The following is a 57,671-nucleotide window of genomic DNA, read 5'->3' as shown; positions in this document are numbered from 1 at the left end:
TACTGCTTGATGTTGCTACTGATCACAGGCGTAGTAATTAGCATAGGCCTCACCTGGTTCTAGCGAGTCCTTGTCAGTCAGCATTAGGCTAGAAACAAAACCCGCTTTTCATGGCGGGTTTTGTTATTCTGTCAGCTAATTGCCCTAAATCGCTTAATCTAAGGAAGGCTTGCTTGTCTCAACCACTTGCCGCTGAGGTTACTCAAAGCAGATCCTCAAATACCAAGCGGGCCGTGCTGCCCTGGATTGGTGGTTTCTTACGCCCTTACCGTCGCCGTGTGGTGGCCGCTATTCTCTTCCTGTTTATCGGTTCCTTGGCCTGGCTGTCACTGGGACAAGGTGTGCGCCTCATGGTGGATGAGGGGTTTCTTAGGGATAACGGCGACCGCCTAAACGAGATCATCTTGCTGGTGATTGGGATTACGGCGCTGAGCAGCTCAGCCATCTTCTGCCGTTTCTATCTGATGACTTGGTTGGGGGAGCGGGTCAGCGCCGACATACGGCTTAAGGTTTATAACCATCTGCTCGAGCTCTCTCCAGGTTTTTACGCCAAATTGCGCACCGGTGAGGTGATTTCGCGCTTTACCGCCGATGCGACCTTGCTGCAATCTGTGGTGGGTTCGAGTCTCTCTATGGCGCTGCGGGCCAGCGTGACTGTGGTCGGCGGCCTGGTGATGATGGCGATCACTAGCCTTAAGCTTACCGCCTTAGTATTGCTGGCGGTGCCCTTGGTGCTTGGCCCTATCTTCTTCTTTGGCCGCAAGGTGCGTGAACTGTCGCGACGCAGTCAGGATAAGGTGGGGGATCTCGGCGCTTATGTAGATGAGTCATTGCACGAGATCCACACGGTACAAGCCTATTGCCATGAGGATCGCGACAGGCAGCTGTTTGCCGAGCGGGTCGAGGAGGTGATGGCTGCTGCTAAAGGGCGCATCAAGTACCGCGCGATTTTGATCTCTTTGGTGATGTTTCTCAGTATCTTGGCCATTGCCTTGATCACTTGGGTGGGGGCAAAAGATGTGATGGCGCAGGCGATCACCCCGGGTGAATTGTCGGCCTTTATGTTCTACGCCGTGATGGTGGCGGGCGCCGTAGCGACCATCAGTGAAGTGATTGGCGAGATCCAGCGCGCCGCCGGGGCTACCGAGCGGTTGATCGAGCTGGTGGATACACCCATAGACATTCCTCAAGCACTTCATCCCAAGTCGCTGCCCGAGAAGGTGCGCGGTGAGCTCAAATTAAAACAGGTACGCTTTGCCTATCGGGAGGCCGCCGAGGGTCAGGGAGAGAGTGAACATAATGATGAGGTGATCCGCGGTCTGGACCTGCATATTAGCCCCGGTGAGCGGGTGGCACTGGTGGGGGCTAGCGGCGCCGGTAAGAGCACCCTGTTTGAACTGCTACAGCGCTTCTATGTGCTGAGCAGCGGTGTGATTGAACTCGATGGCATCGACATTGCCAGCCTGCGTCCCCAAGAGCTTCGCCAGCAATATGCCTTAGTGCCGCAGGAGTCGGTGATCTTTGCCACTAGCGTGCTGGAAAATGTGCGTTATGGCCGCCCCGATGCCAGCTTAGAAGAGGTGGTTCAGGCCTGTATCGCCGCCCGCGCCGATGAGTTTATTCGCGAGTTTCGTGATGGTTATCAGACCTATCTGGGTGAGCGCGGCGTGCGTTTATCTGGTGGGCAGAAGCAACGTATCGCCATCGCCAGAGCGATTTTGGCAGACCGTCCCGTACTACTGCTTGATGAGGCGACCAGTGCACTGGATGCGGTGAGCGAACAGAAAGTTAAGCAGGCGCTGGATCGTCTGATGCAGGGGCGTACCACCCTGATTATCGCCCACAGGTTGTCGACCGTGCTCAATGCCGATCGCATCTTGGTGATGGAGAAGGGGCAATTGGTAGCTAGTGGCACCCATGGTGAGTTGATGCAGGGCAACAGCCTGTATCGGGAGTTCGCCAGCTTGCAGCTGCTGACTGAAGAGTCCTAGTGGATATTGGCTGATAGATTTAAGGGCAAACAGCAGGTGTTTGCCCTTATCTGCTAGCCTATGAATTAGCCTCTGTGGCCGCCGTGGCCGCGACCACACTGATGGCGTGTTTCTCTGCCACCATCTTCAACGGCGATCTCTCCGCCATCCTCAAACAGGCTAAATGCGCCTTGAGTCATATCGTTTTGGGCTGGATCATCCAGGTGTCCCAGGCAGGTATAACCCACCCTGTAGCTTCCCGAAGGCAGATATCCCATGGCAAAGAACCAGTTGCCATTGATGTCTTGGCGTACGGGTGAGATGGCTACCGGTGAGAAGAGACCATCGCTGCGGTCCTGAACTATGTCACCCATTTGCGAGATGTTAGTCACTTCATTGGAGTAGAGGTAGGCCATGTGGTAGAACTGACCACCTTCTGGTGCGTTATCGGCGTTTTGGGTCTCGCAGTCTGCAATCCATTGAGAGTCCATCTCACCGAACAGATGGCCCATGGTTTCATTGTCTATAGAGTAGACGCCGTGATGGTTGAGCTGATATTGGCCGTCGGAAAAGTGCATCGACTGGTAGAGATCAATCTCCATCGTCAGGTTAAGGTGCTGATGTTCACCTAGGGTAAAGTTCGCCATAGGAAGGCGGCCATTTTCTATCATCAAGGGGTGTAAGCCCTGACCGTTCTCAATGGCGCAGCCTTGTGCCTGATCGCCGTTGACTAAGGTGAAATGCACATCATGATATTGGCCTGCAGGAAGTTCGAGACCATCGATCACTTTGTGGCTCTCTTTACCTTGGTAATCGAGCAGATTAAACCTATGTTGAGCCATATCCCGGCTATGTACTTGGCCATGAGCATCGGTCATCACCAATTTGTCGAGCACCAACTCGACCCGGCTGACCTGACTCATGGGGGCATCTGAAATGGCAATACTTACACTGCCGGTGCTAACAACTTGTTCTGGTGGGGTGTTATCGTCTGAGCCGCCGCAGCCCGCTAACATAAATCCAGAAAGAGCAAAGGGTATGAGGGTAAGGGGTAGAGTAAAGGATCGCATCTGGGGTACACCTTTTAATGAGTTTTTTCTAATGGTATTACTCATTCTAAGGGCACCTTAGTTAAAGAATAGTGATTTGTTGGTTAAAATTTATACTTTGTGAGCGGGCTAACGCTTAGGGAGAACAAGAGTTGAAGGCCCAATAAAAGTGCGATAGGAAAGCCATTTAGCCCCTAGTGAACCTTAGGGAAAATCGCTGCGTATTGCTTTAAAGATATGATTTTTCAAGCACACCTCAATAATTGGAGTATCCAAATGAAATGGCCGTTAACCCTGAGCTTGGTTTGTCTGTTAACTTTTTTGAGTGGCTGTACTAGCGCGCCCAAGGGCATAGCGCCGATTGAGGGATTTGAACTCTCAAGATATCTGGGCACCTGGCATGAGATTGCCCGTTTAGATCATGGCTTCGAGCGCGGCCTCAGCCAGGTGAGCGCAGAATACCGACTGCGTGATGATGGTGGTGTCAGTGTGATCAACCGTGGCTACTCGGCGGCGGATAAAAGCTGGAAAGTTGCCGAAGGCAAGGCCTACTTTGTCGAGAGTTCAGATATTGGTCATCTTAAGGTCTCCTTCTTCGGCCCCTTTTATGGTGCCTATGTGATCTACCGGTTAGACAGCGATTACCAATACGCTTTTGTGACCAGCTACAACCGAGATTACCTCTGGTTGCTGGCGCGCAGTCCAGAGATAGATGAGAGCTTAAAGCAGGATTTTATTAATCAGGCCAAGGCGCTGGGCTTTGATACCCAAGCGCTTATCTGGCCGTGATGAGCAAAGGTGAGGTCAGCGCCGGGCGTTGAGAGAACCCCCGGCGTGATGCGTGGCCTATTGTCTTAGCTCTCTGCGTAGTATCTTGCCCACGGTCGATTTAGGTAAGGCGGCCATAAATTCGAAAATCTTCGGCACCTTGTAACCTGCCAATTGCTCGCGGCAATGCGCTAGCAGCGCCTCTTGGGTCATCTGGTGATCAGATTTAGGGTCTCTCAGCACGATGGCGGCCTTAACGGCCTCGCCGCTGCGGCTATCTTCGACGCCAATGACAGCACATTCCAGTACGCTCTCATGGGCTGACAGCACATCTTCCACCTCGTTAGGGTAGACGTTAAAGCCGGAGACATTGATCATATCTTTCATGCGATCCACTATCTTATGCATCCCATTATCAGTAGCCAGGGCAATATCTCCTGTCTTGAAGAAGCCGTCCTGGGTCATCACCTTGGCGGTCTCGTCCGGCTTTTGCCAGTAGCCGCTCATCACCTGCGGACCTTTGACTGCCAGCTCGCCGACCTCTCCGTGGGGGACCTCTTGTTCATTGGCGTCGATGATCTTCACCTGAGTGTCAATCACGGGGCGGCCTATGGTGCCAAGACATTCAAGGCCGGGGGCGTTGAGCGAGACCACGGGGGAGGTTTCTGACAAACCATAGCCTTCGGAGATGGTGCAGCCTGTAGTGGTTTGCCATATGGATGCTGCTGCCTGGGTCAGTGCTGTGCCGCCGGAGATAGTGATCTTAAGGTGGCTGAAATCCAGTCCTTGAAAGGCCTTTTGATGGCACAGGCCGACAAACAGGGTGTTGAGTCCGGCGAATCCGGTAAACGCATGCTGTGACATGGTCTGGATCAAAGCGCTGATGTCTCTCGGATTTGGGATGAGTACGCTACAGCCGCCCTGTTCAAAGTAGACAAAATTCACCATAAAGGCATAGATATGATAGATGGGCAATGGTGCGATAAAGATCTCTTCGCCCTCGACAAACTTACTGGACAGGCGTGATTGTACCTGCAGCATATTGGCCAGCAGGTTGCTGTGGTTCAGCATAGCGCCTTTCGACAGGCCTGTGGTGCCACCTGTGTATTGCAGCGCCGCCAGGCTCTCTTGCGCTACCTTAACTTGGCGATAATCAGATTGGCTGCCCAGGGTTAACACCTGCTCAAAACTCACGGGGGCCAACGGGCTGTCGACAAGGGGCTGAGGCGCGATGAGATCGAGGGCATGGGTGGCGATAAGGGTCTCAATTTGGGTGGCTGGGATCACCTGCTCCAGTGTCGGTAGCAGATCGCTAAGCACCACCAAGGCCTTTGCCCCAGAATCATTGTATTGATGGATCAACTCCCTTTGGGTATAGAGGGGGTTAGTGTTGACCAATACCATTCCGGCTCTTAGTGCCCCATAGGCGGCGATAACAAATTGGGTAATGTTGGGCAGCTGGATGGCAATTTTGTCGCCAGCCTTTAGCTGGGTATGTTGTTGCAGGTAGGCGGCGAAGTAGCGGGAGTCGCGTTCTATATCGGCAAAGCTGCTGGCTTTACCCAGACAGACATAGGCTGTCTTATCGCCAAAGCGCTTAGCAGCGGTTTCGATCAGATCGATCAGTGAGCCATATTTGTCCAGGTCGACATGGGTATACGAATCATAATCCATGGACGCTTCTCCTTTGATTATTATTGTCAGCGTTATCGTAGAGTCTCAATCAAACAAGTGTTTAGACTGTGCTAAAAATTCGCCTAGGTCAACCATAACTGGAAGAAAATAAAACGCTTGTTTAACTAATATCTTGCTGAATAAAAAGTGATTTTCTTATTGCGGGGTGTTTATCTGGTCTGACCATACGGTAAGGCAGATGGGGAAGTATAGGCGCTAAAACATAAGTGGAGAGGCATACTCGCTTAGGGCTGCATACCCAGGTGTTAACCTTTTCATCGCCTTAGGAGTGTAACGGCCCCGGCTAAGGGGAAGCGCGTTTGGGCCGTTACCTACTTGGTCTTGTTAGAAGGGACTCAGACTAAAGAAAGGACTCGATTGAGAGACCTTATCCTTGGGACTACTCAGGTTGGTGACGGTAAAGTCGATAGTCTGCTTTTGCAGTTTAGTGCCAATGAAATCGGGCTGTTTTTGCTCGTACACTGTCACCGGATAACTCAGTTGCTCACCCGCCTTGATCAACACCTTTTGCGCTGTTTCTTTGGCGATGCTGTGGTGGTCAGTGCCAGTTAGGGCAATAAGATAATGGTGATCCTCCTGGGTCTTGTTGCGGATCTTCAGCGTATAGCTGTTTTCTATGCGACCATTGCCCACCTCTCGATATAGGCTCTGACGGTCACGTATCACATTGAGATCTATGCTTTGATGGCGATAGAGATCCAGCGCAAACACACTCAGCATAATCAGCACCGCCACACCATAGCCGACAAATTTAAAGGACGAGAAGCGTTTCACCTGCTTGCCCTGTAACTCATTTTCGCTGGCATAGCGGATCAATCCCTTGGCATAGCCAAATTTGTCCATGGTTTGATCGCAGGCATCGACACAGGCACCGCAGTTGATGCACTCATATTGCAGTCCGTTTCGAATATCTATGCCTGTGGGGCAGACATCGACACACAGATTACAATCGACGCAGTCGCCAAGGTCAGTGACCTGTTTACGTTTTCTCGGACCGCGTGACTCACCGCGGGCAGCATCATAGGAGACCGTCAGTGTGTTGGCGTCGAACATGGCAGACTGAAAGCGGGCGTAGGGGCAGCAGTGCAGACACATCTGCTCGCGCATCCAACCTGCGTTGAGGTAGGTGCATAGCGCAAAGAACCAGACCCAGGCGCTCACCCAGAAGCTGCCGCTGAGGGTAAAAATCTGTACATAGAGTTCGTTCGCCGGGATGAAGTAGGCGATAAAACCACAACCGGTGATCAGCGCTGCTAGTCCCCAGGCGAGGTGCTTGGCGGTGCGTTTGAGGAGCTTCTCTAGGTGCCAGGGCGCCTTGTCCAGGGCGTGACGCTTGTTGCTGTTGCCCTCAATCTGCCGCTCTATCCAGACGAAGGCAAAACTCCAACTGGTCTGTGGGCAGAGGTAGCCGCACCAGACACGCCCCCAGAACACGGTGACGAAGAAGAGGGCGAAGGCGGCGATGATAAACAGCCAGGCCAGCAGGGTAAAATCCTGCGGCCATAGGGTTAGGCTAAAGAAGTGAAACTCCTGGCGCTCGACATCCAAAAGGATCGCCTGGCGTCCTTGATAGGGGATAAAGGGGAGTAGGAAGAAAAAGAGGATAAGCAGGCTGTTAAGGCCGGTGCGCAGGCGTTGATAGCGACCCTTTTGCTCTTTGATGTGGATTTTTCCTGGCTTGGTTGGCAGGTTAACGACCGGGATTGCAGTGCCCTGTTTGGCCTGGGGCGAGGCGAGGGCGGCGTTACGGCTAAGATCTTGACTCATTGAATTTCCAAACTCTTGCTTAAGGGATTACCCGGAGCTAATGCAAGGAGGAAACCAAGTTTTTATACTATGTAATACATTGAAAAGTATAGGTTTAATTTTTTAGTTTGTAGTAGGTGTTAGCGATATATCGTGCTTTGGCGATATATCGCTAATTTACAGGTTGTGTGGCGCTATTATCCCGGGCGCTTTATTCCGAGTTTTTGCATGCGGGATCTTAGGGTACTGGCTGGCAGGCCAAGAACATTAGCGGCGCCATTGGGCCCAGAGATCCGCCAGTTGAGGCGTTTTAAGGTGCGGCGAATGTGGGCGGCCTCAACCTGCTGAAGGGTTTGAAATTCTCCCTTATCCTCGGGCGCAGGTTCGGCCTGCAGTGCGGGGATCTGCAAAATCTGTCCGTGGCAGAGTATGCTTTGACGTTCGATCACATTTTGCAGCTCTCGTACGTTGCCGGGCCAGTGATAAGCCATTAGGTGTTGCAGCCCTTGCTTACTGACCCCCTTTATCTTCTTACCTAACTTAAGATTCAGATTCGACACAATATCTTTGATTAATAGAGGGATATCTTCGAGTCGCTCGCGAAGCGGAGGTACATGCAGCGGAAATACATTGAGACGATAGTAGAGATCCATGCGAAACAATCCCTGTTCGACGCGTTTAAGCAAGTCGTGATGGGTCGCTGTCACCAGGCGGATATCGACCTTGATGGGAGTGCTGCTGCCCACGCGTTCAAACTCCTGCTCCTGGATCACCCTAAGCAGCTTAGACTGCGCCTCGAGGGAGAGTTCGGCCACCTCATCGAGAAACAGTGTGCCTCGATGCGCCAGTTCGAAACGGCCTTTGCGGCGGCTGGTGGCCCCGGTAAAGGCACCTTTTTCATGGCCAAACAGCTCACTTTCAAGCAGTGTTGGCGAGAATGCGGCGCAGTTGACACTGACCAAGGGCTGATGGCTGCGATCGCTCAGCGCGTGTATGTTGCGGGCAACCAGTTCTTTACCCGTACCGTTTTCACCGTTGATCAGTACCGTACTATTGGTGTTGGCCACTAACTTGATCTGATCGATAAGTGACTGTATTGCCTCACTCTCACCCGATATATTGACCTCTTGCCTGTGGCTGGCCAGCTCGGTCAGCAGATAATCATTTTCGTTAGCCAGCTTCTCCGATAGCGCCTGCACCTGTTTCAGCGCTTCTCTGAGCGAGGCTTCGGTCTGTTTCTGAATGCTAATGTCGCGAAATATCGCGACCACGCCGATGAGACGGTCCTGTTTGTACACTGGGGTAGAGGTGTAATGTACTGGAAAGCTGCTGCCATCCTTGCGCCAGAAGAGATCATGGCTGATCTCCCGTGCGATGCCATCGTGCAGCGTGTTGTAGATGGGGCACTCTTCCTGGGGATAGGGGCTGCCGTCGGCATGACTATGGTGGTGACAGTCGTGGATATTTTTACCCAGTAGCTCCTCAGCTTTCCAGCCTGTCATCCGCTCCGCTGCTGGGTTGATAAACACCGCATTGCCTTCGAGATCGAAACCGTATATCCCTTCTCCTACGGCGTTCAGTAGCAGTTTATTCTCAGGTAAAAAATCCACATGGGTATCGGCTACCCCTTGGTGCTTACAACTCATTTTCCCCACTCCGTGTTGGTGCCTGTTCCGCTAGTTTAGCCTGTGTCACGATATTTCGCTAAAAAAAGATTTGAGTGGTCAGGCACTGCATACCTAACACTGCATCATGGATGAACTCAATTATTCATTTAGAGGTATAAGTTAAATTTTAGTTAAATTTTTATCATGTTTTGAGTAATTGCTCTAGAGGGGCTGTTTGAGCTTTAATGGCTATTATTTTTAGTTTTTTGTCGTGAGATCATTACTATTATTCACATTTTCGAGTTAGTGGCTTATGGCCTATCTGACTTATTTAGACCAATTAGTATTAGCAATTATTTCTTGTTTGTTATAGAAGTGTAAATGAAATGTTTTTATTTCACTCTGGGGAACGCCTGTGGTGGTTCGTGTGTTTTAGGCGCGAATGATGGCGAAATATAACAAAAATTATGCGGGAAATATGATGATAACAAAGAAGAATAAAGGTTTTGGCGTGAGTGCGCTTAGCTTTGCCATCTCGTTGGCGTTAACAGGGTCGTTAGCCAGTACACAGGCGCTTGCCGATGAGCAGCAGGCTGCAGCGTCTGACAATATTGAAAAGATCGCCGTGGTGGGGACACGTTCTGCCCCGCGCTCAATTGGTGATTCGCCAGTACCTATCGATATTATTAGCAGTGATGATCTTAAGAAGAATGGTTCTACCGACATGATTGACATGCTGGTGACCTCGGTACCTTCCTTCAACTCCCGTGCTCAGCCAATTAGTGATGCGGCCACTCTTATTCGTCCGGTCAACCTACGTGGCCTGCCGTCTGACAGTACCCTGGTATTGGTCAATGGCAAGCGTCGCCATAGAGCCTCAGTGATCGCTTTCCAGGGGGGCGGCATTAACGATGGTGCCCAGGGACCAGATATCTCTGTGATCCCCAGTGCGGCGCTAAAACAAGTTGAAGTGCTGCGTGACGGTGCCGCGGCGCAATATGGCTCAGATGCCATTGCCGGTGTGATGAACTTTGTTCTTAAAGATGACGCCGAAGGTGGCTCGATCACCGTAGGCCAAGGGGAGTACTACGAGGGTGACGGTGCCACTACCACTATCGATGCAAACGTGGGGCTACCTCTGTCTGACGCAGGTTTTGTTAATCTTAGCCTGCAATACAAGAATGCCGATCCTACCAGTCGCAGCATGCAGCGTCCCGATGCGGCAAACCTGATCGAGCAGGGCAACACCTTCGTCGAAGACCCAGCTCAGATTTGGGGTAACCCTGAGATCAAAGATGACTATAGCTTCTTCCTGAACTCAGGTTACGATATCAACGATAATGCGCGCTTCTACGCCTTCGGTAACCTTTCATCCCGCGACGTGGTGGGGGGTTCTACTATCGTAACCCTCACAACCGTGGCAATGTCTACTCGGTGGATGATGGCGAGACCTTGCTGGTGGGGGCGGTCAATGGCGATCCTTCGACCTGTGCCGTGGTCCCTATCCCTAAGGTAGATCTTGACGGTGATGGGATTCCCGATGTCGATGGCAACGTGCTTGAGACCGATGCCTACAAGGCGATGGTCGCCGACCCTAACTGTTTTGCCATGAACCAGCTGCGTCCCGGTGGTTACACACCACAATTTGCCGGTACCGTTGAAGATGCTTCATTTTTTGCTGGCGTGAAAGGTGAGATAGGTGCCTGGAACTATGATTTCAGCGCGGGGATGGGTAACAACAAGTCTACCTTCAGCCTAAAGAACTCGCTGAACCCCTCGCTGGGTTTAGATACGCCCACCGACTTTGAAACCGGCGCCTATGAGCAGGCCGAAACCACGGTTAACCTGGACTTCTCACGTATGTTTACCGTGGGCAGCGTAGAAGATATCAGCTTTGCCAGTGGATTCGAATGGCGAGAAGAGTCCTTTGAGATCACTCAGGGCGAGGAAGCTTCTTGGATCGCCGGTCCCTATGCCGATCAGGGCTTCAACATTGGCTCTCACGGCTTTAAGGGCTTTGGCCCCGAGGCGGCAGGTAAGAACTCACGTAACAACATAGGTGTGTATGCCGATATGGAAGCCTACCTGGGCGAGCGTTGGTTGCTTGGCGCCGCGCTGCGTTACGAGGATTTCTCAACCTTCGGTGACACCCTAAACTATAAGCTGACGGCGCAGTTCTCGGCCACCGACGCGCTCTCTTTCCGCGCTTCTCACAGCACTGGTTTCCGTGCGCCGACAGTGGGTCAGGAGAATGTGGTAAACACTCAGACCTCTATCGTTGAGGGGGATCTGATCCAGACCTTCATCGCGCCGCCAACGGATCCGCTATCGGCCTTCTATGGCGGTAAGGTGCTTAAGCCCGAAGAGTCGGTGAGCTACGCCATCGGTGCCGTGTTTGAGCATGAAAACCTCTTCGTGACGGTCGACTACTACAATATTGAAGTGACTGGACGTATCGCTCAGTCGAGCCAGATAGAGGTCGAAGCCGATGACTATGATGCGCTGCGCGCCGCTGGTGTCGAGTTCCCAGAGCTGATCTCTGCGGTGACTTACTACACCAATGACTTCGATACTACGACTCAGGGTATCGATCTGGTGGCTTCTTATGATGCTCAGCTGTTGTCGGGCGATACCAAGTTCAGCCTGGCCTATGGCTGGACAGATACCAGTGTCGACAAGTACAACCCAAATACTACAGATGAGGGTAAGGTGCGTCGTTTAGAGGAGGGGATCCCATCTCATCGTGCAACCCTGACCTGGGCTCAGTCTTGGGACAGATTCAGCATGTCGCTGCGCGGTAACTACTTTGGCGAGTATTATGCGACCCACGCCGACGACACCTCGGATTGGGGTTCAGAAATGGCCGATGCGGCGGTAACCTTGGATCTTGAGCTGAGCTATCAGTTCCTCGATAACCTGACAGTCTCTATCGGTGCCAATAACCTGTTTGATCAGGAAGCGCAGAAGCTGAAAGACGGTACCCGTGGTGAGCTAGGTGCGATCTACTATGAGAGTGGCCCGTTCGATTACAACGGTGGCTACTACTATGGTCGTGTGAACTACCGTTTCTAATCTCGGCGCCCCAGGCGCTAGCGATTGAAAACATAAGAAGGCTGCATTGCAGCCTTCTTTTTTAGCGATTCTTTCTGTGCTGAATACATCTAGCCGCGAAGGGGGAGGGCGCTGAGCAGATCATCGATAGATAGCACCCTGGGCAGTACCAGCCCATTAGGATGAGCCTGGCTGTAGACGATATTAAAAGGCACGCCATAGGCTTGATACTTTGCCAGATAGGCCTCAATCATGGCATCGCTATGGGTGAGATCGCCGCGCATTAACACCATATCCTTATCCTTTAATCGCTCAACCACCACAGCCTGATGCAGTACCCTGTCTTTATTAGCTTTGCAGATGTTGCACCAATCGGCGCTGACATCCACAAATACCGCTTTGCCCTCAGCGAGTATGCCCTCTATTTGTTCGGGGACGAGTGGCTGCCACACCAACTCTTTATAGGCATGGGCGTCGGCTTTAGGGTAGATAAAATAGCTGATGGCGCCATTAATAGATGCAAACACTAGCAGCAAGGCCAAGACGGCTGTGGGAATTTGACTGCCCTTTGCTTTCTTGTAACTGAGCCAGGCCAGGAGACCAAGCAGTAAGCTCAGGGTGAGAGCGCTGACCAATAAGATGCTATTCATGCTGTCCTTAGTATTTGTTTCATTGCATTATTTTACGGAACTGTCTTGCGTCGGCCAGTGTAACACCCCTTGGCTTAATTAAAGCTTGTTGGCGAATGGGGTGTGAAAGATTTGTTTGCAATTGATGCTTTGCGCCGACTGTAGAATCTTTGTAAGCTGCCCCATCACCACAATAGAATAACAATAATAGGATGTTTTTAATGGCAGATTTATGTTTGCGACCCTTATCGGTAATTCACAGCAAAATTAAATTGACCAAATATCTATGCGCAGCGGCTGGGCTGTCGGTCATGTTGCTGAGCTTGCCGGGCCATAGCGCAGAGCAGGACAAGGCAAAGACCGATAAGCCACAGGTCGCGGTCGAGCCTAAGGTCTACACTAGCGAAGGTCAGGTTAAAATTGCAGGAGAGCGGGTACATTATCGCACCATAGCGTCAGAAACCATCTTGGAAGATGACAAAGATAAGCCGCTAGCCAGTATCTTTTCAGTGAGTTATCTGCGCACCAAGACAGACACTAAGACACCAAGACCAGTCACTTTTGTGTTTAACGGTGGGCCTGGCTCGGCATCGCTGTGGCTGCACATGGGCTTGTTTGGTCCTAAGCGTGTGGTAGTGCCGGGTGATGCCAAAGACGATGGCGCCGCTCCTTATCGTTTAGTGGATAACGAGTTTTCGATTCTGGATAAGTCTGATCTGGTGTTTATCGATCCTGTCGGCACAGGCTTTAGCCGAGCACTAGAGGAGAACAAGGGGCAAGATTTTTGGGGCGTGAAAGAGGATGCCCAGTCGATCGCCGAGTTTGTCCGCCGCTGGCTTATCGAACATGGCCGTTGGAATTCGCCTAAATATATTGCCGGTGAGAGCTATGGTACGACCCGCGCGGCGGCATTGGTGAATGAGTTGCAATCTGGCTGGACAGATATTTCGGTCAATGGCGTTATGTTGATCTCATCGATTCTGGACTTTAGCCATGCCCGCTATCAGCCAGGAAACAATCAGCCCTATATCGGCTTCCTGCCAACCATGGCGGCGACCGCTTTTTACCATGACAAGGTGGCCGCCACCGATAAGGCGATGGGGTTAACCGCCTTCGTCGAGGCTGCGCGTCAATTTGCGATAAAGGATTATGCCTTGGCGCTGTTGCAGGGCAGTCGTTTGCCTGAGCAGGATTATCAGGCGGTGCGTCAGCAGCTGGCTCGTTTTACCGGCTTGAGTGAAAGCTACTTAGACAGAGTGAATCTCAGGGTTAGCGCCAGTCGTTACACCAAGCAGCTGCTTAGGGACCAAGACCTTACTGTCGGTCGTTTAGACAGCCGTTATCTGGGGAGAGACTATGACAGTGGCGGCGAGCGCACCGATGGCGATCCTTCTGGTTATGGCATAGATGGTGCCTATACGGCGGCCATTCATGAATACCTGTATAAAGACCTTGGGGTGCAGATCACTCGTCCATTTAACGTACTCTCTGTCGACGTTAACCGAGGTTGGAACTGGAATATTAGCGGTAAGCAGATGCACTATGTCAATGTGGCGCCATACCTTGGCGAGGCGCAGCGGGAAAACAGCGACTTTAAGATCTTGGTGGCCAATGGTTACTATGACTTTGCGACTCCCTTCTTTGCCACCGAAAATACGATGGCCGACAATGGTATAGACAATAGCCGAGTAGAAATGCACTACTATGAGGCGGGCCATATGATGTATGTGGAGCCTGCATCGCTGGCGGCTCTGGCTAAGGATATTCGCCAGTTCTATCAGGCGAATTAATCTTGCGACAGAGGAAACGATATGAGTTTTAGTGCGTGGCTGGGGTTGTTAGCCATTTGTTGTTTGGGGGCCATGTCTCCCGGGCCGAGTCTGGCCATGGTGGTGCGCCATACCTTAGGTGGCGGTCGGGCAAATGGCATTGTCTGTGCTTGGGCGCATTCCATTGGCATAGGCGTCTATGCCCTGGTCACCCTGCTTGGGCTTGCTGTGCTGCTCAAGCAGGCGCCGCTGGTGTTCAATGGTATCGCCATTATTGGGGCGCTTTACCTGGCCTATATCGGTGTACAGGCGCTGCGCTCTAAAGGCGGGATGTCAGACAAGCTAGCGGCGGGGAAGTCGACCGATCTTGTGACTGCGGCCCGTGATGGCATAGCTATCTCATTGTTTAATCCCAAGATAATGCTATTTTTCCTGGCACTCTTTAGTCAGTTTGTGTTGGTGGCCGATGAGCTTTGGGGGAAGTCGCTTATCGTGTTGACGCCGCTGGTGGTCGATGGTCTTTGGTACACACTGATCGCGCTTTTGCTGTCGCACAAATCCGTGTTGCCTAAGCTCAGGGAGAAGGCGGGACTTATCGACAAACTCTCAGGGATAGTGTTGATTTTACTGGCGGTAAGGGGGCTAGTGACCCTCTAGTCTTAGGCTATGCGGCCAAGGTGTCTCCTTAGCCGCTAACCTGATTTCGCTTTTCAGCCGGTTCTAACCGTTAAATACCTGTACGGCATCGTCTTTAGTGGCTTCAGGCTCAGTCTTGGGTGGATTGTCGATATGATCATCCAGGTTATCGCTGAGCATCTCTTGATATTCTTTGGTAAACCACTCCAGAGCGTTAGCTTTTTCTGCCTTAAGATCGGCCGACTTAAGGGCGGCTTCGAAGGCATTGAAACGTGCTGCGGCAAAACGCAGTGCCGTGCCGACTTTGGCAACATCTTGCTCCTGGGCACTTAGCTCGTTGGCTAAGGCAATAAACTTATCGGCTAATTGAAAAATTGTGGTTTCTTTTTGCTGTTCAGACATGCGCTCGCTCACAGGTAAGTCAATTTGTAAGTCTGCATAGTAACGTAAATTAGCCGTTAGTGAAGCATAGATTTGGGCGTAATGAGATCTGTATCGCCAATCCTACCGGGTGTTTCAACCCTTAATTTAGCGGATCGCTATCTACGCTAACCTGGCCGTTACGCGAGTCATAGTAGATACTGAGTTTCTGGTTGTCGCTAAGGTGGTAGCGGCACTGATTTACGCTGATATAGTTGGCCTTATAATCTGTGTTACTCTGATCATCGCTGCGTGAGACACTGGGTTCGTCCCCCTGGAAAATGGTTTCCCATACCGAGATACAATCTTCGACATTATCCAGTTGTGGTGAGGCTTCGTCGTCTGTGAAATAGTGCTGAGCCGGCCAGCCGTTGACATTAAAATCCATCTCACCACTTTCGTCATCGCCAAAGGTTTTGAGGTTTTCTGCCGGGCCTGAACCGACGCGAACGGCCCAGACGGCGTGGGCGAGATCGATGCCGGATTTAAAGGCGCCACCAGTGGCTTTGACGCTGGAGACTTGAGCGTCCTGAGACAGGTTGATAAATTTCGGCAAGGCGGTGACCGCCAGGATCCCCAGCACTATGATCACAACGACCAGTTCTATTAGGGTAAAACCATGTTTATGGGCTAAGGACATAGTCAAAAACCTCTTGGATATGCAGAGTGTATGCTCACTGGGTGTGAAAGCTTGGTGTTTTGGCTGGCAATAAGAGTTTCATGCCGACAATACAACTGGATTTTAATTATTTTTGAAGAGATAGATATGACACAGATCAGCCAATGGCAAGATTTTATCGCCGAGGAAGCGCAGCAAGATTACTTTCGCCAGTTACAGGACTTTGTTCAGGCCGAGCGAGACGCGGGTAAGGCGATCTATCCGGCTAAAGAGCAGGTCTTTAGCGCCTTTGAGCTGACTCCACTCGATAAGGTGAGGGTAGTGTTGATAGGTCAGGACCCTTATCACGGTGAGGGGCAGGCTCATGGCCTCTGTTTCTCAGTGCAGCCCGGTGTTAAGGTGCCGCCATCGCTGGTGAATATGTATAAGGAGCTGGCCAGTGATATCCATGGTTTTACTGTGCCTGACCATGGTTATTTAGCCAAATGGGCCGAGCAGGGGATATTGATGCTCAATACCGTGCTCACGGTGGAGCAGGGTAAGGCGCATTCTCATGCCAAGATGGGGTGGGAGACCTTTACCGACAATGCATTAAGGTTACTCAATGCCCAAAATCGTCCCATTATTTTCGTGTTATGGGGCGGGCATGCCATGAAGAAGAGCAAGTTAATTAAGGCGGCGCAGCACCATCTGGTGACCGGGCCGCACCCATCGCCCCTGTCGGCGTATCGAGGATTTTTTGGCTGCAAACATTTCTCAAAAATCAATGCCTTGTTAAAGGATTTAGGGCAAACTCCGATCGAGTGGCAGATATAAAAAGCAGACAAACATGCTACAAAATCATACTTGCCGTACCATGAAAACCTAATTATATTGATACATGAGTGTAACGTAACTGTTAATGAAACTGATCTGGATGACTCAGTTTCATTGCTTCAACAGGTTATGACTGCTTGGGTAGGTAGCAAACTTATCCAAACATGGCTTTCAAGGCGGACGGGAATATGGATATTAGAGCAAAGCGAGGAACGCTTGTTCGTTGGAATCAGGAGCAGCGCGTAGGCTTTATCGCACCGGAAGATGGTTCAGACGAACTCAGGATCTTTGGCATCAATCTACTCCCCTATGAACACATGCCCAAAGAGGGCGAGCCTGTCGTATATCGACAGTGGAAAGACACGCTACGTGGCACTAAGGTGACTAAGGCCGAGATAGATCTGGGTAATCCCATCACACTAACCTCTCCCTTCGAATCTCACGATAAATTTGCCAATGACGATGCGATCAGTTGGCGCGTCAAGGTCGCATTGGTGGCACTTGCTATCGCCTTTGGTAATCTGCTTTACCTGTTTATGATTAATTACGATGTGTCCGGTGAGGTTGATATCAAACCGCCTGAAGGACTTTTTCCGCCCGGCTCTGAATACTATGTCGGCAAGCAAGATCTATCGGATGTGGTTTTTAGTTGCGATGCCCGGCAGCAGTGCCTGCAGATGACCTCTTGCCAGGAGGCCAAATACTTTGTGCAAAACTGCCCAGGGTTTCAAAGCAAAGTGGGTGATATGCCCTGTGAAACGCTTTGGTGTAAACCTGAGTAGGTTCCACTTAGATGATCAGTTGGATTTTCTCAGTTGATATTGCTGTGCCAGTGCCCCTTTAATGCGTTCGCCCTTATCATCTAACATAAACAGAATATTCTCACCGACCTGAAGCTGCATGCCTCTGGCTTTGTCGTCTAAGATGATTTTATTGCCCTGGCCATTCCAGTGAAATTGCCCTTGTTGCTCAATCCCCTGTTGCTTGTCTGATTTCCCCAGGTATACCTGACTGAGTTGGTAGCTGTAGTCGGCGTTAAGCTGCAGACGCAGCGCGATCCCTTGGCAGTCGGCGCAGGGCAAGGTGCCCGTATAGAGGCCGGGCCAATCCAGGGCGTTGCGGCTGGTATCACCTATGGGGATTTCGGCTGTTTTCACGGCTTGTGGCTCAGGTGCTTGACTGGTTTGCTGGGCACAGGCGCTAAGGGCAAGCAGGGCCATGGGCAGTAATCGCGCGGCAATCTTCATTTATCTTTTCCTTATTGGCGGCGTGAGCATGACTGAGGTAGAAACAGGGATGCGTAACACTTAAAAATACGATACTTGTCTTTGCACACTTTAGCCCGTCTTGGTGGGGCTTTCAAAGTGGGTTTCACTAAGACATTGCTTGCTTCGGTATTAAAACGTTCCGATGACAAAAATTAGACTAGATCTGCTTTATCTAACATTAGTGTTGGCCGTTAATGACTCCTCCGGAACAAACAGTATATTTGATGGGGTGACGATAAGCGGCAGTGGAATATCCCAGTGCTCGGTGGGCAGTGATTCGACCCGCTGGCAGTCATGGGCATAGCCGATGGGGTAAGGCTTAGCATTACGCTGCCAGTCACTTAGGCAGCGATCATAGTAGCCGCCACCCATTCCCATACGATTCCCCTGCTCATCGAAGGCCACGAGAGGCGTAATGATGACGTCGAGATCCTGGGGCAGAATCATCTCGGTAATATCAAGTTTGGGTTCCCAAATCTTAAGGCGGTTTTGGAGCAGATGGCTGGTGGGCAGGTATCTAAAAAACAATAAATTGCCTTTAGAAAATGGGTGTAGCCTCGGCAAATAGACGGTCACGCCCTGCTGCCATAGGGTTTCAATCAGGGGCTGGGTATCGAGCTCACCATCGCTGGTGAGGTAGAGCGCCACATGTTTGGCCTGACGTTGGCGGATGATCTCCATTAGGCGAGCTGCAGCCTCGTGGGCAAAGCGTTTCTGCGCATCAGCGGGGATCGCCCGTCTCGCGCTGCGGACCTTATCTCGTATGGCTTGACGATCGATCTGCTTGGCCGCACTCGGTGTAAAGGCTGGTTTCAATATCCCTGCTCCCGTTAAAGAGGTCACTGAAGTGATTAGTGAATGAGCCACAGTCTAGCTTTGTTGTATCTGAGTTTTCAACACACTAGAAATAGAGGTTTGAATTTGAGGGCGGCCAAGGTTAGCTTGCTTGGGGTATAAAAAAGGCCGAAAAGTGACCTTTTCAGATCAATGCCTTCCAGCCTCTCTAATTTGAATTGCTCCCCAAGATGCCGTTATCTGTGTGGCCCTTGAACCCATAAGGGTTTCGAGGCGGGATGCTTGCTTGGGGTATAAAAAAGGCCGAAAAGTGACCTTTTCAGATCAATGCCTTCCAGCCTCTCTAATTTGAATTGCTCCCCAAGATGCCGTTATCTGTGTGGCCCTTGAACCCATAAGGGTTTCGAGGCGGGATGCTTGCTTGGGATATAAAAAAGGCCGAAAAGTGACCTTTTCAGATCAATGCCTTCCAGCCTCTCTAATTTGAATTGCTCCCCAAGATGCCGTTATCTGTGTGGCCCTTGAACCCATAAGGGTTTCGAGGCGGGATGCTTGCTTGGGGTATAAAAAAGGCCGAAAAGTGACCTTTTCAGATCAATGCCTTCCAGCCTCTCTAATTTGAATTGCTCCCCAAGATGCCGTTATCTGTGTGGCCCTTGAACCCATAAGGGTTTCGAGGCGGGATGCTTGCTTGGGATATAAAAAAGGCCGAAAAGTGACCTTTTCAGATCAATGCCTTCCAGCCTCTTTAATTTGAATTGCTCCCCAAGATGCCGTTATCTGTGTAGCCCTTGAACCCATAAAGGTTTCGAGGCGGGCTGCTTGCTTGGGATATAAAAAAGGCCAGAAGGTTATCTTTTCAGACCTATGCCTTCTAGCCTCTCTAATTTGAATTGCTCCCCAAGATGCCGTTACCGGTGTAGCCCTTGAACCGTAGGTTCAAGGCGGGTAAATGATTAAATCCTAAGGCTTCTCGGTTCGCGCCGAGCTTGCGCAATGTCATCAAAACATTCACCCTGAGTTTGTAAATATCGGCACAGGGACATAACCGACTCACGCACACCACAGGGAGCAAAATTGTTGCGTATCGACTCAGGCTTGGCCTGTTAGCCTAGCGGAGATTCAAGTAATGAATCGTCTCGCCTCACGCGTAATTACAGTTTAATCGTCTTTTGTTGCGCGCTCAACTAGCGCACTCTCTAAGGTCGACTGCAGCAGACCGATCTTTTCATCCATCTGCTTAATATAATCTTGATTCTTCTTCTGTTCTTCCAATAACTCGTAGCCAATATTAAGTGCCGCCATAATGGCAATTTCTTCTCTACTTAAGTTTTTGGTACGAACACGCAGGGAACTTAGCTGCTTTTCCAGCTTGTTGGCCACATGACGCAAAGCATCTTCCTGTCCAATCGGACAAGCGATGGAGTAGGTACGGCCCAATAAGCTAATTTCTATAGCATGGCTACTCATTTGCGATGTAGATCCTTTTATCCTGTTGTTGAGCGGACTATATCGGGCTGCCCTGGAAAGTGCAATAACACTGGGGGCTTAATAACGCTTTGTTAGATTAAATGTTGTTTAGATAACCAATAGTTTAGGTCACCGTGGTGAAAGGTGTTCGAATTCTGCGCTAAGTGAAGGCTGGCGGAGTTTAAAGGGCTCGATGGCGTCAAAATACCTTATGGTCAGCTTACCGCTTTTGGCTTGGTCGTGCAGGCCAGATCTGCTAGCATGTCAGAAGTGATTTTACGATTGGAACCTCTTATGGCAACCCCTCCCTCTTTACGTATCGAAATTCTTTTCGCCGAGCTTACTGCCGCCGAGATCGCACAACATCCCGTAGAAGTTCATGGTTCCCTTGTGGGGCTTATCTGTGGTGGTGTGGGACAGGCCAAGAGCGAGTGGATCAAGCCGCTGCTGGAGCTGATCAACGACGGTCAGTTGCCGCCACCTTCTTTGGTGCAACTGCTTGAGGAACTCTACCAAGATACTATCGCGCGCATCACAGACGCGGAATTTGGTTTTACTCCTATGGCGCCTGAAGAGGAAGAAGCTTTAAGCAAGCGTGTCGAGGCGCTCTCTTTATGGGTGCAGAGCTTTCTTACGGGGATTGCCATGGCACAGCCTAAACTGAATCGCGCCTCGAGTGATGTGAAAGAGGTGATTAAAGATCTGGCAGAGATCGCTCAGGTTGAGTTTGATGTGGCCGAAGATGAAGAGTCTGAAGCGGCTTATATTGAGCTGATGGAGTTTGCCCGCATGGCGGCGCTGCTCTGTTATGCCGAATTCGGTCCAGAGCCGAGCGAGATCAAAGATCAAGACCCCATGATTCATTAATATTGTCTGCATTTATCGGGGCGAGCAGGGTTAACTGCTTGCCACAGAAAGAGAAAGTGAATGACCACTTCGTCTACCCCTAATAACGCATTTGATATTGCCATCGTTGGCGGTGCCATGGCCGGTGCCACCTTGGCACTTGGGCTGGCTAACCTGGCACAGGTTCAGCAACGACCGCTGCGTATTGCGCTTATTGAAGCCAATCGCCCAGGTGATGGCCATCCCGGCTTCGATGCCCGCTCTATCGCTATCGCTCAGGGCTCCATATTCGAACTCGAACGTCTAGGTATCTGGCCTAAATTGTCCCATCTGGGCACGGCGATAGAAAATATTCATGTTTCAGATCGTGGCCATTTTGGCATGACCACACTTAACGCCAGTGACTTTCATCTGCCGTATCTGGGCCAGGTGGTGGAGCTTGAGCGGGTCGGTGCCAAACTGTTTAGCCTGCTGGAGCAACAGGATGTCAGCCTGTTCTGTCCCGCTAAGGTGGCCAGTATCGTCGCCGGAGTAGACGCTCAGCAATTGACACTAGACGATGGCACTGCCATCAGCGCCAAGCTGGTCGTGGCCGCCGATGGTTTGAATTCTAAGATCAGACAAGATTTTAAGCAGCCGCTTGAACAGGTGGATTTCGAGCAGGTCGCGGTGGTGGCCAATGTGCTCACCGATAAGCCACATCAAGAATGGGCCTATGAGCGCTTCACCGACAGTGGTCCGTTGGCTATCTTGCCTATGGCTAATGTGGATGGACAGTCCCGCGTCTCCTTGGTGTGGGCCTTGGCACCCGAACATGCCGAGCTAATGCTAGGAGCGGAAAAGAGCGCGTTTTTAGATGCGCTGCAAGATGCCTTTGGTTATCGAGCCGGTCGATTTATCGACGTGGGCGAGCGCTATGCCTATCCACTCAAGCTGTCTTACATGGCGCGCCCTATTTATCAGCGCACCGTATTTATCGGCAACGCGGCGCAGACACTGCATCCCATCGCAGGTCAGGGCTTTAACCTGGGGCTGAGGGATCTTGTCTGCTTGCTCGAGGTGATCGGCGAGGCGCTCGAACAGGGCGAGGATGTTGGTGGTGCCAAGCTAACCCATGAATATCTGAGTCGCCGTCAGCAAGATCGCGACGCCACCATAGCTAATGTCGAATTCTTAGTGCGCGGTTTCTCTAATCAGTATTGGCCTCTGGTAGCCGGACGTAACCTAGGGCTGCGGCTACTCTCTTGGTGCCCGCCGCTTAAGACGCCTATTGCTCGTAAAGCCATGGGGTGGAAATCGCCCCAATCTGCCAGCCAGTTTCGATAAAGGATCTTTATATGTTCAGTACACAAACCTATGACGTGGCTATTGTCGGCGGAGGCATGGTGGGCTTGGCAACTGCCATCGGCCTTGGGCAGGAAGGCTTGCGGGTCGTGGTGATCGACGCCGGTGAAACCCATGCCGTATCGGGCGAGGCTAGACTGCGTGTCAGTGCCATCAACAAGGCCAGTCAACGATTGCTTACCCATCTGGGAGCCTGGGCTTATATCGACGAGTCCCGCATCGGCCCCTATCAGAAGATGGCGGTGTGGGATAAGGATAGCTTGGGCAAGATAGGCTTCGATGCCCATTCGATTAGCGAGCAGACTCTGGGCAGCATCATAGAGAACGACAACATCAGCCATGCGCTGGCGACCCGAGTCAGTGAGCTAACTGAAATCACTCACCTGGAAAATCATCGTTTGGAAAAGATCGCCTTTGGTGAGCGCGAGGCATGGTTGACCCTGGATAATGGCGACAACCTGTCGGCGGCGCTGGTGATTGGCGCTGATGGTGCCAACTCCTGGGTGCGCGAGCAATGTAAGATCCCCATGACTTTTTGGGACTATGGCCATAACGCCATTGTTGCCTCGATTCGCACCGAGCTGCCCCACAACGCCACCGCCAGACAGGTGTTCTTAAGCGAAGGCCCATTGGCGTTTCTGCCACTATTTGAAAAAGATCTCTGCTCTATCGTCTGGTCGGTGCCGCCGGCCAAGGCGCAAAGCCTCTTGGAAGGTGACAAGGTGCAGTTTGAGCGCAGTTTAACGGCCGCCTTCGACGGTAAGCTGGGCATGTGCAAGCTTGAGAGTGAACCGCAGGCCTTCCCGCTACGGATGCGTTATGCCCGTCACTTTGCCCGTCATCGCCTGGTGCTTGCCGGGGATGCGGCTCACACCATACATCCGCTGGCAGGTCAGGGTGTCAACTTAGGTTTTCTAGACGCCGCGGCTATTATCGAGACGCTGAGTGAGCTAAAGGCCAAGGGCAAAGATATTGGCGATTATGCCAATTTACGTGCCCTTGAGCGTTGGCGTAAGGCCGATGCGCTGGAGATGATCGCGGCGATGGAAGGCTTTAAACGCTTGTTCGAAGGCAGCAATCCAGTGAAGAAAGCCCTGCGCGATCTGGGCCTTAACCTGGTTGATAACCTTTCTCCTGTGAAAACACTGTTTATGCAACAGGCTATGGGTAACAAAACCCGCTTGCCTGAGTTGTGTAAGTAGGTCGTGCTAGAATGCGGCGCCTTATCATTTTGTTTTTAAATACAAGTGGTTGACATCATTTGATTTGATATACGGATTTTCATGTAACAAAACTACATTTGAAACATGAGAAAAAGTAATGGAAAAATGGTTCGGATTAGAAAATTCTCTTGTATACAAAACTGTGACGCAAGGTATAATTTCGCCGCATTTTGATACCAAACACGTATCTTAAAACAAAATTTGTTGATGCATCTTATTCGACGCAATTGATGCAAAAACTCATCTTTGCAATCACATCCTGGCCCTATGTACCCTAGGTTCAGGTGTGTCAGTTCGAGGCGGTTTACCATGACCGTCTGCATCGCTTAAGCCTATTGATGACAAGAGAGTGCTTGACCGACCCTTTCGGCCTTAGCCCCATTTCATCAATCACGCCCTAGCACTGAGGCACCGCCAGGTAAGACCCGAAAAGGGCAAAAAAAGAAGAGATAATAATGGCTAATAAAACTGTACTCTTTAACAAGCACCTAGAAGCTAACGCCAAAATGGTCGACTTCCACGGTTGGGACATGCCGCTAAACTACGGCTCTCAAATCGAAGAACACCATGTAGTGCGTCAAGACGCAGGTATGTTTGACGTGTCTCACATGACAGTAGTTGATGTTACGGGTGCTGAGGCCTGTGCTTTTCTTCGTAAACTGCTGGCTAATGACGTCGCCAAACTTAAGGTGCCGGGTAAGGCACTCTACGGTGGCATGTTAGACCATAATGCAGGCGTTATTGACGACCTGATCACCTATTATCTCAGCGACACCCATTACCGTATCGTAGTGAACTCGGCGACTCGCGAAAAAGACCTCGCCTGGATCACCGAGCAAGTTAAAGGCTATGACGTAACCGTCACTGAGCGTCCTGAACTGTCTATGATCGCCGTTCAAGGTCCTAACGCTAAGGCGAAAGCCGCAGCGGTATTTACCGACGAGCAAAACGCCGCAGTAGAAGGCATGAAGCCTTTCTTCGGTGTGCAGTCTGGCTCTCTCTTTATTGCGACCACAGGTTACACAGGCGAAGCCGGTTACGAGATCATCGTACCTGAAGCCGAAGCCGAAGCGCTGTGGCAAGCTCTGTTAGACGCTGGCGTTAAGCCATGTGGTCTGGGCGCCCGTGACACCCTACGTTTAGAAGCCGGTATGAACCTTTATGGTCAGGACATGGACGAGAGCGTTAACCCGCTGGCGGCTAACATGGGCTGGACCATCGCTTGGGAACCTGAAGACCGTGACTTTATCGGTCGTGAAGCGCTGACCGCTATCAAAGCGGCAGGCACAGAGAAGCTAGTTGGTCTGGTGATGGAAGCTAAGGGCGTACTGCGCACCGGCATGTCAGTATTTTTCACCGACGCAAATGGCGTTGAACAGCAAGGCACTATCACCAGTGGTACCTTCTCACCAACACTAGGTTACTCAATCGCCATGGCGCGTGTGCCTAATTCTGTTGGCGATGTCGCAGAAGTAGAGATGCGCAAGAAGCGCGTCCCTGTTAAAGTGATCGCACCTAGCTTCGTGCGTAACGGTAAGCAGGCCTTCTAACTGTTTGATAAGGGTTATCTCTGTTTAGCCGCCGGGCTGTCGAAAGGGCAATGGCGGGCCTGAGTTGCTGTGCATTATGCAATCTAAGCAACTTAGGCCAAAGCTGCTAAAATATCGGCTGACCCAGTCGAATGACAGGCGCTTGAGTGGTTATACAGTCTTAGTTTTTAAAAATTTAGCACTACGGAACAAGGAACAAAAATAATGAGCAATATTCCGACTGAATTGAAATACGCTTCTTCACACGAATGGATCCGCAAAGAAGAAGACGGTTCATACACTGTTGGTATCAGTGAGCACGCCCAAGAACTTCTAGGAGACATGGTATTCGTTGAGCTACCAGAAGTTGGCGACACTGTTAGCGCTGGTGATGACTGTGCGGTAGCCGAGTCGGTAAAAGCCGCTTCAGACATCTACGCGCCACTTTCAGGTGAAGTTATTGCGGTTAACGAAGCCCTAGAAGATTCTCCTGAGCTGGTTAACAGCGACGCTTACGGTGATGGCTGGTTCTTCCGCATCACGCCAAGCGACCTGAGCGAACTAGACAATTTGCTTGATGCCGAAGGCTATCAAGCGGTTATCGACGAAGAGTAATTGTCGATGCCTACGAAGCCCCATATCGCAAAGAGATGGGGCTTCGTTCGTTATAAGCCCGAGCATTATGCCTGTGCCGCATAACGAAAAGTAGAACCACATCAAACAACGAGACCGGTAACACCAGCCCCCTACAGCTAGGATACTGGCAAAAATGGAACTAGGTTAATCATGACCACTGAAACCCTCACTCAGTTAGAGCAGCACGAACTATTTATCCGTCGTCATATCGGCTCGGACAACGCAGAACAGCAAGAGATGCTGAACTTCGTTGGTGCAGAATCTTTAGAAGATTTAACGCAGCAGATAGTCCCTGAGTCGATTCGTCTTGGACGCGACCTTGCCGTTGGCAGCGCCTGTGGCGAAGCCGAAGGCCTTGGTGCAATTCGTAAGTACGCGGATAAGAACAAGGTGTTCAAGAGCTATATCGGCATGGGTTACTACGGCACTATCGTGCCAAGCGTGATTCAGCGTAACGTATTCGAAAATCCAGGTTGGTACACAGCGTATACTCCATACCAGCCTGAGATCGCCCAGGGCCGTTTGGAAGCCATCCTGAACTTCCAACAGCTGTCGATGGATCTTACCGGTCTTGATCTGGCCTCAGCCTCTTTGCTAGATGAAGCCACAGCAGCTGCCGAAGCCATGGCGTTGGCTAAGCGTGTCTCTAAGGCGAAGAAAGCTAACATTTTCTTCATCGCCGACGATGTGTTCCCACAGACTATCGACGTGGTAAAGACCCGCGCCGAGTGTTTTGGTTTCGAAATCGTAGTTGGTCCAGCCAGCGAAGCGGTTAACTATGAGCTGTTTGGTGCCTTGTTCCAATACACCAACCACTATGGTCAAATCACCGACTTCACCGAGCTGTTTGCCGCGCTACAAGAGAAGAAAGCTATCGTGACTGTGGCCGCTGACATCATGTCACTGGTATCACTTAAGTCGCCTGGCTCAATGGGCGCCGACGTCGTCTTTGGTAGCGCCCAGCGTTTCGGCGTGCCAATGGGCTTTGGTGGTCCACACGCTGCCTTCTTCGTGACCCGTGATCAGCACAAGCGTTCACTACCAGGCCGTATTATCGGTGTGTCACAAGACACTCGTGGTAACCGCGCCCTGCGTATGGCGATGCAGACCCGTGAGCAGCATATCCGCCGCGAAAAAGCTAACTCAAACATCTGTACCGCACAGGTGCTGCTGGCTAACATGGCCTCTTTCTACGCCGTATTCCATGGCCCACAAGGCCTGAAGATTATCGCCGACCGTATCCACCGTCTGGCCGATATCTTTGCCGCGGGCTTGAAGGCTAAAGGCGTTAAGCTGGTAAACAATACTTGGTTCGATACCGTTTCCTTCAAGGTTGCAGATAGCGCCGCCGTGCAGGCTCGCGCCATTGCGGGTGAAGTTAACCTGCGTATCGACAGTGACGGCATCTTAGGTGTTGCCATGGCTGAGACCACCACTCGTGAAGATGTGGCGCAGCTGTTTGATATCGTTCTGGGCGAAGGCCATGGTCTGGATGTGGCGGCAATTGACGCCGACATCATCGCTAATGGCAGCAACTCAATTCCAGCCGAGCTAGTTCGTCAAGACGCTATCCTTGAGCATCCAACTTTCAATCGCTATCACAGCGAAACTGAGATGATGCGTTACATCAAGCGTCTGGAAAACAAAGATTTAGCACTGAACCACTCGATGATCTCACTTGGTTCTTGCACCATGAAGCTAAACGCGGCAACCGAGATGATGCCTGTGAGCTGGCCAGAATTTGGCAACATGCATCCTTTCTGCCCGCAAGATCAGGCCCAGGGTTACGCAGAGCTTATCGAAGAGCTGTCAAACTGGTTGGTTGACATCACTGGCTACGACGCTATGTGTATGCAGCCTAACTCGGGTGCATCGGGCGAATATGCTGGCTTGCTGGCTATCAAGAAGTACCACGAGTCTCGCGGTGAAGGCCACAGAAATGTCTGTCTGATCCCTCAGTCTGCCCACGGTACTAACCCTGCTTCGGCCCAGCTTGCTGGCATGAAGATTGTGGTTACCGCCTGTGACAAACAGGGTAACGTGGATATGGAAGATCTTAAGGCTAAGGCTGCCGAAGTGGCCGAAAACCTGTCTTGCATCATGGTCACCTACCCATCGACTCACGGTGTGTACGAAGAGACCATTAGCGAGATCTGTGAAGTGATTCATCAGCATGGCGGTCAGGTGTATCTGGACGGTGCCAACATGAACGCTCAGGTAGGCCTTACCACACCAGGTTCAATCGGCGCAGACGTGTCGCACCTTAACCTGCATAAGACCTTCGCAATTCCACACGGTGGCGGCGGACCAGGTATGGGCCCAATCGGCGTGAAAGCACACCTTGCGCCATTCGTTGCTGGTCACGCTGTGGTTAAGCATGGTCGTGAGTCAGACAACAACGGTGCGGTATCGGCCGCGCCATATGGTAGCGCCAGCATCCTGCCTATCACCTGGATGTACATCAAGCTACTGGGTTACCAGGGCCTGAGACAGTCTACTCAGATGGCATTGCTAAACGCTAACTATGTGATGAAGAAGCTGTCTGCCCATTACCCTGTGCTGTACACAGGCCGTAATGACCGCGTAGCGCACGAATGTATTATCGACCTGCGTCCACTGAAAGAAGCCTCTGGCGTTACCGAAATGGACATTGCTAAGCGTCTGAACGACTACGGTTTCCACGCACCGACCATGAGCTTCCCGGTTGCGGGTACCCTGATGATCGAGCCGACAGAGTCTGAGTCTAAGGCTGAACTGGATCGCTTCATCGAAGCCATGGTCGCGATTCGCGGCGAGATCGCCAAGGTTGAAGCAGGTGAGTGGCCAGCGGACAATAACCCGCTGCACAACGCGCCGCACACCATGGCCGATATCATGGATCCTGAGTTCGACTCACGTCCATACAGTCGTGAAACTGCCGTATTCCCAACGGCTGCGGTTAAGGCTAATAAGTTCTGGCCAACCGTGAATCGTATCGATGACGTGTACGGCGATCGTAATCTAATGTGCTCGTGTGCACCGATTGACGATTACAAGTAAATGACTACTTGGCCTCGATAATACGGCGTCATCCTGTTGTTTTCACTGCTCATTGACTAGAGTCAACTGCGCGGCGAAAACAGCAGGTTTCCTTGTCTTATCTTCGGCAGTAACGTCATTTGGGATGTATACGGCACCGACCATAATAAAAAGCGAACCCTTTGTGGTTCGCTTTTTTGTTAGCTACTTGGACTCGCTACTGCGGCGTTGAATCTCAGCTTTCGTGCTCATTGGCACAAGTCAACTGCGCGCGAAAGCCTTCGATTTGCCGCCGCGGAGCTGATTGTGCAAAGAGTGCTTCGTCAGCGACGCAATTATCGCCGTAATTAGCTTCAAATGAAGCTTAGATATAACAAAGCGAACCCTTGTGGTTCGCTTTTTTGTTGGCTGTTTAGACTCTCTATTGCGTTGTTAAATCTCGGCTCCAGTGCTCATTTACTCAAGTAGACTGCGCGCTAGAGCCTTCAATTTGCAGCCGCAGAGCTGATTGTGCAAAGAGTACTTCGTCAGCGACGCAATTATCGCGTGACTAGCTTCATCTGAAGCCTAGATATGAAAAAAGCGAACCTTTGGGTTCGCTTTTTAATGCTACTTATAATCGAAATGATTAATTTGGGGATCTGCGTTGGGGCTGTTAACGGTACTCATACCAACAAACTGTGACGTTTCTTTCTACTCTAGAGGTTGAGCCATCAGGCGCCACTACCGTTGATGTAATTGTCCTTGTTCCGCATTGCTTCATGCGTATTCGATCAAATAGAAAGTGCTCAGCCCAAGGTCTGTTTTGGTGGTAAGCTTCGTATTCATTCTGATTAAAGTTAACCGTCAACTGGTTATTCTCATCCTTAAGACCCTCTTCAACAGTATCTTTTATTTGCCAGTAGTCGTTTTTAAGTTCTAGTTTAAGATGAAGGGTTAACCCATGTTTGCCAATAAGCTTGACGTAAACGATGGGGTGCTCTCCTTGTAAAATTAAATTTTGAATGAAGCTTTTCGCTAAAGTACTAATCATCTCTTTTTTACTAGTGCTAAGTGAGTTCGTTGTCGTAAATAGCGCTTCTTTACCTGCTTGATAGATTAAATGTTTTGCCGCTATAAGATCTAAATAAGGCTTTTCAGATAAATAGTTATTGTATGCGACAAGTTGTTCGCCTGCATGACGATTGAGTCCGTCCATTGTTTCACAATCGCTATCATCATCACATTCTAAAGTGATTGTTGTATCTAATGGTTTAGCTGCAATGATCTGGTTTGTTATATCGCCTCGGTAACGAGCAATTTTAAAGCTTACTTCTATTTCACTGGTGATTTTGAGTTGTTGCTCGCCTTGGAGTGCACTGTCAATTTGATACGAAATAGTTGCTTTGTCGTAACTCACACAAGGTGCGTCAAAACAGGGTGGGTAGGCATATGCTGAACTGCATAGCAGCATTAGTATGATAGTGAATAGCCTCTTTCCTTTGAGCATAATTATCTTCCATTTATCATAAAGTATACATTTTGCGCTGGTAGATAATTGAGGGAAATTGAATTTTCTTCAAGCGACCTCTTGGGTTGGCGCTATGCCGAACTGTTTACAGATGTGGTCGATACACAGGGCTTGCTGCTGGCTCCACAGACCATAGCTCAGTGGCATTAGGCTGACGCCAGCGCGCTGCAGTAGCTTGTAGAGGTTGATTTCGGCGCTGTCGTGCGCAAAGCACTGTTTGTAGTAGCTCAGAATCCCTTGCAAACTCTGTCCATCCCCATGGTTTAGTGGCGTTGCAAGAGTCACTTAACCATTAAATTTCAACAAGGTGTGATGAGAGATTGCAACCTTATGCCATGGCGGTATTAAGGAAAAAAGGCCCACTCCTAGATAAAGGACGGGGCCTGAAAGGTTAGCCCTTAATACGATAATCGCCTTTGGTTGTCAGGGTGACGGTGACAGGCATATCGCTCTTGTTCTTCCAATACCAGCCGTGAGAACCGGCAAATGGCGTGGTGAGAGAGCCTTTCATTTCATTGGCTGTGGTGATTGAAAAGCTTTCGTAATAGCCCGTGGTATCGCCTTTGGGTTCGCCATGAAAATCGAAGTAGAGAGGTTGACCATCGGTGTGCCATTCATATTCCAAGTGCATATTGGCATCCATGAGTAGCTTGTATTCCAAGCCTTTGCCCGCTGGGATAAGGATATCTATCGTATCGCTTCTCACCCCAGGGGTTTGGCGCGCCGCCTTTATCTGTTCGACGATTGACTTATTTACCGCCTCAGAACCCATGAAACCTAATTCGGCCTCTTTCATCTGAGTTGGCATTTCATTTTGCATCTGGCTGGGTTCTGCGACGCCTGTTTGTACCGCTTGCGCCTGGCTCGATTTCGCCAGCTCAGTTAATCCTGCCGCCTGGCCAAAGCCTGTTGGGTCGACATCATATTCCGCCGGTAAGATAAACAGCACCAGTACAACGGCTGCGATAAGGGTTGCCGCCAGGCTGGCTTTGATAAGAGTTTTGTTGCTGTGCACTGGGATATGTTCATGTGCTTGATGATTTGACTGCTTCATATTTAATTCCTTGTCCCGATTTATGATTGGAAATAACCGGTTAATTGATATCCGACTAACATCAAACCGCTGCTCATTAACAGGGTGTTGGCCGCCACTGAAAATGTGAGGTAAGTGCGGTAGCGACGCCAAAAGCTAAACAGGATTAACACCACGCCGAGGGCTAAGAACTGGCCTATCTCTACGCCCAGGTTAAAAGCCAAAATATTACTGACCAATCCTTCCTGTGGTAGCTGAAACTCTTGAATCTTGGTCGCCAGACCAAAGCCATGGAACAAGCCAAAAATCGCGACGGCAATCTTAGTATTGGGTTGGTACCCAAACAGCCGACGAAAGCCGCCAAGGTTATCAAAGCCTTTATAAACAATGGAAAAGCCGATAATCGCATCGATAAGGTAGGCATTGACCTGTATGTCGTTGAGTACCCCATACAGCAAGGTGATGCTGTGCCCAAGGGTAAACAGGCTTACGTAGATCAGGATATCCTTGCCCTTAAATAGGAAGAATATCACCCCCACGAGAAACAGCAGGTGGTCATAGCCTGTGACCATGTGTTTTGCGCCGATATAGATAAAAGGCAGTATCGATACGCCTTGATTCGTCGACAAGAAAGCTTGTGTTCCGTCATCCACGCTATGGGCAAACAGCGAGGTGGACATAAACAAGCAACAGAAGGTTACCAGCAGGGTCAACCCGCCAGCAATTGAACGATTCATGATTACACTCCCAATTCGATTAGGATAAAAATACAGTTGTTTTGTTGTGTTTTTACCCAGCCAAGAGCGGAGGGCGAATTGGCGGCGCATCACAGCGCGTCAGGCAGACTTGTATCAGCGGTGTGAGTGTTTGCGCTTGGCGCTGCACACTGACGACCCTGTATTCCGTTGGTGGATGAGAGGCCATGTAGCTGTGATGGTCGTGCTGATGCTCTTCATATTTCGTGGCAGGTTTTTCGATATCAGAGCTATTAATATGAGCGGCAGTTTGCTCGGCCAACGATGCGATGCTTTCCACGGCGTTAAAGGGGGATAACTGTTCAACATCTCTAAGGTCATCGCCAGGATGATCGGTGTGATCATGGCTTAGATGATGAGCCTGATGATGAGCTTGATGATGACGGTTGGCAAAGGAGTGTGAGTGACTTATTGTGGCGCCGAAAGCATGGCGTTCGTTGGCGTAGCGCACGCTTAATGCGGCCCCGGTTGCTAGAGACTGACAGAAGATCACTAATAGCAAGCAGATCAATAGCATTGATGATGAGTGTTTACGCTTAGTCGGCACAAAATGGGGGCTTAACAGCGCGGGCTCCTACGACAATTGGGTCGATGTTATTTTAATTATTTGGCCATTGATTAAACTAGAAATTTACAGAAACTACGAGCCTTAGATTTGGTGAGCCAGATGCGTGCTTTGCTATCAGGTACCCAGCAAATGTTCGTTTGAGCTGAGGTTCTAGTGTCTGTTCTGGCGAATGTTTTGATGTATGTACTCGTGTATGTATTAGAACCGTTTAGCGCTTGGCCATTGCATCAGCACGGGTTCACCAGCACAATCAAAGCTTATCGATAAATGAGTTTATCCCCGCAACCAAGGTTTAGGGTAAGCAGGCGGGTAAAGTAAGCAGACTGGTAAGTAAGCGAAAAGCTTACGCAAGAGGTAAAGAGAGCCATGCAGCAAGGATTCCCCATAACTATCACGGCCGATGACAGATTTTCGAGTTCACTTAAGCCCTTACTGTCTAAGCTTGAGATGTGGATCAACTTTCAGGCGCTAAAGGCGGACTGGTATGGTAAGGAGGACCATGTTTTAACCTTCGACTTTACCCTGGTCAGAACCCTGGATGACAAGGCTGAGCAGTTAACCTTAGATAACTGGATAGTCGAACCCGGTTACGCCTATCACTATGAGAGCAGTCGCCTGATGACTATCGCCTTCATCGCCGTTGATGACTTGCTTGAGCGCGGTACGGGTATAGAACAAGAGATAAAAAGTCGATTGGTAGCGGTTGCTAATGCGGTGGGGCAAGAGAATGGCCTTATAGGGCTATCTTAGACAAAATTTAAGATATGAAGCTAAAATTGCATGGACTGTGTTCGTTCATTTGGGAGAATAAATGCCTAAATTGATTCAATTAAATGTCCAGATTTAGGTTTGGTAAAAGTTGAAGGCGGATTGGTCGTGGGGGAAAGCCAATAAGTCAAAATATTTCACTAAGAATATTGTTATCATTGTATTGGTTGAATAGTTTGTAATAGCTCTGAATTACTTAAAGACTCATGTTTATTATTTTATTGAAAATGGTATGAGATGAGGTAATCTTCTAAATTGAAAATTGTTAAGTGACTACGATAAATTTTTGATGAAGACTCCATATCGATATTGAGAAGTCTTAGATCGAAAAGTGAAATAATTAAGACCTCTATTAAGCTAGATAAGTAGAGGTCTTAATACCCAGTAGGGGAGTGTTCATTATAGTTTTTACTACGGAAGCAATGACTGTTGTTAACTTTCCTGTTCTTCTGGGTAAGCTAATGGTGTTACTGCAGTCCATCCTTCTCGTTGGGGTGCATTTCTTTGAGTGCATAAACCATTAGATTCTGTAGATATCACTTTTCCCTTCCTATGGATCATACCTCTAACAACCGCTTTTCTGGGGTGATGTTCATCTTCTTTTGATGCACTAATTACCGCAGTAAAATTGGTATCATTAGAATTAGGCTTTAACAATGGCTTTTCTCCTAACCAACGATCAAGTAATTCTGTAGAAACATTTCTTCTTGAACCATGATGTGGAACTTGAAATGTGTCAATTCCAGGTAATATTAAATCAATGTTTGGAGCATAGTCAGCGGCTTCTGATAATGCATTTCTACCAGCATCTCCAGTTAGCAAAATTTTATTACCACATAGATTCGCATATTGAACTACACTCATTTCGTTTTCAGCAGAGGTGGGCTCTGGTGAGAAATTTTCATTTCCCCAAAGCGCTGACACAAACTCTTCTAATGCTACTACGCCATCTTGTAGTTTATCGAATATACCTTTAAATATATTTGATTCATCTTCGACTTTCTCAGGAGTTTTATCCGATTCGACTATTAAATTCAAATAACGTTCTTTCGAAGGTGCTAGAACTTTAAACTCTCCAATAGTAGTTCCCTGGAAAGGTTCTCTTATAGCTATTCCTTTTTCTTTTGCGATATCTTCTAGTGCTACAATATTAGGGTATAAGTCTTTTAGTCTTTTAACTAAATTATCAACTGAAGTAAATCGTTTAAATCGCTCGATGAGTTCATCTGCATAAAGCCATGGCCTTAACATCCAGATTTCACCTACATCATACTTTTCTAGTACGGTTCTCAATCCTCCAGCGTGGTCGCCATCAGGATGTGTTACTACTACGGAGTCAATATAGCTAGGGGAACTGTAATATTCATTAATATGCTCTACAATTTTCTCTCCTGTTGCTTGGAATCCACCATCCACAACATGGATTCTCTTTTTGCCATTTGATTGATATCTAATGCAGGTTGCATCACCACTTTTTTTTGATTCAACATTTAAAAAATCAATTTCGTAAAAATCTTCCATTACTATTCATCCTTTTCTGATTGACTAAACTGTCCATTTCTGGATTTTTCAATACCGAATAATGACTTTCCAATCTCTTCAATTTTTGCCACAAACTTGTCAACGTTTAGCCCTGCAAAAAAAGCGAATGCGTAATACCCAAAGTTACCAGCGTCTGTATTTTGAGAGGCATCTAGTACAACAAGTCCTGCTTTTAAAAAAATATAAGCTACTATTCCACAAATGAAACTTGTTAGTGGTCTTAGGTAGTACCAAGTCTCCCATGATTTACTCCACCGATCATGAACGCATCGATTCAGATAAACGGAACGAAGGCAATATAGAACACCACCTAGCATCGCTATAAGTGAACACCTGAAAGCTAGTTCACTTATAACAAATGTTTCTGGTATATAAAGTAGTTCCAGACCTATAAAGGCAGATGCTATTATTAACAGTATTGCAACTAAATATGTAATAACTAATTTCATCTGCTTTTCCTTTTAATTCGTTAGTTTGCTAAAAATTCTCTAAATTATTTAAACACCTCTGCGCAACTTGATAGACGATGGCGTCCATCTCTTGCTGGGTGAATGATTGCCCGTATTCTTTGTGGCCGTTGACCTTAGGTAAGGTTTTCACCAACTGTTTGTGATTCAAGATGGGGAAAGGTGGCCTGGATTGATTGGTGACGTACCAGCCGGGAAATACGAGTACAGGCATGGCATTGACCTCGACTCCGCTTGCCTTGGTGAGCCAGTTGCCTACCCACTTCGCTTGTCTGGAGGCCTGTTCAATCGGCTTGGTTTCCTGCCAAGAGGGGAAGCACAAGCGATTGTCTTTGTAAGTGACCTCATAGGCTTTGCCGCCGTTTTTCTTATCTTTAATGCGCTTGTGGCGACCTTTGGTTTCTATGGCAAATACACCATTCTTACCTATGGCGAGGTGGTCGATATTAAAGCCCTCTGCCTGCACGTCGTGGAAGACCTGATAGCCTAAAGCCTGTAATCCTATTAATTCGTTGGCTGTCGCTATTTCGGCGGTATGACCCAGTCGCAGCTTGGTTAGTTGCGTGAAGGCTTTCCAGGTTTTGTAGCCGCTATAAATCAGTCCTATGACTATGGTAAAGATGAATAGCCAGGGGACATCCTCTTGAATGATATGAGCCCTGAGACTGTCGATGGCGAAAGGAAAGGCAACAACCATGACGGCGATAACTAAGGCGCCGATAACATCCATCTGTAGATCTTGAATCTGTTGCTGTAAGCCGTAGGCGGGAATGCGGATCAGTTGGTCGCGATCGACGGGTAAATCTAGGGTGAGGTCACGCCGTTTTAGAATTAGCCAAGCGACACTCATCACGACAAACATACCCGATAGCAAGACGGCTATTGATATGAGATTGGCTGCCAACTCTGTCATGTTCATCCTTGAAGCAAATGAGAGGGTATATCAGTGGGTAAAGATATAAACCCATGAATATGCGCATAATATACCCTTAACTTGTACAAAAAGTAACTGCTAATTGGTCTAATTGTGATGGATTATTTAATCTTATTGATAGCTCCCTTTTGGTAGAAGCTACCCTGTAATCTGGTTGTGTATTCTGTGAGGGCGCTATCTTCATCGCTGGCGACTCTGAGATAGACTCGTGAAGAATAAGATCGATTTATCACGGAAGTAGAGGCTATATGCGATTTTCCAATACTAATGATCCCCATGGGCCTGGGTTTATCTATGTGATGCGTGAGCCCGAAAACCTCAATCAGATTAAGATTGGACTCAGCATAGACCCTATTCGCCGTGCTCGTGACTTGGATACGACTGGCCGCGCTCAAGAACTCGATGTCTATTTTGCCATGCAGGTCGATGACATGAAGAAAGTCGAGACCATTATTCATAATTACTTTGACCACCTGAGGTATTCGGGCACAGAGTTTTTTATGGTGGTGCATCCGATGCAAGAGGTAGACCTTGGCAATCCTAAGTACCTGGATGAGTTGACCATGGATATCTATCTGGATACGCGCATTGAGGAGATCTGTGACGGCCTAAGCTCGATAGGAATTAAGTGGCACGAGGTCTCGGTTGGGTATCTGCGCCAGAAGCATTTTGAAAGTGAGAGAAACGGTGGCGGATTCTGGTAGGTATTCAGGGAATACTTTGGAAGAGGTTAAAGAGTGAGAAAGGGCAGAGTTAGCTTATTAATCTCAAGCTCTGCCCCAAAGCTGCTTTGGCTAGCTTATCCCACCTGCATCCAATCGACTTCGACGCCTGCCTGCTCGAACATATCTTCGCTGACCTTTATCTTATCGCCCCAGCGGGAGAGGAAGTCATCGCTGGGTTGTGGGCTATGTACTACCTTTAGCCCTGTTTGAATGATCTTGGCGGCGCAGTTGGGGCAAGGAAAGTGGGTTACCCAGATCTCGCAGCTGCTGAGATCCCGCTTGGCGTAGAGAATGGCGTTCTCTTCGGCGTGCAGGGTCTTGAGTAGTTTCATCTCGCGGTTGTCTGTCTCGGCACTGTCTGAGATCCCGTGTGGGTAGCCGTTGAATCCCAGTGAGACAATGCGGTTGTTTTCAGTGATCACGGCGCCTACTTGGGTGGAGGGATCTTTACTCCATGAGGCTACCAGTTCGGCCATTTGCAAAAAACGTATCGCCCATTTGCTCATCATCTACTTAGCGTCCCTATTCTATATGGCTGAATATATTGGCTTAACCAGAAACCATTTTCTGTGGTGAACAATGATAAATCAAGCGGCGCGCAACACAAAGCAAAGTCTGGTGGAATGAGTATTTTCGCTAATCTTATTTGTCTTCAAGTTTGCGAGGCAGTGGACGGTCAGCATCTAATCAGGGGAGCAGGTAATAACTCTTTATGAGCTTTCCCCCAGACTGATGTTAGTGGCGGCTTATTGCTGTGGCCTCATTCGCTACTGGCTTTGGTGCAGGTATCGGCGTTTTGTGGCGTGCAAAGCTTGATGGGGGTGTAGACAACCTGCTCAAAGGCTTGGTCACTGACGATTTTATGCAGAGTAAAGATGGCCTGTCTGCCCATCTCATAGGGGCTTTGGCCAATATTGGTATGAGCTAGATGGTCTTGTAACATCGAAATCTGTGGCGGGGCCGCATCAGAGATAATCACGACGACTTCTTTGCTATCTAGCTTCTCCTTATAGGGCGTTATCATCTTTCGATAGAGGGCTTCATCATTTTGTGGCCAGCCACCCACGGCGATAAAGGAGTCGGCCTTGATGGGTTTGCCTTTCATGACCGACTCCATCTGTTTCACCGCCTGATTAAGCTGATCGAAGTTGGAAAAGGGCTCTCTAATCTCGGTCCAACCGTTGTCGTTATGCAGCCGCTCGCCTGGAGGATTTAAATAGGTCTTGCCTGATAGTGCGCTGCGAACGCCCATGATCCTGAGATTCAGATTCGGCGAGTCAGGGCGGCCGGTTTGGATAATTAGAGAACCGCCATTGGGCCTGAGTTTTTTAAGTTGCTCGCCCAGTGCGACGCCAAAGGCAAAGTTATCTGTCCCTATATAGGCGCGGCGCAAGTCTTGGTGTTCGGCTAAGGTTGGGCCGTCGAAATCTGAGTCGTAGGTGATCACCGGAATGCCTGCGGCCTTGGCTTTTCTGAGGCTGTTTTCGGCGAGAAATTTAGACTGGGTGATGGCAACGGCGATACCGTCAATTCCTTGTTCGATCAGATCTTCTATCACTTTATCTTGCAGGCGCACGCTGGAGATCTCAGGCCCCAGATAGATGCACTCCACGCCTGTCAGTTGGCTGGCGGCATCTTGACAGCCCAGGCCACTCTGATCGAAGAAAGCACCATAAAACTTAGCCACAGCAAATTTAAGGTCTTTGGCGCTAACAGGTGAGATGACCAATAAGGTCAATGAGATGAATGCTATGAGTAACCGAGTCACGTTAGCCCCTCAAATGAATGAAACTAGGAGTTAAAGAGGTTTTTTACACTTTGATAACTTAATTTAGCAGAGCATTAGGTGTAAAGATATGCGTCACATCAATGATTTTACCGAGTAAGGTTTCAAGTCGCCTAGTGGCGACAGTGAGGCAGGGCGCCTTTTACAAGGCGCTTGACTGACTAGGCTAATAATGGACTAGGCTAACTTAAATTTGCTCACCATGGCGCTGAGTTGTTGATTGGCGCTCGATAGGCTTTGAGTGCTTTCGAGGGTATATTGGCCATTTTGCAGTAGAGCCTGTGCCATCGCCTCTATGGTATGCATGTTTTGGCTTATCTCGGCGGTTACCACACTTTGCTCTTCAGAGGCGCTAGCTATCTGGCTGCCCAAGTCGTTTATTTCGGCGATAGAGCGGGTGACCTCGCCTAGGTTTGAGGTGACCCGGGCGGTATTTTGCGTGACCTTATGGCAGCTATTCTTGGTTTCGAGCATCACCTGCTCGGCGGTGTCGGCATCATGCCTTAAGGTTGAGAGTATCTGCTCTATCTGTGTGGTGCAGGATTGAGTGCGCGAGGCGAGCGAGCGCACCTCGTCAGCCACCACGGCAAAGCCCCGTCCCTGTTCGCCAGCCCGTGCCGCTTCGATGGCGGCGTTTAGCGCGAGCAGATTGGTTTGGTCGGCGATCTCCTTAATCACGCCCAACACAGAGATGATCTGGTTGGTATTGTCGCTCATGGTATGAATACTCTGGGTGGCTGAGTTCATCTCCTCTACCAGGGCTTGCACACTGCCAGCGGCATCGGTCACTGTGATCCTTGAGGTCTTGGCTTCTTCGTTGGCCTGCTGGGTACTGGTCGCCATGTTAACGGCGCTCTGAGCCACCGCATTTGCCGAGGCGTTCATCTGACTGATGGCAGTGACCACCAGTTCGGTTTCACTTCTATGATTGGTCAGCGCCTGGCGATTATTTTCCGAGTGGCTGTCGAGCTGGCTGATCTCTTGGGTGATCTTTTGTGAGGCGCTTGAGATCTCCAGCATCATGGCTTGCAGATAGCCGATAAAGTTATTGATTGAATGGCCTATCGCCGCCAGCTCATCCTTGCTGGTGATGGCGAGGCGAGAGGTGAGATCGGCATCGCCTGTTGACAGGGTATCGATACGGTTTTTCAGCATCACCATATCGGCAATGATCTTATTGAGCAGAAATACGCAGAAGGCCAGGGCGACGATAATGAGCACGCTGGCAATGGCGATGCTGCGGTAGATCTTGCTGTTAAATATCGCCTTGGTACTGTCGGTGAGTCCCTGCTCGATGGCGCTGATGTTGGATTCATAGGTGCCAGTGCCTATTACCCAGCCCCATTCTGGCAGGATCTGTCTGACGTAGGCTATCTGAGCTTGCCGGGTTTGAGTGACTGGGTCTAATACGGGGAGAGTGACGAAGGCGTCGGCTTGATGGCCTAAAGCCTGCTTTGCCTTGGTGGCGTTTGGCGTGATTTGACCTATCAGGGCTTGCTGGGAGTGGGCCAAAATTTTGCCGTTGCGGTCTTGTACCCAGAAGTGACCGTCTTCACCGAACTTAGCCGCTAATACGGTTTGCAGTGCGCTGTTGAGTTTATCTTGCCTCAAGGTACTGATGTACTCGCCGGTGGCGATCACCAGATTAAGCGGCTCAAAGTAGAAAGAAGCTGACAGCTTCTCTTCCACTTCACCCGTTGAAGGATTGGAGAAGAAGTAGCTGGTAAAGCCTATAGGGTTGGCCTTTGCCGCCGCGACTATGTCACGTGCGTAGTAGTTACCCTTTTCATCCAGGGCATCTCGGCTGCTACCCATAGACACACCGCCCATGCCTGAAGCTTCATTTGCCATGGTATCGGCGTCGTAGGCAAACAGGTAGCGACCATTGCCCCAGCGATATTCATTGAGAAAGGTGTATATCAGCATGGCGGCATCGTCGGTGAGATTATTCTCATACATGCGATTGATGGCATCGCGAAATATCTTAATCTCTTCACCCAGTGCTTGCTTGATGTTTTCTTCTCGGGACTGTTGATAAAAGTCGTTGACGGATCGGCTGAGGGTGTCGACTTGGCCTATGAGGTTCTGTTTGACGAGGGCTTCAACTTCATGGCTGACGTTGAGCTCTTCTTGCTTGAGCACCTCTTGCGCGATGATAAAGGTATTGATGATAAACAGGCCCGAAACCGCGACAAGTAAAGCACCTACTAATATGATTAGTTTAGCTTTTATTGTTATGTTCATAGACACCAGCCTAAGACTAATTTGCCTAGATATAAGAAAAATCTAATGAATATTAGGCGGCAAAATTAACCTAAAAGCAATCTGACGATCACAGAAGCGTGATGTGGGTGCAGCTTGTTGGTTACAAATGAGAGTTGACTAGCAATTATGGCGAATAGGTGAGCTATATAGTATAGAAGAATAATCTAAGATACTGATATAAATTAGTTATTTGGCGTGCGCCAATAATCTTAATAAGGGGTAAAGAAACCTGGGGGCTTTTTTAGGGGCTGTAAGGATAAAAAAGGAAGCCTGAGCTTCCTTTTTGCAACACTGTAGAGCATTCGACAATTTACTTGTAGAAGGCTTCGACTGTGCCTTTGACTGTCATCAGCAGCGGCTGACCATGACGGTCTAGCGCCTTAGGACTCGGGATTTTTACCCAACCTTCACTGATGCAATATTCTTCAACGTTAAAACGCTCTTTGCCGTTTACGAGAATGCCGATGTCATTTTCGAAGATCTCGGCCACGTGGTGAGGGCTGCGAGGATTGACGGATAGACGATCTGGCAGTGCCGGTAGTGATTTAGTGTCAGTCATAGTAGTTATCTTTAGTGAATAATTCGTGCGCTATTGTAGGCAATAGTGGTTGTGGGCTCAAGATGTATAGAGCTACTGAGCTTTAAGGTTGAGTTTTTATCTGTGGGCTGGAAAAATGGCCTACCTATTTACCAGTCCGGCCTAATTACCTAAGGATACCGCCGCAATGAATGAAGCGATCGCCATTGCATTACCCTCGCTGATTCATCGGATTGGCCGAGAAGCGGTGACTCAGGCACAAACCCTGGCTGGCGATTTTGCATGTAGCCTCAAGCGGGTGAGGCGCTCCCGCAACTGGCAGCTAACGGGAGGGGCCGTGGATGTGCAATCTTTCACTCTGGCCCTTAAGCAGCACCAGGGTGAGGCGGCGCATTATCTTATTACTAAGCTTGAGGCTGGACTGGCACTACACGCCGATAAGTTGGAGCCGTTGGAAGTGAAGCTAGTACGTCTGATCCGCGAGACTCCGGGTATCACCCTGGGAGAGCTGGTGGAGCAGACTCAATGTACTCTCATTCAGGCGCGTCAGGCCAGGTTCGATGCCGACAGTTAAACCAAGTTTTTAATTTAAAAACAAGGGGGATAGCCTATTTGGCTATCCCCCTTGTGGTTATGGGTCAGAATAAAAGGCGCTAGGCACTCAGTCTACGCCAGGCGCTGCCCATCAGGGTGAAGATGAAGGTGAACAACTTGTAGGTGAGCCAGCAGAAAAAGATAAAGCCGCCGATCATCAGCACCCAGACGATCACCTCTACTGTGGTTGAAGGTTCCTTCTTAGCCTTGCCAGATTCAGCGCCTTGTTCGCCTGCTGATTTAACGGCCTGTTCGCTTGTGGCCTCTTGTTCTGGCTCAGCGGCTTTTGCACTCGGCTTCACGCTCGGCTTGCTTGTAGCGGCGTTGTCGGTATCGGCTGTGACCGACTTGCCATTGATTGGCTGTAGGATGATCCCAAATTGGTTCTGGTTGTGATCTAGCCTCACCCTAAGGCTGCGGGTCTTATAGCCTTTGTCACTGATCTCAAGCTCGTAGTTGCCGGGGGAGAGGGGCATGCCAAACTCATATTTAGGCCCTATGTTCATCACCCTGACTTTGGCGGTTGCCGGCTGGGTGACAACCTCCAGCGGGAAGGTCTTGCGTCCCTTCTCCCAGAAGGTGAGGGTGACTAAGTTGCGGCGCTTGGCCTGCACGTATACCTTGCGTGAGATGGCCTGTTTCTTCTTGTCCTTGGGACTGGCCTTGAGCCAATAGGTGCCGGGCGCTAGATAAGCTTGGCGGCTGATCTCAATACCTGCGCCATTGGCGCTTTTTGACAGCGTCGCCTTGTCGAGATCTGAGTTGCGGCCCAGATCCAGCAGGCCGGCATTCTTGTCGGCACTCACCAGTTGATATTGGTTACTCTCCACCTGAGCGATCAGGTGTGACAATCCGGGCAGCTGGGCCAGTTCACCGGCGAAGGCCTCGAAAATGCCGTCTTCTATCTTGTCTTTGAGCTTCTGTTTTAGATCGGCGTGGGCAACCTCGGGAGCGAGGAGCAGTAGCAATGCCGCACAGCAAGGTAACATCCATTTATTCATCTGAACCTCCGATGATCTGTAGCAGTCCTGCGGCCAGCTCTGGGGCAGCGTCACCCAAGAGATCGATAATCATCAATACGGTATCGGTATCGCCGTGGTTGACGATATAGTCGCGAATGACCGCATCGACCATCTCCTTGTTTTGTCGGTAAAGTTCCTCGCCACTGCTCTTAATCAGCTCGTCCAGCGCCTCACCTCTTAGGGCGTCTTCAAGCTTTTCGGCTAGCTGGTTAGACGCCTCTGTCTGGCGCTTTACCTCAAACGCAGTCTGGTTGTTCAGTTCGATCATATGACCGTTAATCTGCGCCTCGCTCATTCCCATCATCTGGGCGAATAGGGAACTGATGTTAGAGAGGGCGACCACATCGAAGATATGCTTCTCGATCTCTGTCTTTTCCGGCATCTTTTGTTGGGTGGGGCGGCTAATGTTACAGACGTTGGAGTCTGGGAAACATTTATATTCTCCCTTGGCGACCTCTTGCTCGTCTATTACGAGTCGCCATTCGAACACCAGTCCAAATACCAGCCAGAGCATGTTACCACCGGGATATTGGGTATCGCCCATAGTGATCGTCTTGTGTTTGAGCTCTCCGGTCCAGACGCCGGACGCACGCTTACCCTGCTGGGCGTTGAGCGACTGCATGTAACTGAACTCCAGGCGGGCATTAGGTTGTTTAAGGCCTATGTCACTGTGGGGCGTAAACTGTACCAGTTCATCGCCAAGGAAACGCTTCTTGCCCTGGTTTAGCACGCTGGCGAGCTGTTTCTCCAGCAGCTTGCTGGCGACGTGGGGCTCAGGGTAGGTGAAGCGCAGATGCTCTGGGGTCTTGAGCAGTTGAGCTTCAAAGGCATCGGGCTCTGCCTTCTGCTCGGCGCGTGCCTTGCGATTAGCATAATAGCGCTGCATGAAGAGCTGAGGATCTAAGCCACTCCAGCCGGAGACGAGCATATTAATATCGTCAATCTCGGCGGCAGACTTACGGCAGGGCATATGTGCGGCCTTGATGCTGATCTGGGAGTGACCCGATTGAATCACCTTATGCAGCATGTCGAGGAACTCGGCGTTGAGCCCTCGCTCGGCCCAACCCTTGCGGTACATCTCTAGCTTCAGGCGTCCGCGCTGATCGATAGATTGCATGGCGATATCCGCCTTGTTGATCATGCTGGTGCAGTGGGCTCGCCTGAGTGGGTTGCTGCGCGCCCAGGTTAAGAAGTCGCGATAACCCGCCTTAGTGTCAGTGCTGACAGCCTCCTGCCAGCGCTTATCGGTATGGCGGTGGCGAGAGAGGTAGGCGGTCAGCCAGACAAGCAGTAGTAAGGTACCTAAGAACTGGCTGAACCCCTGAAAACGCGGCTCGTAGGGATATTGCTGGGTGAGGGAGCGCTCGGTGGTCTTGCTCATGGGAAAACTGGTTTGATAGTCCAGTGACAGTAGCACAGGCTTAGCCAATACCTTGATGGGTAGCAGGCGATTCTCTTCCCAGGCAAAGACGGTTTGCACCTTGTTTTTATAGGTAAATATCTTGTCTGTATATATTTGATATTTCGCCGAGCCGAAGGCGACCACCACAAACCAGGCGACGGCGCCGAGCATCAGGTAGCGGGCTAATCGTCTAAGCTTAAGCCGCCAAATTGAGTCAGGTTTAGATTTGCTGAGTTTGCGAATAAACATCCATGCCACAAAACAGCCAAGAATGATCAGTTTTATCATTATCTCTTCCGTGTCAAGCTGAGGTGCTACGGCGCGAGTAGGACTGAGTGATTGACTCGGCGGCGCCATGAGCTAGGGTTACATTTGTTAAAACTATACCTGCAGCTGTAACTAAAATAAACCTGACGCTTGGCGTAAGTGTGTGATTAATCACAGTTAACCTATCTGTAATGATTGTTCCCCTGATTGCGAGTCAGTCAGTATTGGGCAGAGTGAAACGGTTAGCGAGGCACTGGTGTATATCTTACTTATCGCTATCTCGCTCTCTACTTGCTTTAGCGTTTGCGCGGCAGCTGAATATGTTAGATTGACGAGTACCCATGGTTAGGAGGCAAGATGAATGTGTGGTCGACTCAATGTGATTAGCGATCCCTTGTGTGACTGGGTGTCGGGTCAGCTGGGGATCAAGTTCCATTGCGAGAGCAACAGTGACCTAAGGCCAAGCCAGAAGGTGGCGACGATTGCATATCAAGATCAAGGGTTACAGCAGGTTGATACCAGTTGGGGGATTAAACCTGATTGGGGCAAACGCCTCTTGATCAACGCTCAGGCTGAGACGGTAAGGCAGAAGCGCACCTTTGCCCAGGCGTTTGCCAGCCATAGGGTGTTGGTGCCCTGTAGCGGTTGGTATGAGTGGCAGCAGGCGGGCGGAACCAAACAGAAATACCTTTTTAAAGGTCGTGATGAACAGCCGCTATTGATGGCGGGTATTCTCTATCCTCAGTTTGATGGTAGCCATGCTCTGGTAACCCTGACCACTAAGCCGATTGCCAGCTGCGCCCCATATCATCATCGTATGCCGTTACTTGTTGAGCCTCAGGCGCTGGGGTATTGGTTTGATACAAGTCGCGATATGCTCGAGGCTTTGCTGCACTCGCCAGAGATCCCGCTTCAGGTCACGCCCTGCTAGCGACTGTAATTGCTGTCGCTTGAGCCACTTGAGTTAAGCGCACCATCAGGTTGTTTGCTGGGATGTAGTTCGCCTGTTGGCTTGGGGGGCATTTCATGGGTCTGGGCTAGGGACACCTGCTGCCATTTCATGATGATCCTGGCTAATTCTCCCTGATGTGATAGATCTGAAATGCTCTGATTAATCGCATTTAACAGCGTTCGGTTATTGACCTTTTTGCTAAACATGAAATGAATTTGATTACTGTCGACCAATAGGTTGAGGGGCGAAAGTACCACTCCTTCAGCGTGCTGTGCCATATAGGGCAGGGCGATGGCATCGCCGATAAGAATGTCACCGCGTTCATAGCTCAGCATTTGAATCGACTGGTGGCTGTTGGGGCTGAGTACCAATAGCCCTTGGCGTGAAAGCTCCTCTTTAGAGCGCAAATAGTCGAGGCCATACCAACCATAGGTGGGCACCAGCAACTTTAATCGCTGAGTGAAAATGTCTTGCCATTTGTCGACGTTAATCTGTGCTGCTCTATCCGCTTTAACGAATAGCCTGACCTCTTCTGTTCGATAACTATCAGAAAAGTAAGCATAAGCTGTTCTGTCTTCTGTAAAACTTGCCCCCATCATCAGGTCTAAGGTACCTGCTTGCAGCATCTGGTGTGCCCGTTTGGCTGGCATCTTGATAAAGGTGAGTTGGCAGCCTAAGTGATTGGCGACCAATGTGAGCATATCGACATCGAGACCAACGGCTTTACCCGAGGTATCGGTCCAAGAGTAGGGAGCCCATTCGTTGAAGCCGACTTTTATCGTCTCTGGGCAGGGTGTGTCTGTTTGTTGCCCGATAGCTAGTGCGGGCATAAGCAAAAATGTGATGAGTAAGAGTATTTTTTTGTTCAAACTACCGCCTGTTGATACGTTTAACCCTAATACTGTGAACTCATAAGTCACGAGCTTTTTATTAATCCTAGCCGTGTCTACACCTCTACGCCAGCCTGTTATACTTTTGTATGATGTGAGTGGGGAGTTTGGTCACTAGGGGCTGAACTGTTGGCTATATTTAGGTGGGTTCAATTATCTCGATGAGAGGGATTATGACGCAAAAGCAAGCACAGACTCCAACGATAGAAGATAAGCTTATTTTGCTGTTAAAAACCTCTATTGTTTTAGGCTTATGCCTAATCGCATTAGGGATCTACCTGCACAACTTCAGTGACACCATGGAAGCTATGGGGGTGACTGGCATTATTATCAGTGCCGTCTGTGTCGCCTTTGGTATGGTGTTATCTTTACCCACCAAGATGTATCTCACCTTTTTGCTGGTTAAACGTGAATCCGAGAAGCAGCAATAAAGGCTTAATAGCGAGAGTGTTCTGCTTCTCAGCTTTTATTAGGTTAAATTAACCATGCAATGCTGCAAAGGCCCAAATAAAACTGTGATCTGAAACTGAAGTCATCTAAGGTCATTCATTGGTTTGTATCTATCCTTAGCTAAACTTGAGGCTAAGAGTCAGTTGCTGGTTTCAGGCTAAAGCTTTGACCATTAGCATGTATGATAAAGCCGAAAAATGGTTCCGTTACTGCGGATGCCGAGTTAAATCTGGATGAGTAAAAAACCTGTCGCTGTTATGGATAAATATGATCCCCAGAGCATGAATCTGACCTACACCAAATATAAAAAGAGCTTGCTCTATTCCCTGCTGCTCCTGCTGTTTCTCGTTGCAGTGCTGGCTATCGTTTATCTGATGTCTAGCAGTAATATCGCCCGTGAGCGAGGCAAGCGTCAGTATGCCGAGCTTGGCAATATGCGGGCTAGCCTGACCGCTGAACTCTCCATTGTCGGTACAGATCTGGCTTATTTTGCCCACAGCGATCTGGCGATTTCTACCCTGGAGCAGGAAGACTCCAATGCCAAAGCTTATTTGACCTCCTTGATGTTTCAGATCGGCAACCTTTATAAGCATTATGACCAGCTTCGTTTGCTAAATAGCATAGGTGATGAGGTGATTCGTATCGAGCAACGCAGGGATGGCGGTTTACAGCTAGCCCCTGAGGCGGCGCTGCAAAATAAGGCGAATCGATATTATTTTAAGAAGGTACTCGAACTGAATCCCCAGAGGATCTATACCTCGCCCTTCGACCTTAATGTTGAGCATGGAGAGATCGAGCAGCCGATAAAACCCACCATACGCTTTGCTACACCCGTGCACTCCAAAGAGGGCAACTTTTTGGGCGCAGGGGTGATCAATTACAACGGCAAAGATCTCCTGCAAATTCTCGAAGCTCTGAACATACATAAGGGAGATAGCGTCTATCTGCTTAATGGGGAGGGTTTCTATCTGAAGGGCGACCAGGCCAACAAGGAGTGGCGTTTTATGTACCCCGAGATGGAGCAGTTACGTTTTGGCGATGAACACCCCAAAGTATGGCGTCAGATGCAAAATGCAGAATTGGGCAAGGTGACGACTGAGGAGGGCGAGTATTATTTTAGTCGTTTTGAATTGTCGCCCAATGAGATGTTTAATCTGGTGAATAAGGAAAGTATTTACTTGCTGATGTTTGTGCCCGATAGCAAGATTCAGGACGCACAGAAAAACCTCAACAACAGTGCGCTGTTTGCCTTCCTACTCGTGTCGCCCATGTTTATTTTCCTGGCTTATAAGCTGGCCGGTTCTCAGGTGGAGCAGCAGCGTTTATTTGCTCAGCTCACCTTCGATGCGCGCCATGATGCTCTAACTGGCCTGTATAACCGTAGCGCCATTTTAGAGTATTTAAGTAAGAGTATCAGTAACATCCGCCGGCGAAAGTCATCCTTGGCGGTGAGCTTTATCGACGTCAACGACCTTAAGAAGACCAATGATCTTTATGGACATGAGGCGGGAGATATGCTGCTTAAGGGGGTGGCTAAGGTGATTAACATGTCGATCCGCGAGAGCGACTTTGCCGCGCGTATCGGCGGCGATGAGTTTTTGATTGTGTTTATCGACTGCGATGGCCCGGCAGCGAATGAGATCATGCAGCGGATCCAGGCGGCCTACAGTGTTGAGGGACAGAGTCAGGCGGGCAGGGAGTGGAACTTGAGCTTTGGCTGCACGCAATTGCTGCATGAGACAGATGATGTCGACAGCATTATTGAGCGAGCAGACAAGCTGATGTATGAACATAAGATGGGGCAAAAAGGTCAGCTCTAGCGCTAACAGAAGGTCAAAGGTGCGGACTATGCCGCGTCGTCCTTGGCATTAATTCGGCTAATTGGCCTATTTAGGTAATTAACCCAAGACTAATGGGTCAAAAACACCGATAATTCACCTCAATTGTCTCTTGTTGAAATAAAGCCTGCTGCGTTAAGACGTGGTGGCGCAGTGGAAGTACCTAATGGAAATCAAAGTTAATTTTCTCGATAACCTCAGACTCGAAGCTAAGTTCGACGATTTTACCGTCACGGCCGATCAGCCCATTCGTTACAAGGGTGATGGCAGCGCGCCGAGTCCCTTCGATTACTTCCTGGCATCTTCAGCCCTGTGCGCGGCCTATTTCGTCAAGGTTTACTGTAAGGCCCGTGACATTCCCACGGATAATATTCGTCTGTCTCAAAATAATATTGTCGACCCAGAGGATCGCTATAACCAGATCTTCCAGATCCAGGTAGAGCTGCCCGACGATATCTCGGACAAAGATCGCGAAGGGATCTTGCGCTCTATCGATCGTTGTACGGTCAAAAAAGTGGTGCAAACTGGGCCTGAGTTTAAAATCGAGACGGTCGAAAACTTAGACGCCGATGCCAATGCCATGTTGATGGGCCAGCCAGGTGGCGACACTAGTACCTATATCTTAGGTAAAGACCTGCCACTGGAGCAGACCATCGCCAATATGACCGGCCTGTTAGCCGATCTGGGGATGAAGATAGAGATCTCCTCTTGGCGCAACATAGTGCCTAACGTCTGGTCGCTGCATATTCGTGATGCGGCTTCGCCCATGTGTTTCACCAATGGTAAGGGTGCAACTAAAGAGAGCGCCCTGTGTTCGGCGCTGGGCGAGTTTATCGAGCGTCTAAACTGTAACTTCTTCTATAACGACCAGTTCTTCGGCCTGGATGTGGCTAACAGCGAGTTTGTCCATTATCCCAACGAGAAGTGGTTCGCCCTGACTGACGATGATTCACTGCCTGAAGGCATGCTGGATGACTACAGTCTGGCCATCTATAACCCAGATGGTGAGCTATGTGGCTCGCATCTTATCGATACCAACTCAGGCAATATCGAGCGCGGTATCTGCAGCATTCCTTACAAGCGCCGCTCAGATGGTGAAACGGTTTATTTCCCGTCGAATTTGATTGAGAACCTATTTCTCAGTAACGGTATGAGTGCGGGTAACAACCTGCAAGAGGCCGAGGTGCAGTGTCTGTCTGAGATCTTCGAGCGCGCCGTGAAGCGCCAGATCATCGAAGAGGAGATAGTGCTGCCCGACGTACCTATGGCTGTGCTGGAGAAGTACCCAAGCATACTAGCCGGTATCAAGGGACTGGAGGAGCAGGGCTTCCCCGTGGTGGTTAAAGACGCTTCTCTTGGCGGTCAGTTCCCCGTGATGTGTGTGACGCTGATGAACCCTAAAACGGGCGGCGTATTCGCCTCTTTTGGCGCACACCCGACTTTCGAAGTGGCGCTGGAACGCAGCCTGACAGAGCTATTGCAAGGCCGTAGCTTCGAGGGACTCAACGATGTGCCTAAGCCGACCTTTAATAGCATGGCGGTGAGCGAACCTGAAAACTTTGTCGAGCACTTTATCGACTCCACCGGGGTGATCTCCTGGCGCTTCTTCAGCAGCAAGTCTGACTTTGAGTTCTGCGAGTGGGACTTCTCGGGCACTAACGAAGAGGAAGCCAAGGGGCTGTTCGGTATCTTAGAGAGCCTGGGCAAAGAGGTCTATGTGGCCGAGTTTGAAGAGCTTGGCGCGTCTGCTTGTCGCATCCTGGTGCCTGACTACTCAGAGGTTTATCCGGTCGATGACCTCATTTGGGACAACACCAATAAGGCGCTGGATTACCGCGAAGATATCCTCAACCTGCATAGGCTGAGCGATGATGAACTGGCTGATCTGGTTAACCGCCTTGAAGAGAGCCAGCTGGATAACTATACCGATATCCGCACCATGATAGGCATAGTCTTCGATGAAAACACCGTTTGGGGGCAGTTAACCATTATCGAGCTGAAGATCCTCATCTATCTGGCCTTGGGCGCCCATGACGAAGCCCTGGAGCTGGTGGAAGACTTCCTGCAGTTTAACGATAACACGGTTGAGCGTGGTCTCTTCTATCAGGCGATGAGCGCGGTACTCGAGGTCACCTTAGATGAAGAGCTGGAGCTTGAGCACTTTATCCATAACTTTACCCGTATGTTTGGTGAAGAGGTGATGGCTCAGGTAGTGGGTTCCGTCAACGGCGAAGTGCGCTTCTCAGGCCTTACCGAGACCAGTATGGCGCTCGAAGGTATTGAGCCGCATCTGCGCCTTATCGAGAGTTACAAGAAGCTGCATCAGGCGCGTAAGGCGAAAGCAGGACTATAATTTCTGTTTGATGGGCTTGTGTGAGTAAAGAGAGATAAAAAAATCGGAAACCAATGGGTTTCCGATTTTGTTTGATACTAAGTGCTCTTGAACTTGCTAAAGAGACTTAATATTACTTTTGACGACGGCCTAGACCTGCTAAACCCAATAGCATCAAGGTGAACCAACCTAGGCTACCACCAGAGCTCGATGTGCTGCTATCACCTGCATCAACCCTAACGGTAATGCTGGCGACAGACTCTAACTCACCGTCACTTACCGTGACGTTAAAGTTATGCTCACCCACACTTAGCCCAGTTACGCTAGCGATTGCTTGATCAGCATTGCTAATTTCACCCGGACCTTCCCAGCGATAAGTGAGCTGATCGCCATCATAGTCAGTGCTAAGTGACGCATCTAAGGTAATGACATCACCCTCTTTTGCCTGCACCGAATCTGTTGTGACTTTCGCTTCAGGTGTATCGTTGGTTCCCATCACGGTTAAAGTGAAACTGGTTGAAACACTGTCACTCACATATTCGTTATCTTGAACTGTCACTGTGACAAGGGTTTCGCCACTAAAGTTTTGCTTAGGCTGTAGTGAGAAGCTGTTACCTTCCACTGTCGCTTCAACATTGTCGCCACTGACGATAATAGTGTTGTTCACTTTATTGGCGTCGACGTATACCACTTCAATACCTTCGATAATACCGTCTTCTTCAACCGTTAAATCAGGCATCTCGGCAAGCTTGATGTTGCTTGGTACTTCGATGGCGCCCACAGTGGTTTTCATTGAGTCGCCTTCAATGGTGTAATCCATTGAAACATCCAGTGTTTGACCAACAGCTTGTGGTTGAACAACGGCTTTCATACTCAATTGAATGGCACTGGCTTCAGGTCCCATGTAATCAAAACAGATCACTAGGTCATCAGACAGTTTTTCATCTAAGTCATCGAAACCAATCATGCTGTATAGATAGCCATCTTTAGGGCCAGCATTTTTTGAGAATGTACTGTCAAAGCCTTCAATGAATACAGCACCTTTTGCCAAGTTTGCACCTAAGTTGTCGTAGGCAAACATGATTTCATATCGCTGTGGATTGAAATTGATGCTTGGACTCATGATGACTTGATAGTCATATTGATCGCCCGTGGTCTTGTCTGTGACGTTATCGAACTCAAGGAATAGCATATCACCAATATCTGGACGTTCGCTGTTGTATTGAGCTGCGATGGTTAGACCCCAAGGATCTTCAGGGTTTCTGCGGTGATTCATTTCGAAATCGCCACGCCAGAAAGGTGCTATAGACTCGTATAAGAATCCAGGACCTCGGTGCATACGCATTGCCCAATAGGCGGTATTAAACTGCATAGCGCCCACAGGGTGCATTCTTAAGAACCCAGCGTTATCTTGGTTATAGAGTTTGAGCTGTTCACTCTCCATGCCCCAGAATAACCACCACATTGGGATATCGTAATAGTCTCGATTGCTTCCCACATACCAATCATGCACGGGTTGTAAACCAAACTCACGCAGATCGATATAACCACCCGTTGAGTATTCATCGATCAGTGGTGTTTTACACTGCTGATCGCTCAGGCTATTGGTGACGACATATTCTCTTTGAATATTACGTGTAGAGGCCTGAGTTCCTTTTAAGCTTAGGCCTTGCTCATCGATGGTAATGGCATCCATCACTTCCTGGTTACTGGATATTAAGGTACTAGGTACCAGACGCATGCCTTCAGGAACATTCAAATTGAAATCATAAGTGCGATCATTTGACTCCATATTTGGCAGCACATCGACAGTGATGTCGATAACATCCATCACACGGGCTTTAGTTTGACTGACATCAAAGCTAACCAGGTCGCTACCACGGGTTAATTTAACCGAGGTAAACCCAAGAGTCCCTTCTTCGCCAGGCATATTGCCCATGTCGAAACCGCCATAGTAGACGTCGCCTTCCATTGCATCAGGAATATCCCAATTTAGGCTAATCTCATAGTTACCAATACCATCATGAGCTGCAGGACCCGTTAGGGTGAGGTTATTGTTATCGCTTTGCTCGGCAAGCATGGCATAACCGGTCGTCACTTCATGGCGTTTATTGTTACCGCCAATATTGGTGACGGCTAGCCAATAGGTGCCTGGCGTTGGATCAATAATGTTGCAGTAGTTGTGTATTGACTCTGAAGAGGACTGACACACAAGTTCACTAAAGTATTCCATTTGAAGCGCTTGGTGATTTTCATCTTGCTCTTCTTGTGACGGAATGAAAGTGCCATTGTTATTAGCATCAAGACCTAAGGTTAGCATTGGATGCGAATGGATATAACGTGGGTTAAGCTCATCTTCTGGATTGATTTCTTCAGATGAGAGTACTTCCACGATTAAGCGCTTAGTGCCTTCCGGAACCGTGATCTGCTGGATGCTCCAACCTCTATCAATATAATCTTGATCGAAGAAAGGTCTTACTTCATCTAGCTCTACGGTCGAGGTCGTTGGCTGAACTAAGCCATACATTCTAGGAGTAAACTGGCTGTAATTATCAGTGTTGACCGTGAAGGTCTCTGAACCCGTATTACGGTTGATGGTAAGCTTCTTCTCATAGGGGAGTTCAGTCGGCTTTGAGAAGCTAACGACAGGCATGTGTAGCTCAGGTGAGTTATTGCTCGTCTCAGTTAAAATCACTGTGCCATTGTATGGCATATAGTCATTCGACATTTCCCATGGGCTTTCTGGTTCATTCGGCTCTATCGCATTAGAGACACGACCTGGGACCTTCATCGTCACTAAAATTGAACGAGACTCGCCTTTTTTCAAGGTAAACTCACTCGGAGAGACAGTGAGTGAAGCACCATCACCTTTTGTGGTGGTTGATACGACCCAAGAACCATCTTTGGTTGCTGTGACAGTGCGCATCCAGGTGCACTCACTTTCACACTGACTATCAACCATCGAAGGTAGGTTTAACCAATTCGCGATACCGCCATTGTTTGGATTGGCATCTAAATAGTTATCTATGGTTTCATCCATGATTAAGCCAGTTTCTGCCGCTTTAGCGACATCGATGGCGCCCGCACCGGCCATAAAGTGATATGGCAAAGATGCTGGCTCAGCACCGCTGTATGGCTGATATTTGACTTCGTTGGCAGTCAACATCAGTGCAGATTGAATTTCAGCGGGGGTCCAATCAGGATGTAGCTGTGTCAATAGCGTCATGGCACCAGCAACATGTGGTGATGCCATAGAGGTACCGCTCATCATGGTCCAATCGCTAGAACGAGGAGCGTTAGTAAATGGCTGATCATCCGCGTTTGCGGCATAGATATTAACGCCTGGCGCCGTTAAGTCAGGCACTAGATTGTCAATATAACGACTCGGTCCCATAGAGCTGAAGAGTGCCAGCAGGTTACCGTTTTCAGGCGTTAGATCGTAATCATTACTGTGGGTCGTGATGGTTGCTTTTGCCGTTCCTTCACTACTGTATTTAATCCAGTTTTTGATTTTGTAACGGTCACTCGCAGCGACATTGATACCGGGAATCACAAACTTATCGGCTACCAATCTGTCGCCGTAGCTCATGTTCTGTAACACGATACCGCCCGCACCGCCGGCTTGAACATTGACGGCTTTGTCCACACGCGCAATATCGCCTCGCTCACACACCACGATTTGATCGCTGGTGAAAGTTCCCGCAGGGAAAGGTACGTTACAGCTAGCTGCTGTGTATCCATCGTTCAGATCGGGATCCGGATAGTTTTCAGCTAGTACAAAAGTACCTGAGAGTTCACTGGTAAACCCTTTACCTGAAATGTCACTCGATGGAATGCGATAGCTTGGGGCATCACCTTCAAAGCCCGTAATTGTTGTGTTGCCTGCGTTTAGCGTTCTATCATGGGTTGAAGCACCCACAGTGGTGACCCAAGGAGAGGTGTGGTCGGCAGAGTAGAAACTTGGACCAGAGTTACCTGCGGCCGCTGCTACAGAGATCCCAGCCTCACGAGCAGCTAAGAAAGCTAGCTCCATCGGATCTTCCCAAGGAAAGCTTTCACCGCCACCAATGGAGAAGTTGATGACATCAACACCGTCTTTAATCGCATCTTCAAAAGCCGCTAAAATAGCTTCTTCAGGACAGCCTGCATAAGCATCTCCACCGCTACCTGGGTAACACACCTGGTATGAAACGATGTGATCGCGGGGAGCAACGCCTGAGGTTGATTCAAAAGTGAAAGGCAGATCGACACCGTCACTCACGGCTTCGCCGTTACTGGCTTGCAGTGGAATATTGGTTAAGCTGTTACCCGCTGCTGTGCTTGCGGTATGCGAGCCATGGCCATTATAGTCTTCCCCATTTTCTGGGCGAATTTGCTTAGTTTGCCATGAGTATTCTTGAAACTCAGGGGCGTCGTAGACCTTAGTGATCGTATTGTATGAGTAAACCCCAATCAGTTTATCGTTACACAGTGTGCTGTCTTGCACACAATCACCTAGGAAATTACCTGCGCCTAGTGGGTTATTCGCGGCAAAATCATCATCTGATGCAAAAGCAGGATGGTCTGTATTGATACCGGTATCGATAATACCGACCACCATGCCTTCACCCTTAACACTAAGACCCGCGTTGGTATTGCCTTGCCAGAGTTCTTTGGCACCGATGAATTCAGGCCCGCGATCGGTTTTTAAATCAAATATGCGGCTTGGGGTGATCTTCTTCACTCCAGCCGTTTGTGCAAGCAAGGCCGCATCACGTTGCGTCATCCGAACAGCCATCGCATTGTTGGCCAGGGTGTATTGGCTGAGTAGATTTAAGTTAGCGCCTTTACCTTGAGCTTTTGATAATACACTTTGTTGTTTTTGTTTTAGTAAGCTTTGGTAGCTTTTTACCGAGCGACTATTGATGTCAATGCTTGAGCGAGCCTGGATTGAGGCTGACGCTGTTACCGCGGTAGCGGCATAACCTTTGATATCACCTTTGTATGTTGCCACAGGATCATCATGTAATTGCACAATGAACACATGCTCACCTTTAATGGAGTCATCAAAGGTAAATACATTTTTATTGGTTTGACTGTGTCGATTGACTTGTCCTGGTTTGCCAGCAAAGACTTCGCCATTTTCATGGGCCTTTCGTTGTTGGTTAAACTCTATGACTTCCTCTGACGTGAAGGTGGGAGTATAGAAGCCGCCTTTGCTTGTTTTTTCCATACCAATATCGGCGAGGGCATATCCTGCTGATCCAATGGATATTGCCCCTAAAACCGCCAATGAGGCTTTTTTAAGTTTAAATTGTTTTTCCATGTTCAATTTAATTAATCCCTATAGAAAGTATTGATTGCAATGTGTGCTTTATGTGCGTGTTAAACCCGCAGTCAGATACAAACTATTAACATCCTTGTAAAGATTCAACTGTCACCAATAAAGCTTGTTTTTTTATACAAGGCTATTGTGTGATGTCTATTTTTAAGGGTTCCTTAGTGTTTAATATTGGTTTTTTTATCTCACTTAATGTTGGTACTGTAAAATGTTACAGGTTTAGTTGAATCAATTTATTTGGCCTGACGGGTTATTGGTGTGAGTATTTCTTTTCAAAATGATGAGGGAGATGCTGTTTTATTTGGTGACTTGCTGCAAACCCTTGTGTGGCGCGGTTGTTGCGGGGAACAGTATGACAAAGCAATGATATTCTATTTTTTCGTGACACTTTGTATCTGTATCAGTGTTGATACATTTGTTATATCTGAAAAAGGGGAGATTAGGAGGGTGAAATTAGCGTGTTTGATTTAAAGGAAGTGATTAGGTTAGTTGAAATGATATTTATTTGACGACCAAGATTTATAGATGGTTTGTTGTGAAGCGGGGTGATTAAATAAAAAAATTATAATCGAATTGATGTGATTAGTGAGTGTGACTGATAAAGCGAATCGTTAATGCCCATGGCTTCCCCGTATATTCTGATTATTTCGCATATTTTTTAGAGCATCATTGAATGAGCTTAGATAGACAGTCATTGAGGCTTTGCAAATACTCGGTTCTTTCTAATTTGTATTGGCCTGTTTTATCTGCTCAATACAGGTGCCGGCATTTTGGTAGTCAATGGGGATTGGCGTGATGCCTGTAGCGGT

The 57,671-nt window shown here is 49.2% G+C and carries 47 protein-coding genes, 1 other RNA gene and 1 pseudogene (2 of these 49 cut by a window edge); 21 read left to right on the top strand and 28 right to left on the bottom strand.

The window, feature by feature from the left end; genetic code table 11:
- Nucleotides 1-63: the end of a short-chain fatty acid transporter gene (locus NY07_RS12690; protein WP_033539724.1), read on the top strand. It extends 1,248 nt beyond the left edge of the window; 63 of the gene's 1,311 nt are visible here — the last part of the coding sequence; its start codon lies beyond the left edge, outside the window; the stop codon is at nt 61-63.
- A 110-nt stretch (nt 64-173) separates the two neighbouring features.
- Nucleotides 174-1,991 (top strand): ABC transporter transmembrane domain-containing protein, encoded by a 1,818-nt coding sequence (locus tag NY07_RS12685; protein ID WP_033539723.1) that lies wholly within the window; start codon nt 174-176, stop codon nt 1,989-1,991.
- A gap of 65 nt (nt 1,992-2,056) precedes the next feature.
- Here NY07_RS12685 and NY07_RS12680 read toward each other — a convergent pair whose 3' ends face one another.
- Entirely contained in the window at nt 2,057-3,085 is a 1,029-nt protein-coding gene (locus NY07_RS12680) for a DUF4382 domain-containing protein (RefSeq protein ID WP_235363929.1), read from the bottom strand.
- 210 nt (nt 3,086-3,295) lie between these two features.
- On the opposite strand from NY07_RS12680, the gene NY07_RS12675 reads away from it, so the two are divergent.
- Nucleotides 3,296-3,808, top strand: coding sequence for a lipocalin family protein (locus NY07_RS12675; RefSeq protein ID WP_033539722.1), 513 nt, complete (start codon nt 3,296-3,298; stop codon nt 3,806-3,808).
- 57 nt (nt 3,809-3,865) lie between these two features.
- On the opposite strand, the gene NY07_RS12670 is transcribed toward NY07_RS12675, so the two are convergent.
- From NY07_RS12670 to NY07_RS12660, 3 genes are all read right to left on the bottom strand, one after another.
- Nucleotides 3,866-5,461: an AMP-binding protein gene (locus NY07_RS12670; RefSeq protein ID WP_033539721.1), complete on the bottom strand. Its 1,596-nt coding sequence runs from the start codon at nt 5,459-5,461 to the stop codon at nt 3,866-3,868.
- Between the two features lie 345 nt (nt 5,462-5,806).
- Nucleotides 5,807-7,249, bottom strand: a complete 1,443-nt coding sequence (ccoG, locus tag NY07_RS12665; protein ID WP_033539720.1) for a cytochrome c oxidase accessory protein CcoG — start codon at nt 7,247-7,249, stop codon at nt 5,807-5,809.
- Between the two features lie 176 nt (nt 7,250-7,425).
- Nucleotides 7,426-8,874, bottom strand: coding sequence for a sigma-54 interaction domain-containing protein (locus tag NY07_RS12660; protein ID WP_033539719.1), 1,449 nt, complete (start codon nt 8,872-8,874; stop codon nt 7,426-7,428).
- Nucleotides 8,875-9,316: 442 nt separating this feature from the next.
- Between NY07_RS12660 and NY07_RS18910 the strand changes: the two are divergent.
- Nucleotides 9,317-11,907 (top strand): annotated as a pseudogene (locus tag NY07_RS18910) (TonB-dependent receptor plug domain-containing protein).
- A gap of 89 nt (nt 11,908-11,996) precedes the next feature.
- Here the strand turns inward: NY07_RS18910 and NY07_RS12650 are convergent.
- Nucleotides 11,997-12,536, bottom strand: a complete 540-nt coding sequence (locus tag NY07_RS12650; protein ID WP_033539718.1) for a thioredoxin family protein — start codon at nt 12,534-12,536, stop codon at nt 11,997-11,999.
- Between the two features lie 290 nt (nt 12,537-12,826).
- Here NY07_RS12650 and NY07_RS12645 point away from each other — a divergent pair, with 290 nt between their 5' ends.
- Together NY07_RS12645 and NY07_RS12640 are read left to right on the top strand one after the other, a co-directional pair.
- Complete coding sequence (locus NY07_RS12645; RefSeq protein WP_140946961.1) at nt 12,827-14,305, top strand: S10 family peptidase; 1,479 nt, start codon at nt 12,827-12,829, stop codon at nt 14,303-14,305.
- Between the two features lie 21 nt (nt 14,306-14,326).
- On the top strand, nt 14,327-14,941 hold the full coding sequence (locus tag NY07_RS12640; protein WP_033539717.1) for a LysE family translocator: 615 nt from the start codon (nt 14,327-14,329) through the stop codon (nt 14,939-14,941).
- 63 nt (nt 14,942-15,004) lie between these two features.
- On the opposite strand, the gene NY07_RS12635 is transcribed toward NY07_RS12640, so the two are convergent.
- Together NY07_RS12635 and NY07_RS12630 are read right to left on the bottom strand one after the other, a co-directional pair.
- Entirely contained in the window at nt 15,005-15,322 is a 318-nt protein-coding gene (locus tag NY07_RS12635; RefSeq protein WP_033539716.1) for a DUF3144 domain-containing protein, read from the bottom strand.
- Nucleotides 15,323-15,443: 121 nt separating this feature from the next.
- Entirely contained in the window at nt 15,444-15,980 is a 537-nt protein-coding gene (locus NY07_RS12630; RefSeq protein ID WP_033539715.1) for a type II secretion system protein, read from the bottom strand.
- A gap of 126 nt (nt 15,981-16,106) precedes the next feature.
- Here NY07_RS12630 and ung point away from each other — a divergent pair, with 126 nt between their 5' ends.
- Together ung and NY07_RS12620 are read left to right on the top strand one after the other, a co-directional pair.
- The gene (ung, locus tag NY07_RS12625) at nt 16,107-16,775 is read left to right on the top strand and encodes a uracil-DNA glycosylase (protein WP_033539714.1); all 669 of its coding nucleotides are present in this window, start codon (nt 16,107-16,109) and stop codon (nt 16,773-16,775) included.
- 188 nt (nt 16,776-16,963) lie between these two features.
- On the top strand, nt 16,964-17,557 hold the full coding sequence (locus tag NY07_RS12620) for a hypothetical protein (RefSeq protein WP_033539713.1): 594 nt from the start codon (nt 16,964-16,966) through the stop codon (nt 17,555-17,557).
- A gap of 15 nt (nt 17,558-17,572) precedes the next feature.
- On the opposite strand, the gene NY07_RS12615 is transcribed toward NY07_RS12620, so the two are convergent.
- From NY07_RS12615 to NY07_RS12605, 4 genes are all read right to left on the bottom strand, one after another.
- Nucleotides 17,573-18,022, bottom strand: coding sequence for a copper resistance protein NlpE (locus NY07_RS12615; protein WP_033539712.1), 450 nt, complete (start codon nt 18,020-18,022; stop codon nt 17,573-17,575).
- A 189-nt stretch (nt 18,023-18,211) separates the two neighbouring features.
- A complete protein-coding gene (locus NY07_RS12610) occupies nt 18,212-18,859 on the bottom strand; it encodes a 5-formyltetrahydrofolate cyclo-ligase (RefSeq protein ID WP_052125668.1) in 648 nt (215 codons plus the stop codon).
- Between the two features lie 872 nt (nt 18,860-19,731).
- A non-coding RNA gene (ssrS, locus tag NY07_RS19225) (6S RNA) lies at nt 19,732-19,912 on the bottom strand.
- 87 nt (nt 19,913-19,999) lie between these two features.
- Nucleotides 20,000-20,308 (bottom strand): cell division protein ZapA, encoded by a 309-nt coding sequence (locus NY07_RS12605; RefSeq protein ID WP_033539711.1) that lies wholly within the window; start codon nt 20,306-20,308, stop codon nt 20,000-20,002.
- 294 nt (nt 20,309-20,602) lie between these two features.
- On the opposite strand from NY07_RS12605, the gene NY07_RS12600 reads away from it, so the two are divergent.
- From NY07_RS12600 to gcvP, 6 genes are all read left to right on the top strand, one after another.
- Complete coding sequence (locus tag NY07_RS12600; protein ID WP_033539710.1) at nt 20,603-21,175, top strand: UPF0149 family protein; 573 nt, start codon at nt 20,603-20,605, stop codon at nt 21,173-21,175.
- A 60-nt stretch (nt 21,176-21,235) separates the two neighbouring features.
- The gene (gene ubiH / locus NY07_RS12595; protein WP_033539709.1) at nt 21,236-22,480 is read left to right on the top strand and encodes a 2-octaprenyl-6-methoxyphenyl hydroxylase; all 1,245 of its coding nucleotides are present in this window, start codon (nt 21,236-21,238) and stop codon (nt 22,478-22,480) included.
- A gap of 11 nt (nt 22,481-22,491) precedes the next feature.
- Nucleotides 22,492-23,700 carry an FAD-dependent oxidoreductase gene (locus tag NY07_RS12590; protein ID WP_033539708.1) on the top strand — a complete coding sequence of 403 codons (1,209 nt, stop codon included), beginning with the start codon at nt 22,492-22,494 and terminating at the stop codon, nt 23,698-23,700.
- Between the two features lie 476 nt (nt 23,701-24,176).
- Complete coding sequence (gene gcvT, locus NY07_RS12580; RefSeq protein WP_033539706.1) at nt 24,177-25,271, top strand: glycine cleavage system aminomethyltransferase GcvT; 1,095 nt, start codon at nt 24,177-24,179, stop codon at nt 25,269-25,271.
- Nucleotides 25,272-25,475: 204 nt separating this feature from the next.
- Nucleotides 25,476-25,865: a glycine cleavage system protein GcvH gene (gene gcvH / locus NY07_RS12575; protein ID WP_033539705.1), complete on the top strand. Its 390-nt coding sequence runs from the start codon at nt 25,476-25,478 to the stop codon at nt 25,863-25,865.
- Between the two features lie 171 nt (nt 25,866-26,036).
- Entirely contained in the window at nt 26,037-28,925 is a 2,889-nt protein-coding gene (gene gcvP / locus NY07_RS12570) for an aminomethyl-transferring glycine dehydrogenase (protein ID WP_033539704.1), read from the top strand.
- A gap of 634 nt (nt 28,926-29,559) precedes the next feature.
- On the opposite strand, the gene NY07_RS12565 is transcribed toward gcvP, so the two are convergent.
- The 5 genes from NY07_RS12565 to NY07_RS12545 form a co-directional block, all read right to left on the bottom strand.
- Entirely contained in the window at nt 29,560-30,393 is an 834-nt protein-coding gene (locus tag NY07_RS12565; protein WP_033539703.1) for a hypothetical protein, read from the bottom strand.
- A gap of 69 nt (nt 30,394-30,462) precedes the next feature.
- A complete protein-coding gene (locus NY07_RS19625) occupies nt 30,463-30,657 on the bottom strand; it encodes a hypothetical protein (RefSeq protein WP_033539702.1) in 195 nt (64 codons plus the stop codon).
- Between the two features lie 148 nt (nt 30,658-30,805).
- Nucleotides 30,806-31,468, bottom strand: coding sequence for a hypothetical protein (locus NY07_RS12555; RefSeq protein WP_033539701.1), 663 nt, complete (start codon nt 31,466-31,468; stop codon nt 30,806-30,808).
- A gap of 20 nt (nt 31,469-31,488) precedes the next feature.
- Nucleotides 31,489-32,184, bottom strand: a complete 696-nt coding sequence (locus NY07_RS12550) for a HupE/UreJ family protein (RefSeq protein WP_033539700.1) — start codon at nt 32,182-32,184, stop codon at nt 31,489-31,491.
- 52 nt (nt 32,185-32,236) lie between these two features.
- A complete protein-coding gene (locus tag NY07_RS12545) occupies nt 32,237-32,719 on the bottom strand; it encodes a hypothetical protein (RefSeq protein ID WP_033539699.1) in 483 nt (160 codons plus the stop codon).
- Nucleotides 32,720-33,136: 417 nt separating this feature from the next.
- Here NY07_RS12545 and NY07_RS12540 point away from each other — a divergent pair, with 417 nt between their 5' ends.
- Nucleotides 33,137-33,520, top strand: a complete 384-nt coding sequence (locus NY07_RS12540) for a hypothetical protein (RefSeq protein WP_033539698.1) — start codon at nt 33,137-33,139, stop codon at nt 33,518-33,520.
- A 450-nt stretch (nt 33,521-33,970) separates the two neighbouring features.
- Here the strand turns inward: NY07_RS12540 and NY07_RS12535 are convergent, their stop codons facing one another.
- Genes NY07_RS12535 through NY07_RS12525 form a run of 3 tightly spaced genes read right to left on the bottom strand, consistent with a single transcriptional unit; the run spans nt 33,971 to nt 36,460 of the window.
- Nucleotides 33,971-35,059 (bottom strand): ComEC/Rec2 family competence protein, encoded by a 1,089-nt coding sequence (locus tag NY07_RS12535; protein WP_033539697.1) that lies wholly within the window; start codon nt 35,057-35,059, stop codon nt 33,971-33,973.
- Nucleotides 35,060-35,061: 2 nt separating this feature from the next.
- Nucleotides 35,062-35,529, bottom strand: a complete 468-nt coding sequence (locus tag NY07_RS12530; RefSeq protein WP_033539696.1) for a hypothetical protein — start codon at nt 35,527-35,529, stop codon at nt 35,062-35,064.
- Nucleotides 35,530-35,557: 28 nt separating this feature from the next.
- Nucleotides 35,558-36,460, bottom strand: a complete 903-nt coding sequence (locus NY07_RS12525) for a nuclease-related domain-containing protein (protein ID WP_033539695.1) — start codon at nt 36,458-36,460, stop codon at nt 35,558-35,560.
- Between the two features lie 269 nt (nt 36,461-36,729).
- On the opposite strand from NY07_RS12525, the gene NY07_RS19030 reads away from it, so the two are divergent.
- Nucleotides 36,730-37,185: a GIY-YIG nuclease family protein gene (locus tag NY07_RS19030; protein WP_052125664.1), complete on the top strand. Its 456-nt coding sequence runs from the start codon at nt 36,730-36,732 to the stop codon at nt 37,183-37,185.
- A 95-nt stretch (nt 37,186-37,280) separates the two neighbouring features.
- On the opposite strand, the gene NY07_RS12515 is transcribed toward NY07_RS19030, so the two are convergent.
- The 4 genes from NY07_RS12515 to NY07_RS12500 all read right to left on the bottom strand — a co-directional run bounded on the left by NY07_RS12515 (nt 37,281) and on the right by NY07_RS12500 (nt 41,816).
- The gene (locus tag NY07_RS12515) at nt 37,281-37,715 is read right to left on the bottom strand and encodes a dCMP deaminase family protein (protein WP_033539694.1); all 435 of its coding nucleotides are present in this window, start codon (nt 37,713-37,715) and stop codon (nt 37,281-37,283) included.
- 251 nt (nt 37,716-37,966) lie between these two features.
- Nucleotides 37,967-38,974 carry a substrate-binding domain-containing protein gene (locus NY07_RS12510; protein ID WP_033539693.1) on the bottom strand — a complete coding sequence of 336 codons (1,008 nt, stop codon included), beginning with the start codon at nt 38,972-38,974 and terminating at the stop codon, nt 37,967-37,969.
- A 195-nt stretch (nt 38,975-39,169) separates the two neighbouring features.
- Nucleotides 39,170-41,236 carry a methyl-accepting chemotaxis protein gene (locus tag NY07_RS12505; protein ID WP_033539692.1) on the bottom strand — a complete coding sequence of 689 codons (2,067 nt, stop codon included), beginning with the start codon at nt 41,234-41,236 and terminating at the stop codon, nt 39,170-39,172.
- 331 nt (nt 41,237-41,567) lie between these two features.
- Entirely contained in the window at nt 41,568-41,816 is a 249-nt protein-coding gene (locus NY07_RS12500) for a DUF3297 family protein (RefSeq protein WP_033539691.1), read from the bottom strand.
- 166 nt (nt 41,817-41,982) lie between these two features.
- Here NY07_RS12500 and NY07_RS12495 point away from each other — a divergent pair, with 166 nt between their 5' ends.
- On the top strand, nt 41,983-42,369 hold the full coding sequence (locus NY07_RS12495) for a ribosome recycling factor family protein (RefSeq protein ID WP_033539690.1): 387 nt from the start codon (nt 41,983-41,985) through the stop codon (nt 42,367-42,369).
- A 79-nt stretch (nt 42,370-42,448) separates the two neighbouring features.
- Here the strand turns inward: NY07_RS12495 and NY07_RS12490 are convergent, their stop codons facing one another.
- Nucleotides 42,449-43,390, bottom strand: a complete 942-nt coding sequence (locus NY07_RS12490; RefSeq protein ID WP_033539689.1) for a hypothetical protein — start codon at nt 43,388-43,390, stop codon at nt 42,449-42,451.
- Nucleotides 43,383-45,101, bottom strand: coding sequence for a hypothetical protein (locus NY07_RS12485; protein WP_033539688.1), 1,719 nt, complete (start codon nt 45,099-45,101; stop codon nt 43,383-43,385). The genes NY07_RS12490 and NY07_RS12485 overlap by 8 nt, the downstream gene beginning before the upstream one ends.
- Before the next feature lie 340 nt (nt 45,102-45,441).
- On the opposite strand from NY07_RS12485, the gene NY07_RS12480 reads away from it, so the two are divergent.
- Nucleotides 45,442-46,011 carry an SOS response-associated peptidase gene (locus tag NY07_RS12480; protein ID WP_033539687.1) on the top strand — a complete coding sequence of 190 codons (570 nt, stop codon included), beginning with the start codon at nt 45,442-45,444 and terminating at the stop codon, nt 46,009-46,011.
- Here the strand turns inward: NY07_RS12480 and NY07_RS12475 are convergent.
- Nucleotides 46,008-46,901, bottom strand: a complete 894-nt coding sequence (locus NY07_RS12475; RefSeq protein ID WP_235363928.1) for a substrate-binding periplasmic protein — start codon at nt 46,899-46,901, stop codon at nt 46,008-46,010. The genes NY07_RS12480 and NY07_RS12475 overlap by 4 nt on opposite strands.
- A gap of 194 nt (nt 46,902-47,095) precedes the next feature.
- Here NY07_RS12475 and NY07_RS12470 point away from each other — a divergent pair, with 194 nt between their 5' ends.
- The 3 genes from NY07_RS12470 to NY07_RS12460 all read left to right on the top strand — a co-directional run bounded on the left by NY07_RS12470 (nt 47,096) and on the right by NY07_RS12460 (nt 51,563).
- Nucleotides 47,096-47,353: a hypothetical protein gene (locus NY07_RS12470; RefSeq protein ID WP_033539686.1), complete on the top strand. Its 258-nt coding sequence runs from the start codon at nt 47,096-47,098 to the stop codon at nt 47,351-47,353.
- Nucleotides 47,354-47,605: 252 nt separating this feature from the next.
- Nucleotides 47,606-49,192, top strand: coding sequence for a sensor domain-containing diguanylate cyclase (locus NY07_RS12465; RefSeq protein ID WP_235363927.1), 1,587 nt, complete (start codon nt 47,606-47,608; stop codon nt 49,190-49,192).
- 184 nt (nt 49,193-49,376) lie between these two features.
- Nucleotides 49,377-51,563 (top strand): OsmC domain/YcaO domain-containing protein, encoded by a 2,187-nt coding sequence (locus NY07_RS12460; protein ID WP_033539685.1) that lies wholly within the window; start codon nt 49,377-49,379, stop codon nt 51,561-51,563.
- A gap of 112 nt (nt 51,564-51,675) precedes the next feature.
- Here NY07_RS12460 and NY07_RS12455 read toward each other — a convergent pair whose 3' ends face one another.
- Together NY07_RS12455 and NY07_RS12450 are read right to left on the bottom strand one after the other, a co-directional pair.
- Nucleotides 51,676-56,754, bottom strand: coding sequence for a S8 family serine peptidase (locus NY07_RS12455; protein ID WP_235363926.1), 5,079 nt, complete (start codon nt 56,752-56,754; stop codon nt 51,676-51,678).
- Between the two features lie 830 nt (nt 56,755-57,584).
- Nucleotides 57,585-57,671, bottom strand: the final stretch of a protein-coding gene (locus tag NY07_RS12450; protein ID WP_235363925.1) for a DsbA family protein. Its footprint extends 654 nt past the window's final position; the window shows 87 of its 741 coding nt (coding positions 655-741); its start codon lies beyond the right edge, outside the window; its stop codon occupies nt 57,585-57,587.

It is taken from the genome of Shewanella sp. ECSMB14101, assembly GCF_000773485.1.
GTDB lineage: Bacteria > Pseudomonadota > Gammaproteobacteria > Enterobacterales > Shewanellaceae > Shewanella > Shewanella marisflavi.
The sequence above is the reverse complement of the archived record's forward strand: the minus strand, read 5'-3'. Positions and strand labels throughout refer to the sequence as shown.

What these genes read in the sequence shown, in the direction of transcription:
- NY07_RS12680 (WP_235363929.1), bottom strand. Translation starts at nt 3,085, where the DNA reads ATGAGTAATACCATTAGAAAAAACTCATTAAAAGGTGTACCCCAGATG.
- NY07_RS12675 (WP_033539722.1), top strand. Translation starts at nt 3,296, where the DNA reads ATGAAATGGCCGTTAACCCTGAGCTTGGTTTGTCTGTTAACTTTTTTG.
- NY07_RS12670 (WP_033539721.1), bottom strand. Translation starts at nt 5,461, where the DNA reads ATGGATTATGATTCGTATACCCATGTCGACCTGGACAAATATGGCTCA.
- ccoG (WP_033539720.1), bottom strand. Translation starts at nt 7,249, where the DNA reads ATGAGTCAAGATCTTAGCCGTAACGCCGCCCTCGCCTCGCCCCAGGCC.
- NY07_RS12660 (WP_033539719.1), bottom strand. Translation starts at nt 8,874, where the DNA reads ATGAGTTGTAAGCACCAAGGGGTAGCCGATACCCATGTGGATTTTTTA.
- NY07_RS12650 (WP_033539718.1), bottom strand. Translation starts at nt 12,536, where the DNA reads ATGAATAGCATCTTATTGGTCAGCGCTCTCACCCTGAGCTTACTGCTT.
- NY07_RS12645 (WP_140946961.1), top strand. Translation starts at nt 12,827, where the DNA reads ATGTTGCTGAGCTTGCCGGGCCATAGCGCAGAGCAGGACAAGGCAAAG.
- NY07_RS12640 (WP_033539717.1), top strand. Translation starts at nt 14,327, where the DNA reads ATGAGTTTTAGTGCGTGGCTGGGGTTGTTAGCCATTTGTTGTTTGGGG.
- NY07_RS12635 (WP_033539716.1), bottom strand. Translation starts at nt 15,322, where the DNA reads ATGTCTGAACAGCAAAAAGAAACCACAATTTTTCAATTAGCCGATAAG.
- NY07_RS12630 (WP_033539715.1), bottom strand. Translation starts at nt 15,980, where the DNA reads ATGTCCTTAGCCCATAAACATGGTTTTACCCTAATAGAACTGGTCGTT.
- ung (WP_033539714.1), top strand. Translation starts at nt 16,107, where the DNA reads ATGACACAGATCAGCCAATGGCAAGATTTTATCGCCGAGGAAGCGCAG.
- NY07_RS12620 (WP_033539713.1), top strand. Translation starts at nt 16,964, where the DNA reads ATGGATATTAGAGCAAAGCGAGGAACGCTTGTTCGTTGGAATCAGGAG.
- NY07_RS12615 (WP_033539712.1), bottom strand. Translation starts at nt 18,022, where the DNA reads ATGAAGATTGCCGCGCGATTACTGCCCATGGCCCTGCTTGCCCTTAGC.
- NY07_RS12605 (WP_033539711.1), bottom strand. Translation starts at nt 20,308, where the DNA reads ATGAGTAGCCATGCTATAGAAATTAGCTTATTGGGCCGTACCTACTCC.
- NY07_RS12600 (WP_033539710.1), top strand. Translation starts at nt 20,603, where the DNA reads ATGGCAACCCCTCCCTCTTTACGTATCGAAATTCTTTTCGCCGAGCTT.
- ubiH (WP_033539709.1), top strand. Translation starts at nt 21,236, where the DNA reads ATGACCACTTCGTCTACCCCTAATAACGCATTTGATATTGCCATCGTT.
- NY07_RS12590 (WP_033539708.1), top strand. Translation starts at nt 22,492, where the DNA reads ATGTTCAGTACACAAACCTATGACGTGGCTATTGTCGGCGGAGGCATG.
- gcvT (WP_033539706.1), top strand. Translation starts at nt 24,177, where the DNA reads ATGGCTAATAAAACTGTACTCTTTAACAAGCACCTAGAAGCTAACGCC.
- gcvH (WP_033539705.1), top strand. Translation starts at nt 25,476, where the DNA reads ATGAGCAATATTCCGACTGAATTGAAATACGCTTCTTCACACGAATGG.
- gcvP (WP_033539704.1), top strand. Translation starts at nt 26,037, where the DNA reads ATGACCACTGAAACCCTCACTCAGTTAGAGCAGCACGAACTATTTATC.
- NY07_RS12565 (WP_033539703.1), bottom strand. Translation starts at nt 30,393, where the DNA reads ATGCTCAAAGGAAAGAGGCTATTCACTATCATACTAATGCTGCTATGC.
- NY07_RS12555 (WP_033539701.1), bottom strand. Translation starts at nt 31,468, where the DNA reads ATGAAGCAGTCAAATCATCAAGCACATGAACATATCCCAGTGCACAGC.
- NY07_RS12550 (WP_033539700.1), bottom strand. Translation starts at nt 32,184, where the DNA reads ATGAATCGTTCAATTGCTGGCGGGTTGACCCTGCTGGTAACCTTCTGT.
- NY07_RS12545 (WP_033539699.1), bottom strand. Translation starts at nt 32,719, where the DNA reads ATGCTATTGATCTGCTTGCTATTAGTGATCTTCTGTCAGTCTCTAGCA.
- NY07_RS12540 (WP_033539698.1), top strand. Translation starts at nt 33,137, where the DNA reads ATGCAGCAAGGATTCCCCATAACTATCACGGCCGATGACAGATTTTCG.
- NY07_RS12535 (WP_033539697.1), bottom strand. Translation starts at nt 35,059, where the DNA reads ATGGAAGATTTTTACGAAATTGATTTTTTAAATGTTGAATCAAAAAAA.
- NY07_RS12530 (WP_033539696.1), bottom strand. Translation starts at nt 35,529, where the DNA reads ATGAAATTAGTTATTACATATTTAGTTGCAATACTGTTAATAATAGCA.
- NY07_RS12525 (WP_033539695.1), bottom strand. Translation starts at nt 36,460, where the DNA reads ATGACAGAGTTGGCAGCCAATCTCATATCAATAGCCGTCTTGCTATCG.
- NY07_RS19030 (WP_052125664.1), top strand. Translation starts at nt 36,730, where the DNA reads ATGCGATTTTCCAATACTAATGATCCCCATGGGCCTGGGTTTATCTAT.
- NY07_RS12515 (WP_033539694.1), bottom strand. Translation starts at nt 37,715, where the DNA reads ATGATGAGCAAATGGGCGATACGTTTTTTGCAAATGGCCGAACTGGTA.
- NY07_RS12505 (WP_033539692.1), bottom strand. Translation starts at nt 41,236, where the DNA reads ATGAACATAACAATAAAAGCTAAACTAATCATATTAGTAGGTGCTTTA.
- NY07_RS12500 (WP_033539691.1), bottom strand. Translation starts at nt 41,816, where the DNA reads ATGACTGACACTAAATCACTACCGGCACTGCCAGATCGTCTATCCGTC.
- NY07_RS12495 (WP_033539690.1), top strand. Translation starts at nt 41,983, where the DNA reads ATGAATGAAGCGATCGCCATTGCATTACCCTCGCTGATTCATCGGATT.
- NY07_RS12490 (WP_033539689.1), bottom strand. Translation starts at nt 43,390, where the DNA reads ATGAATAAATGGATGTTACCTTGCTGTGCGGCATTGCTACTGCTCCTC.
- NY07_RS12485 (WP_033539688.1), bottom strand. Translation starts at nt 45,101, where the DNA reads ATGATAAAACTGATCATTCTTGGCTGTTTTGTGGCATGGATGTTTATT.
- NY07_RS12480 (WP_033539687.1), top strand. Translation starts at nt 45,442, where the DNA reads ATGTGTGGTCGACTCAATGTGATTAGCGATCCCTTGTGTGACTGGGTG.
- NY07_RS12470 (WP_033539686.1), top strand. Translation starts at nt 47,096, where the DNA reads ATGACGCAAAAGCAAGCACAGACTCCAACGATAGAAGATAAGCTTATT.
- NY07_RS12465 (WP_235363927.1), top strand. Translation starts at nt 47,606, where the DNA reads ATGAGTAAAAAACCTGTCGCTGTTATGGATAAATATGATCCCCAGAGC.
- NY07_RS12460 (WP_033539685.1), top strand. Translation starts at nt 49,377, where the DNA reads ATGGAAATCAAAGTTAATTTTCTCGATAACCTCAGACTCGAAGCTAAG.
- NY07_RS12455 (WP_235363926.1), bottom strand. Translation starts at nt 56,754, where the DNA reads ATGGAAAAAACAAGCAAAGGCGGCTTCTATACTCCCACCTTCACGTCA.